We start from the raw sequence: 55,986 nt of genomic DNA, 5'->3' as shown, positions 1-55,986 counted from the left end.
GCGGCGTAGCAGACAGACAATGCCGGCAGGCATCCTCGCGTCGGGTAGGTTGGCCAATGTGATTTTCGACAATCTTTCTAGCAAAACATCGAACGATCGATCTATAAAACGAGATTCAAAAACTATTCTCAATTCGACCTTGCACTTGGTCTTTATCTTGACTAGATTGGGTATTCCATCAGAAAAACAGCGCACTTATCTGTCGACCAAAAGGAGCACAGTAATGAGTCCTGCATCTGTCGCAACGGAAGACCGTTCATCCATCTACACCAGCGCCATCGGCGTTAATCTCCCTCCCCGGCCGCACCGCCGACGCGAGCGTCTCGACATCACGTTGCTGGAAATAGATCCGCGCGAAGTGGTGGAAGGCATGGTGCTCGACAACGGCATGTTCCTCGCACCCGATCCGATTCCGGTCGGCACCATGCGCGAGACTTGCCCGCATTGCGAAGGCGTCGCACTCCAGCTGGTGCTGCGCCGCCATCAGGTCAAACGCTCGCACCTGTTCTGCGACCACTGCACGCGTTGCTACGACGCCTTGTGCGACGATGGTTATTCGATACTCGGGATAGTCTGAACCGATCGGTTTTTCATCACGATAGCGAAAGCGGCCTCAGGGCCGCTTTTCCATTTCAGCCTTCACGGCGTTGAGCATGTTGCGCAGGTCGCGCTTCATCAGTGTTGCGCCGAACAGCGTCGGCACATAAAAGTCGGGCGCAATGATGCCGGCGTAGGCAATGCGGGTGCGCCCCAGTCCGTCCTCGCCCGCTTGCGGCAATGGCGACACCGCCTGCAACTCCCAACGCGCCTGATATTCGCGCATGTTGCCGCTGACCAGGCGGATGTCGATGACCTCCATCGGTTGTTCGGTGACGTGCAGCACCAGATCGATGTTTTGCCGGATGAACAGGAATTGAGCGAAACCGTGCTGCGTGACGACACGCTCGTTGCCTTCGCTCGAGCTGACTTGCGAACGCGACAGGTTGGGGACGAACTCGGCCAGCCGGTCGTAGTCGGTCAGTACTTTCCAGCTGCGCGCGACGTCGGCATTCGCGGTCATCTTCGCCGTCACTGCAAACACCGGATAGCCTTTGGCGTGGGTCATGACGACGCTGATGTCGGGCTCGCCGGCGGTGGTTTGCGCGTCGGCGTCGATGCAGGCGGTTCCGGACAGCGCCACAAGTGAGCAAAGCAGAAAAAGTCGCAAAGGGATTTCCGGGTGGTCAGTTCATCGATATCAATATTCACGCTGGAGCTTACTCGAATCCGATGACGGCGCAATGTCATTCACGGCAGGGCAGTGGTATCGGTACCATTTCGGCAATGCTAGAATCGCGCCATGACGAAGCCCTCGATTCCCGCCATTTCAGCACCTTCACCTGACGTCCCGATGACCGCCCCTGCACCTGTGGTGCGCAAGGGCCGCAAGGGCGCCGGGCTGACCTTGCGCGACGTCGCCCGGCTGGCCGGCGTGGCGCCGATCACCGCCTCGCGTGCGCTCAATACGCCCGACGCGGTGTCGGAAACCGTTCTCAAGAAGGTCCGCGAAGCCGTCGAACGCACCGGTTACGTGCCCAATCTGCTGGCCGGCGGGCTGGCGTCCAAGAAAAGCCGCCTGGTCGCCGCCGTGGTGCCGACCATCGTCGGGCCGATCTTCCTGGAAACCGTGCAGTCGCTGACTGAAGCGCTGGCCGACGCCGGCTATCAGCTCATGCTGGGCCAGAGCGGCTACGAGAATTCGCGCGAAGACGCCTTGCTCGAAGCCATCATCGGCCGCCGTCCCGACGGCGTGGTGCTGACCGGCATCATGCGTTCGGCCGAGTCGCGCAAGCGCCTCCTGGCCAGTGGCATCCCGGTGGTGGAAACCTGGGACCTGACGCCCACGCCGATCGACATGCTGGTCGGTTTTTCGCATGAACGCATCGGCGTCGCCGTGGCACAGCACCTGCACGCCGCCGGTCGCCGCCGCGTGGCCGTGATCGCCGGTGTCGACGAACGCAGCCGGCGGCGCGCGCGGGCATTCTCCGATGAAGCGGTGCGACTCGGCATGGCCGTTGCCGCTAACACGGAAGTCCCGCAATGCATGGTGCCGGCGCCGACCACGCTGGGCAGCGGCCGCACCGGCCTGGCCGACCTGCTGGGGCAGGACGGCGCCATCGACGGCGTGTTCTGCAGCTCCGACATCCTCGCCATGGGCGTCATGATAGAAGCCCAGGTGCGCGGCATCGCCATCCCGTCGCAACTGGCGGTGATGGGCTTCGGCGACCTCAGCTTCTCGCGCGACCTGCATCCGCAACTGACCACCGTACGCATCGACGGCACCGGCATCGGCAAGACCGCCGCGCGCTTCATCATCGAGCGCGCCGAAGGTCGCGAAGTGCCGGAACGCGTGCACGACATCGGCTTCACCATCATCGAACGGCAGAGCGTCTGAGCCGTCCGGCCGATTGATCTTTCCCCACGTCCTTTTCCTCCGGTTTGCCATTTGACAACATCGCGGTAAACCGATTGACAGCCAAAAACGGTACCGCTACCATCAGCATCAATCACAATTGGTAGCGGTACCAATTGAATGTCTCCCCAGATCACCGTACAAGGCCCACCATGTCTGCTCAGCCAAACGCGTCACTGAATTCTTCTCGCTCATCCGCGCCCGTCGTCACCGGGATGCAAGTCATCCCGGTTGCCGGTCGCGACGGCATGCTGCTCAACCTGAGCGGCGCGCACGGCCCTTACTTCACGCGCAACATCGTCATCCTGACCGACAGCGCCGGCAACACCGGCGTCGGCGAAGTGCCGGGTGGCGAGCGTATCCGCCAGACCCTGGAAGACGCGCGTGAACTCGTCGTCGGCCAGTCCATCGCCAACTACAACGCCGTGCTCAACCGCATGCGCCAGACCTTCAGCGATCGCGACGCCGGCGGCCGCGGCTTGCAGACCTTCGACCTGCGCATCACCATCCACGCCGTCACGGCGGTGGAGGCGGCGCTGCTCGATTTGCTCGGCAAATTCCTCGGCGTCCCGGTCGCGGCCTTGCTCGGCGAAGGCCAGCAACGCGACAAGGTGGAAATGCTCGGCTACCTGTTCTATGTCGGCGACCGCAACGCCACCGATCTCGACTATCACAGCGAACCTGACAACGCTGACGACTGGCAGCGCCTGCGCCACGAAAAAGCCATGGACGCCGACGCCATCGTACGGCTGGCCGAAGCGACCTATCAGCGCTACGGCTTCAACGACTTCAAGCTCAAGGGAGGCGTGCTGCGCGGCGAGGATGAAATCGAAGCCGTCGCCGCGCTGCATGAACGCTTCCCGCAGGCGCGTATCACGCTCGATCCCAACGGCGGCTGGTTGCTGAAAGACGCCATCCGCCTGTGCCGCGACCAGCACGACGTGCTGGCGTATGCCGAAGATCCCTGCGGCGCCGAGAACGGCTATTCCGGCCGCGAAGTGATGGCCGAATTCCGCCGCGCCACCGGCTTGCAGACCGCCACCAACATGATCGCCACCGACTGGCGCGAGATGGGCCACGCGATCCAGCTGCAATCGGTCGACATCCCGCTGGCCGATCCGCATTTCTGGACCATGCAGGGCTCGATCCGCGTGGCGCAATTGTGCAATGAGTGGGGCCTGACTTGGGGTTCGCATTCCAACAACCACTTCGATATTTCGCTGGCGATGTTCACGCAAGTGGCAGCCGCCGCGCCGGGCAAGATCACCGCCATCGACACGCACTGGATCTGGCAGGACGGCCAGCGTCTGACGCGCGAGCCGTTCAGGATCGTCGGCGGCATGGTCGACGTACCGACCGCACCGGGCCTCGGCGTCGAGATCGACATGGAGCAGGTGATGGCGGCCAACGCGCTCTACAAAGCCAAGGGCCTGGGCGCACGTGACGACGCCATCGCCATGCAATACCTGATTCCGGGCTGGAAGTTCGACAACAAGAAGCCCTGCCTGGTCCGGTGATACATACATCTCAGCAAGCATCAGGAAAATAAAAAGCGAAATAAAAAGCGCAATAAAAAACGCAATAAAGATCGCACAGGCCGCAATGACGGCCGCAGCGACAACCTTAAGGAGACAGCAGTGAGCAATCCCGCAAATGAGCAGAGCATCGCGGCGTATGCCGCACATCCCGACGGCCCCGCAAGCGGCCCGCTGGCCAGCGCCATCGATAAGGTCAAATGGCGCATCCTGCCGCTGTTCGTGGTCATGTTCATCGCGAATTACATCGACCGCGTCAACATCGGCTTCGTGCGTTCGCACCTGGCGACCGATCTCGGCATCGGTACGGCGGCGTTCGGCTTTGGGGCGGGATTGTTCTTCATCGGCTACGCCATTTTCGAAGTGCCGTCCAACATGCTGCTGCAAAAGTTCGGCGCCAAGGCCTGGCTCACGCGCATCATGCTGACCTGGGGCGTGGTGGCGACGTCGATGGCCTTCGTGCACAACGAGACTTCGTTCTATATCTTGCGCTTCCTGCTGGGCGTGGCCGAAGCGGGCTTCTTCCCGGGCGTGGTGTACTACTTCACGCAATGGCTGCCCAACAGCGAACGCGGCAAGGCGATGGCGGTGTTCCTGAGCGGCTCGGCGATTGCGTCGATCCTGTCGGGACCGATCTCGGGTGCGCTGCTGCAGATAGAAGGCGGCGGCCTGCACGGCTGGCAGTGGATGTTCATCATCGAAGGCCTGGCCTCGGTGCTGCTGTGCTTCGTGGTCTGGCGCCGCCTCGATTCGCGTCCGCAAGACGCCACCTGGCTCAGCGACGACGAGCGCAACAGCCTGACCACCATCATCGCGCATGAACAACGCGAGCGCCAGGCCAGCAAGCCGGTGCACGTGTCGTCGTGGAGCCTGCTCAAGGATCCGCAGATCCTGTTGTTCTGCTTCATCTACTTTGCGATTCAGCTGACCATCTACGGCGCGACCTTCTGGCTGCCCAGCATCATCAAGAAGATGGGCCACTTCAACGATTTCCAGGTCGGCCTGTTCAATTCGATTCCGTGGATCATCTCGATCGTCGCGATGTATATCTTCGCCAGCCTGGCGGCGCGCTTCCGCCACCAGCAGGCCTGGGTGGCGGCAACGCTGATCATCGCCGCGGCCGGCATGTTCGCCTCGACCACCGGCGGTCCGGTGTTCGCCTTCGTCGCGATCTGTTTTGCCGGCATCGGTTTCAAGGCGGCGTCGTCGCTGTTCTGGCCGATTCCGCAAGCCTATCTCGACGCGCGCATCGCCGCCGCCGTGATCGCGCTGGTCAATTCCATCGGCAATCTGGGCGGCTTCTTCGCGCCGGCGACCTTCGGTTATCTGGAGCAAAAGACCGGTTCGATCCAGGGTGGCCTGTATGCACTGGCGGTGGCTTCGGTGATTGCCGCCGGGCTGGTGTTCCTGGCGCGGACCTCGGGCAAAAAAGCAGTCTGAAGGCGCAGTCAGAAGGCGATGAAGGGCGGACTTGTTACAATGTCCGCCTCTTCTCTTCACAAGCATTCCCGCCATGTCCAAAAGCAAGCGCCCCGCCGGCAAAGCCGTCAGCACCTCCATTCCTTCCGATCCTTCCGATTCTTCCCTGATGCCGGCCGGATACGATCTCGACGAAGCCCTGGTCGACAAGCTGGCCAATCTGGCGGTCGAACTGGCGACCGAGGACGAAGCCTCGCCCGACTTGCCGGCCAAGCAACGCGACCTGCACCGTGTCATCACCAAGAGCCTGCGCCAGCAGCAGGACGACGTCCTGTACGAAGCGCTGGAACGCGCACGCGACCAGGAAGCCGAAGCCTATCCCTACCTGCGCGAAAAAATCGAAGAAGCCGCCGAGACGGTCTTCTTTACCCGCAACGAGCGCAGCTATGAAGTCAACGCCTTCGTCATCCCGATGTTCGTGCGCACCGTCGGCGGCCTCGATGCGGAGCAGAACTTCCGCGACGCCGACGCCTTCACCGAACTGACCGCCAGCATCAAGGAGGCCCAGCTCGAGAGCGCCGACGCCAAGGTGGTGCTGGTCAGCTACGCCTACCACCTCGACGAAATCGACGCGATCACCTACAGCCATCTGGAAGCCATGGTGCGCGACGCCTACGCCGCCATGACCGACAAGAAGATCACCGAAACAGCGGCCATCAACCGCAGCATGAGCAGCTGGCCGGCCAATCGTTTCGGCGCCGAGGACACGGCGGTGGAATTGCGCTTCCTGCTCGGCTTCGCACTGAAGACGGCAGACGATCCGTTCTACACGATTCCCAAAGACGAAGCGGCGATGGACGCCTACTTCGCAGTGCGCGCGCAGCGCTTCCAGACCTGGAGCGAAAAGGTCGTGCCGCTGGTGCAGCGCTGCCTGGTCACCGATGGCCGCCAGTTCGACGTGCACTTCCTGTACCAGGACCTGTTCCACGGCGGCAAGGAACGCGGCATCGCCGAGTACTTCATGCTGCAGATGATGTCGGAGCTCGATCACGGCCTGCAGGAAAGCGGCGTGGACGCGCAGCAGACCCATGCCGTCATGGGTCCGGTGGATATCGAAGGAGAAATCTTGCTGCGCGTGAATATCTACAACGGCGAGACCGTTGTCGCCACCGCCGAGAAGCCGCTCGACGGCGCCGGCGATTTGCAAGTTGAACTTGACGACACCTGCGACGCGTTGCTGACCATGGGTTTGAAATCGGTGGCGCTGGCGGAAGAGTTCGACGCTGACGGCAACGCTGTCAACGTCCAGCCTTACGCCGACGGTTCCGCAGCTTAGATTCAGTTCGTCAGGCGGCGCTCCAGCAGCGCCGCCGTCTCCGGCGCCCCCATGGCGCGCGCCGCTTCCAATGCCGTCGCCCCATTCTCGCTGCGGGCATTGATGTTGGCGCCGTGCGCCAGCAGCAACTCCACGATCTCCACGCGATTGAACATCGCCGCAATCATCAGCGCGGTCTTGCCGTCGGGCGATGCGCCTTCGACATCGGCGCCGCCGTCGAGCAAAGCTTGCACCACCGCCGCATGTCCCTTGAACGCTGCGCCCGCAATCGGCGTCTGGCCGTTGTCGTTGCGCAAGCCGGCGTCGGCCTTGTGCTGCAGCAAGACCTGCACCGCCGCATCATGGCCGTGGTACGCGGCCAGCATCAGCAGGCTGTCGCCCTTGTGGTCGCGCAGATTGGGCGGTAGTCCCTTGGCCAGGTAAGCCTCGAGTTCATCGGCTTCGCCGTGGCGCGCCAGGTCGAACATCTTGGCGGCGAAATCCAGCGTGGCGTCGTCGAGCTGGCCCGGATCGTTGGGTGGGGAAGAGGTCATGGCGATTCCTTCGAAAACGTGAAAGCCGGCCAGGCTGCATGCATGACCGGCGACTGTCGTCGATCATAGCAAACAACCCGGCCGGCTTCAGGCCGCCTTGCTTCCCCTAGCTTTCCTATGACATCAAGCTGTTACGTCGTCATGGTTGGTCGAGGTCGACACCGCCAGCCATTGCTGCAACTCGGCTTCCACCGTCTGGTTCTTGTTCCGGATCGCGGCGATGGTGTCCGAGCCGAGCGCCAGGCGCAGCGGCGGGTTGGCGTCGTCGGCCAGTTTCAGGATGGCGGTGGCCAGCTTGGCCGGATCGCCCGGTTGCTTGTGGTTGGCGCCGGCCATCAGGGTGCGCATCACACCGACGCTGTCGGCATATTGCGCGATGCGGTTGGAGGTCGACACCACCGAATCGGCATTGAGAAAGTCGGTGCGGAAGAAGCCCGGCTCCACCACCGTGGCGCGCACGCCCAGCGGCGCCAGTTCGGTGTGCAGCGCTTCGGTCAGTGCCTCGACCGCGAACTTGGTTGCGCAGTAGATGCCCCAGCCCTGATGCGATGCATAGCCGCCGATCGAGGAGATGTTGATCACGTGGCCGCTGCCTTGTGCGCGCAGGGTTGGCAACACGGCGCGCGTGACGTGCAGCAGGCCGAACACGTTGGTGTCGAACTGCCGCTTTACTTCTTCTGCGCTGGCTTCTTCGACACCGCCCAGCAAACCGTAACCGGCGTTATTGACCAGCACATCGATGCGGCCGAAGCGTGCGACGGCTTGTTTGGCCGCAGCTTGCGCGTCGGCTTCGCTGGTGACGTCCAGCTTCAGCGCCAGCAGGTTGGCTTGTTCGCCGAGCGCGTCGATGACGGTTTGCGGATTGCGTGCGGTGGCGATCACACGGTCACCGCGCAGCAAGGCGTCGCGGGCGATCAGCGCGCCGAAACCGCGCGACGCGCCGGTGATGAACCAGACTTTGGATGTTGTCGATGCTTGTGTCATGGTGATGCTCCTTGGTGAATTGTCTATCGTCGGATGTGAACTGCAATGTGGCTTTGCGCAGTTGGCAGGACGAAGTGTAGGCAGGCGCGCGCTGTTACACTAGACCACATCAACGTGTTTCATTTACAACCAATGGTTGTAAATAAATAAGGAGCGGGAAGCGATGGACAAAGCCAGGGTAGTGACGATTTTCCTGGGCGTGGTGCGCGCCGGCAGCTTCAGTCAGGCGGCGGTCGAAGCCGGCATGACGCCGCAGGCGGTGAGCAAGGCGGTGCGCCAGCTGGAGGAAGACCTGGGCGTACGTCTGTTCCATCGCAGCACGCGCAAGCTCAGCCTGACGGAAGAGGGCGCGCGCCTGGCCGAGCTGGCCGACCCCGGCCTGCGCCTGCTCGACGAAGCGCTGGACCAGGTGCGCAATAGCCGCCGCGACGCCGAAGGCATGATCCGCGTGAGCGCGCCGACCTCGGTGGGCAATCTGTTGCTGATGCCGCTGATCCAGGAATTCCAGGAGCACTACCCCAACATCCATTTCGATTTCCTGCTCGACGATCGCTTCACCGACCTGGTGGCGGAGCGCGTCGACGTCGGTTTTCGCACCGGCAAGGAGCCGCAGCGCAACCTGGTCGCGCGTCGCCTGGGTGACATCATCCTGCAAATCTACGCAGCACCTTCGTATCTGGAGAAATACGGCAAGCCGAAGAGCCTGGCCGAGTTGCGCAAGCATCGTTGCACCGGTTTTCGCCATCCGAATACCGGCAGGCTGTCGCCCTGGATGCTGACGGTGGACGGCACCACGGTCTTTGAGGAAATGCCGGCAGTGGTGAGTTTCAATACCATGGAGTCGGAAGTTGCCGCCGTGCAGGCCGGCGTCGGCATCGGCCAACTGGTGGTGTATTCAGTACGCGAGCAAGTCGCCGCCGGCAAACTGACGCCGCTGTTGCCGCGCCTTAACAGCATCTACGGCGGCCTGTACATGTACTACCCGCAGCGCAAGCAGATGCCGCAGCGGGTGCGGCATTTCATCGACTTCATCACGGAAGCCCTGCGCCGCACAGGAATTTGAACTGCATCTGAACGGCCTTGGCGTCACTTTGTAATCATCTGCAAGCGGGTCAGCGACAGCGCCGGTTGCTGTCCGGTCTGCAGCTCGGTCTGCAGCGTGCCGGTCCGGCGCGGCAGGCAACGGAAATCGAGTTCCACCTGCATCGGTTGCCAGCCGCGCGCCTGCTGGCGCAGCTGCATGTCGCGGTCCTGGCCGGCGCAATACGCCACGGCTTTTTCGCGGCTGGCATTGGTCAGCTGGGCCATCGACATGGTGTAGCTGATGCCGGTGGCGATGAGGTTGTAGTTGTCGTCGCCATCGACCGACACGACCTCGCTGAAGTTGGCGCAGCCGCTCAGCGCGCAGGTAGCGAGCAAGGGTGCAAGTAAAGTCGTTGCCCGGGAAATCATGAAGGGTTGCATGGAAATCCTGCACTGATTGATCACGCAGCCAGTGTAGAACCGTGCCAAAAACTATTACATCATCCTGATGCAACTTTACCTCTGTTCATAATCGTCAAGAGCGTCAGCGCGGGGCGATCTCTGCACTCCGCGCTGTCAACGCAATCGCGCCACGCGCGAGCTCAGGATCACCGCAGCCTGCAGGACAAACCCGGCTAGCACCATCAACAGGCAGACGGAGGTTCCCCAGCGGCTTCCCACCAGGGCGCCCAGCGCCGCACCGATCGGACGCGCGCCGGCATTGGCCGTCAGGAACACCGCCGAGACCCGGCCCAGCATGGCGTCCGGCGTCATGCTCTGGCGCAGCGTGGTGGTCGTGATGGTCCACACCATGGGGCCGGCGCCGAGCAGGAAAAAGCACAGCCCCGCCAGCGCCGCATGCGGAATCAGCAAAGTGGCGGCGAGACAGGTCGCTGCCAATACGCCCGCAAGCGGGCCGATCTGGATCGTCCTGCCCAGCGGCAGTCGCGCCATGAGCGGCGCCGTCGCCAATGCGCCGACGATCATGCCGGCGCCATACAAGGCCAGCGTAAGGCCCACTGCGCCGGTCCCCAGTCCCAGCACGCGCATGGCATACGGCACGTAGATCGCTTGCAATGCAAACCATGCGCTGTTGAAGATCACGCCGGTGATTGCCACCGGTCGCAGCAGCGCGTTGCGCCAGACGAACGAGGCGCCTTCGGCGACTTCGCGCAGCGGATGCCGTCTGGTCGCGGACGTGCCAACGTCGGCCGGCGCAAGCCCGGGCAAGCGAAACAGCAGGACGAGCGCACCGGCAGACAACACGGTCGCCACGCTGAATGCCGCGGTGGCGCCGGCCCATGAGACCAGTGCGCCGGCGACCGCCGGGCCGGCTGCGAAGGCGGCGCTGCGAGCCAGTTCCAGGCGCGCGTTGGCCTGCGCCAGCGAGGTACGCGGCACTAGCGAAGACACCAGGCCCGGTGCCGTCACGCTGAACCCCACGGTGCCGACCGCACCGGCAAATCCGAGCGCAGCCATCCAGACTATGTCCAGTGCGGAGGAGTGCAACACCATCAGCAGGCTGAGCAGCGCCAGGCAGCGCAGCGCTTCGCTCCACAGCATCAGGCGTCGACGCGGCAATCGATCCGCCAGCACGCCCAGCGGCAGCGAGAGGAGCAGAAACGGCAGGGTTTGCAAGGCGGTCAGCGTGCCGATGTCGCCGGGTCCGGCGCCCAGCATCAAGACCGCGACCAGCGGCGCGGCGGCCAGGCTCAGTTGTTCAGCGGATTGTGCGGCCAGGTTGGACCAGGCCAGTGTGGCGAAGGCGGGCGGAAATGGCGGTGTGCGCATCGGAGATTACCCTGATCGGAACTGGTTTCGATCAGGGCAGTCTGCGACGCCGGCACTCCTTGTGCACTCCGTTTTTTGCTTTGAATATTTCTTCAGGCAGCCACTGCGGCCTCGTGGTCCGCATGGCGAGACACGTACGGCGCATGCGGGTTTGTTCCCTGTGCGCCCTGGGCATAGACCCGGCCGAAGCGGTTGGCGAGAAAATCCGCCAGCGCAATCTGTTCCTGCCGGATGAAGCCGTGCGCCGGCAGCTTGCCCAGCCGGAACAGATCCAGCGCCGTGCAGATGCCGGCGGCGGTAGTGATCTGGATCGCGCTTTCATGCACGCCGTCGCGGGTGGCGGCGAAGATCTTGCGCGAGAACACCTCCTGCACGTGCATGCCGTCGCGCATGCCGCTCACCGTCACGAACACCAGCACCACGTCCTGCATGGTGGTCGGCACCGACTTGCGCAGGATGCCTTTGAGCTGCTCCTGGTCATCGCGCAGGCGCAGTTCTTCCAGCAGGAATTTCACCAGGTTGCGGTGGCCCGGATAGCGCACCGATTTGTAATCGAGGTTGCGCACCTGGCCGGCCAGGGTGCTGCACAGAGTGCCCAGTCCGCCCGAGGTGTTGAAGGCTTCGTACTCGACCCCGTCCAGCGAAAAATGCTCGAGTCCTTCCAGCGGCTGGATGTCCTGCATCTTGCCGTCGCGGATCGCTTCGCAGGGATGGCAGTACTCGTTGACGAGGCCGTCGACGCTCCAGGTCAGGTTGTATTTCAGCGCATTGGTGGGAAACTCCGGCAGCGCGCCCACGCGCATCTTGACCTCGTGGATCTCGTCGAAGCTGCTCGTCAGCGAATGCGCGGCGATGCCGATGAAGCCCGGCGCCAGCCCGCATTGCGGCATGAAGGCGGTGTCTGCGCCGGCCGCCAGTTTGGCGATGGCGCGGGTGGCGCGCACGTCTTCGGTCAGGTCGAAGTAATGCACGCCGCTCAGCTTGGCCGCCTTCGCCACGGCGGTGGCCATGTGGTACGGCAGCGCATTGAGGCAGGCGTCGCGGCCCGACAACAGGCTGCACAGCGCGTCATGGTCGTTGAAGTCGACCTGCGCGGTGGCCACGCCGAGCGCGCGCATCGCGGCCAGCGCGTTGGCGTCGCGGTCGGCGGCGAGTACCTCGTAGTCGCCGTCGGCATGCAGGTGCAGGAGGTGGGCGATGGCCAGGCCGATGTGGCCGGTGCCGAGCAGGACGATTTTCATGATGGCGCTCCTTGTTGTGGATTTGTAGTGGATGTGCAGTGGATTTGGAGCCGTGACGGCCGGCGGATGCCTCCATTGTAGGAAGCAGTCGTCACGATAAAAAGACCAAGATTGATGCGTGTATGACGATAATTTGGTCGTTTTGTAGTGTTTGACGCTATAAATAGCCGTCCATGCCGAAAAAGCATCCGTACAGGCGATCCTCCAGCGCATTCTCAGCAAGCGGGAATATGCAATATGCTGCGCAACACATACCGCTTGGTATTAAAATTGCCGGATGCCATCGGGACCAGAAGTCCTGAAGGCGCCAGAGAATCAAACCAGCGCACATCAGTGCCACTTCATACATCCAGGGAGAGAAGCAAATGCCAAATCGTCGCAGTTTCATCACCAACGTCGCGGGCCTCGCCGCCGCCAGCTATCTGCCCGGCGCCTTCGCGCAGAGCGCACCGGCCGGCGAAAGCACCTTCGCCCGCATCAAGCGGACCAAAGTGCTGCGCATTGGTGGTGTACGCGGTCAGGCGCCTTACTACAACAAGGACCTGGCCAGCGGCGAATGGGTCGGCTTCATGGTCGACTTCGCCAAGAACCTGGCGGCCAGCCTGAACGTCAAGCTGGAAATCCTCGAAACCACCTGGGGCAACTCGGTGCTGGACCTGCAGACACGCAAGATCGACGTCTTCTTCGGTCTCAACCCGACCCCGGCACGCCGCGAAACCGTCGGCTTCTCCGAGCCGCTGTTCAACAACGCGTTCACCATCGTCTCCAAAAAGGGTTTCGCACCGAAGACCTGGGAAGAGCTCAACAAGCCTGAAGTCAAGATCGGCGTCGACATCGGTTCCTCGCACGACGCGATGATTACCCGCGTCTGTCCCAAGGCCACCATCGTCCGTCTGGAAAAAGCCGACGACGCCACCCTGGCCCTGCAAACCGGCCGCGTCGATGTGCAGGTGCTGGTCTGGCTGCTGGCCCTGAACGTGCTGAAGAAGAACCCAAGCCTGGGCACCATGATCGTGCCGATGCCGCTGGAAGCGACTTCGACCAACATCGGTGTGCCGAAGGAAGACGACAAGGCCTGGCTCGAGTACATCAACAAGTGGATCGTGCAGGAACGCGCCGCCGGCAAGGTCAAGTCCACCGTGCTGGAAAACCTGCAGAAGCTGTCGGGCGTGCGTCCGGAAGACGTGCCACCGCAGATTCCGCTGTAATACTGCAGTAAAGCCGGTGCAAGCCGGTGCAAATCGGCCGGCAGTTGCAAATGAAAACGCCGCCGTTCCCAGTCAAGTCGGGACGGCGGCGTTGTCGTTTACGGGGTGGAAATGAGAGTGACACCCGAGGTGACATGCGGCAAGCCGGATCTCCTGCCCACGTGGCCCGGCTTAGAGGTACACCAACTCCAGTGTGGAAGATCCGTCCAGCGGAATCGCGTCGCGCACCGGCAGATTGGCGAGCTTGTCGATAGTGACCTCAACAGTCAGTTCGCCGGCTATCGTGCTGAAAGCGCCCGGAGCATGTTGCGAAGCAGTTCGGATTGACTCAGGGTCGTTCGGTGCCCATGTATAGATCAGCGTCGGGCGGAAGAAGGCGCCATCGCTACTGTAAGCATTGTCCCAGGTGTTCGGGTCGGAGCCGAGAGCACGATTCAGGTAAAGCGCGATATGGTAGCCATCCGCCTGGACCTTGGTCATGCTGACGGTATAAATGCCGACTTTTTTACCATCGACAATCCCGAGTCCATAAGCAAAGCGATCGTCCTTGTATCCATTGGAGAACGACATGATGGCGGGCACCACCGAGGATGCACGATTGTCGCTCAGCTTGAGCGCCACCATGGCCTTGCCGGTCGCGCAATCGATGTTGAACGCCGTGGTTCTACGCTCCAGTTTGGTCGCGGCAGTGTTGCTCAGTCGCGACGGCGGAATATTGCCGTAGTCGATCACGCCGCCTGCGGCAATGTTGAGCGTGCAGGACGGCGGCTTGACCGAGCCCTTGACCTTCAACTCTGCCGTGTCGGCAGCGTGCGCACCGGCCGCCACCGCAAGCATGGCAAACAGCGCGGACAAAAACATGGCGTTCTTCATTTTCGACTCCCTCGTTAATAATATTGTTGGGTTGACCCGATAACAATGCGTTATTCGATGGAGTGATTTTGACGTTTTCCTGATTTTGTTTATATGAGAATAGTCTCAAAAATAGTTGGATTATTTGGCAATGTTCCCGTGTCGCAAGCTTTGTTGAGCTGCCGGTAGCGATCGGCAGCAGAAACTGCTATGAGTCTGGGGACGAGGCTGCTTCCCTTATCGATATTGCATGGTGACCACGGTGGTGCCGGTCACCCGCCCGGCGGTGACCGTCGCGGCAGTCTGAAAATACTGAACCCGCATCGGGAAATTGTAGGTGCCGTTGAGCGTTGGCGGCGGTGTGCCTCGTTCAAGCGCACCAAAAGCAATAGGGCGGCCGGAGGTGGTATTGATGATTTGCAGGCCGACGCCTGCTGCCTTGCCGTCGCCTTGGCTTGTGGCGATGACGCCGGGCGATCCGGAAGCATCGCGAGAACTCTCCGAGAAGGACACTCCCACGCGCTGACCTATCACTATTCCGGAACATTCGGCCGATATATTGAAGTCTTTGCGTGCCGCAGGCACCGTACCGATACCGGTGAATTGACTCTGTGGCGCAGGAGGGATGGCGACGGCGAGAGGCACCGTAAGATTGCAGGTAGAGGAGTACGATTTGGTCCCTCCTGACAAGAAAATGGAGGCCAAGCTAAATGGCGTTGAGCCATCGGGAATGCTGCCCCATATGTTTGCGACTAGATCGGTTTGGTTCAGGGTGTTTCCACCCATGGGCCGCATCAGTCCAGGTCCGGTAGCGGCGTTACTCGCCTTTTTGTAGCGCACACGTACGGTCATCGTACTCTTGGTGATGCCAACTGGGAACGTATAAGCAGTGTAGTCGCCTGTCAGAGATACACCGGCCGTCGAGCTCTCGGCATTGCTCAATTCGACCTCCGACTCAAACTTAACAGAGTTCGCGACGATTCCGTTGACGGTGCCATTTCGAACAGGCTGTGTATACATCTGCCTATTTCCAGAGCAGGTCAGCGTCAGAGTCCGCGTCCACGTTTCTTCATAGATGATGGTACCAATCGGCACTACTGAACCGTCGATCGCTTTTGTCGAAGCGAGATTGATGGTCGAAGGCGTGATATCACAGATCGCCAGTGCGGAATGGGTGGCGGCCAAGTTCAACAGCAAGGCGAGCAGGAGTTTGCCGGACATTGCAACAGCGCGAGTGGCAGCCCCTCCGCTCGCGCTGCCTCCTGGAGCGGCTTCCTTCGAATTGGTTTGCGTTAGTAACGTCATCGACGACCAGAATCGTCTTCCATATTTATCGTCGTGCATGAGCATCTCCAGCGGTCAAATGGAAAGATGCTACAAGTCCATTCGCCATGGCGATATAGGAGAACTCTCAAAAGCGTTCCAGGCGTGGCGCCCTGCTCGAACCAGGTCCGACGCCGCCGGCTGGGGATGGTGTCTACAACAATCCTTTCCGTGTGCGGTACTACCAGACCGCAAACAATGCCACGAGCGGCGGTGTGACCGAACGAGTCGAAGTACGGGCGATGTATCAATCATCTGAGGCTGCAGCGATGCTGCAGTTCGAGAGTTTTCTTATATCTTTCGCAAGGCAGAAAATCCACACTCCTTGGTTATGGGCGCTTCACGGCAAGCGCCTCCTCGCCGTGTTTGCTGCAAAGCTGCGGTGGCTGAACGGACAAAAAAGGAGCGGATGATGAACATGCAAAAATGGTGCTGGAAAGTGATGGTGAGTGTATGCGGCCTGATGCTGGGAAATGTGGCGCTCGCCGCAGACGGATGTATTCCCGACGCCGGTATAAGTACACTCGTGGGGACGTATGATTTCGATACGACCTTTGACATCAGCGCCCTTGCGCCCGGCAGCGTCATCGCGTCAGTGACTGCCACAGCAAAATCGACCACGGATCCGAACAGTTCTGTCTTCCGGTTTTCGTGCCCCACTGCGCCCGCGACTCCTTCGACCGTCGCTGGGGGGCTCTTGCCCGGTGGCGGAGTGATTACCAGCAGTTTTGGGACGTTTGACACCATCCAAACACGTGTGGCAGGGGTCGGCATCAGAGTGACCGGCAGTAGCACTACCGCTTTCGTCTCCGTGTATCCAGGCACGCGGGGCATCAAAGCTGGGACGCTGTTTCCAACGTACACCCTCACCTTTATCAAGACAGACTCATCGACATCCGGGGTGGATTCATTGGCAGGGTCCATAACCTATGCCTTTGGCGACAATAAAATGCAGGCGATCCGATTCACGCTTTCCAATACGATCAAATTCATTCGGGGCAACGTCACCACTTGTATCCCTACGGTAGTGCCCGGCAACGCGATCACTTTGCCCAAGGTGTCGACGTCGGCGCTGGCGGCCAACGGTCAGAAAGCCGGCTGGACGCCATTTTCGATCCGCCTGGACAGTTGCAAGACAAGCGGCGTCCAATCCAATGGGGTGAACGTTCGCACCTTTTTTGACGGCCCGCGCGTCAATGCGACGACAGGCAATCTCGACGTGACCGGCCCTGCCAACGTGCAACTGCAGTTGAGCAACGGCGATGGTTCGGTGATCAATCTGGCCGGCGTGAAAGGGAGTCAGAACGTCGCCACCACGCAGATACGCGCCGGAACGGCAACCCTGCCGTATGCCGTCAGCTATTTTGCGACAGGCAAAGCAGGGGCGGGTACGGTGAGCAGCACAGTGAATTTCACGATGGAATTCCCCTGAGGCGTACGACCTCGTTCGGTTGATGATGGATGGTCGGCATCGGCTCAGTCGCCGAGCCCGGTGCGCAATACCTTCAGCCGTCCGCGCATGGTCTTGCTGTCGACACGCTTGCGTTTGGCGCTGCGAGTCGGTTTGGTCGGCCTGCGCGGAGGAAGCACGACCCCGGCCTCCTGAATCAGTGTCGCGAGCCGTTCCAGCGCCGCAATACGGTTCTGCTCCTGGCTGCGGCTCTGCTGGGACTTGATCACGATCACGCCGTCGCGGGTGATGCGCTGATCCTTCAGCTCCAGCAATCTTTCCTTGTAAAAGTCGGGCAGCGAGGACGCGCGGATATCGAAGCGCAGATGCACCGCGGTCGACGTCTTGTTGACGTTCTGTCCGCCCGCGCCCTGAGAACGCGTGAAGCTGAGTTCGACTTCCGCATCGGGCAGGCTCAGGTCTTCGGTGATCTGGAGCATGGCCGTTCAGCGACGCCGGCTGAGCACGGTGGTCATCGATCGATCTTGCGCGACAGCACGATTGAAGTAGTCGTCTTGACCACACCCTCGATCTCGCCGATGTCGTCCAGCAGCTTGTCGAGTTGTTCGGCCGAGGCAGCGCGCAGCCAGGCGACGTAGTCGAACTCGCCGCTGACGGAGCAGAGCTGTTCAATTTCGGGGATGCGCTTGAAGCGCTTGAGCACGTCGCGCGCCGTCCTGGCTTCGACCGTGATGCCGACGTAGGCGAGCAGGCCGCTGTCTTGCACCTCTTGCCCCAGCTTGACGGTGTAGCCGACGATGACGCCGTTCTTTTCCAGCCGCGCCAGACGCGCCACCACAGTGGTGCGCGCCACACCTAGTTGCCGCGCCAGGTTGGCGACGCTGTCGCGCGCCGACTGCTGCAACAGCGAGATCAGCTTGCGGTCGGTGTCGTCGAGCAGGTCGAGGCGGCCGGTCATGCTGATCAGCCGTTGAAGCGGGTCAGGAAGGATTGCGTCGCCGCCTGTTGCGGATTATCGATGACTTGCGACGGCGGGCCGGCTTCGACCACGACGCCGTCGCGCATGAAGATGACCTGGTCGGCGACTTCGCGGGCGAAGGCGATTTCGTGCGTGACCAGGATCATGGTCATGCCGTCGGCCGCCAGCGAGCGAATCACGTTGAGCACTTCGCCCACCAGTTCCGGATCCAGCGCCGAAGTGGCTTCGTCGAACAGCATCACGCTCGGGCGCATGGCCAGCGCACGGGCAATCGCCACGCGCTGCTTCTGGCCGCCGGACAGGCGCTGAGGATAGATGTCGGCGCGGTCGGACAGGCCGACTTTCTGCAGCAGTTCCAGCGCGTAGGCGCGTGCTTCCGCCTTGGGTTTGCGCAGCACGGTGAGCATGCCTTCCATGACGTTTTCGAGCGCGGTCATGTGCGGAAACAGGTTGAAATGCTGGAACACCATGCCGGTGTTGGTGCGGAACTTGGCCAGCTCGCGGTCCTTGAGCGGCTTGGAGGCTTTGGAGCCGAAGGTGAAATCCTGCGCGCCGACGCGGATGCTGCCTTGCTCGGGCACGGTCAGCAGGTTGATACAGCGCAGCAGCGTCGACTTGCCGGAGCCGGACGGACCGATCATGGCGACCACGCTGCCCTTGTTGACCTGCAGCGAGATGTCTTTCAGCACGACGTGGTCGCCGAAGGCCTTCTTCAGATTCTTGATTTCAATCATGACTTCATTGGTTGGATTGCTCATCTCATACTCCCTGTTGCGCGTTCAGGCGATTTTCCAGGCGCTTGGCCCAGATCGTCGCAGGCAGCAGGATGAGGAAATAGATCACCGCAACCATGGTGTAGATTTCCAGCGGGCGATAGGTTTCGTGGGCGATGATCTGGCCCTGGTACAGCAGGTCCGGCACCGCCAGCACCGACAGCAGCGAGGTGTTCTTGAGTTGCATGATGGACTGGCTGACCAGCGGCGGCGTCATGCGCTTGAACGCCTGCGGCAGGATCACGCGGCGCATCAGCTGGAAGCGCGTCATGCCGAGTGCGCAACCGGCTTCGCTCTGGCCGACGTCGATCGAGACGATGCCGCCGCGGATGATTTCCGAATAGAAAGCGCCGCCGTACAGGGCCAACGCCAGCAAGGCCGAAGTGCCGGCCGACATCTCGATGCCGACCAGCACCGGCAGCGCGTAGTAGAACCACACCAGTTGCACCAGCACCGGCGTGCAGCGGAACACTTCGACGTAGGCGCGCAGCGGGCCCGACACCAGCGGGTTGGTCGACAGGCGACCGAGGCCGACCGCCAGCCCGATCAACAAGCCCAGCAGGACGCAGGCGACCGTATAGGCCAGCGTGTAGCCAAAGCCCACGGCAATGACGTTGCGGAATTGCCAAAGCGCGGCGAAGTCCCAGTGATACATCGTGTTTCCTTTTCTTTTACTCTTTGGTGTCTGAATTCTTGGTTGCCCGCATAGTGCGCAGGCGAGGCAGCATGAAGTGTGCCAGTCGAAGCAGAAAAGGCGGTCGGTCTGACCAATTTCCTTCCCTGAAAACCCCGCAATTGTAATGGAGAATACTCCCCGGGATGTAGCGGAAGCTGTTGCGCAGCAAGGCAATCGCATGAAACTCCTGCCTCTCCCTGGTACTCCCTCCCCTTCAAGGGGAGGGTTGGGGAGGGGATGGGTTTCAGGGAGGCAGCATATTCGTCTTATGCCATTTGGCGCCGTACAAAAAATACAAACAGTGAAATGTTGCGTTCCCGGTAATAACCCATCCCCACCCCGGCCCTCCCCTTGAAGGGGAGGGAGCGTTCAGGAAATGCGGTTTTCTCCTTCATGTATGTCCTGTGCAGCGCTTCTGCGGCTGGCTATCCGCTTATTGGTTAAAATAGCGCACGGTCGCTCCGGCCGCCTGATTCCGTCATTTCCTCATATTGTTTCCTCGTCATCCATGAATCCATCTTCCAGCGTGCAGCGCGTGATCCTGATTACCGGCGCCGCGCGCGGCATCGGCGCGGCCACCGCGAAAACCGTGGCCGCCGCCGACACCGGCATGGTGCTGCATGCGCGCGCCGATTCGCCCGAGTTGCAACAGACCGCCGCCGCCTGCCGTGAGCGCGGCGCGCAGTGCGTGACGGCCTTCGGCGACTTGGCCGACACCGGCACTGCGGCAGCCTTGCGCGACGTTGCACTGAATACCTACGGCCGTCTCGACGCGCTGGTCGCCAACGCCGGCTTCGCCGACCGCAAGCGCATCGGAGAGCTCAGCACGCAAGACTGGTCGCGTTCCATCGATGCGCTGCTGGGCGGCTTCTTCCAACTGGTCACCGCCTGCAAGGACGCCTTGCAGCAGGCGCCGGCCGGCCGCGTGGTGGCAGTCAGTTCCTTCGTCGCGCACGTGTACCGTCTCGGCGAATCGGGTTTCCCGGCCTCCGCTGCGGCCAAGGCCGGCATCGAAGCGCTGGTGAAATCGCTGGCGGTGCAGCTGGCGGCGTCCGGCGCCACCGTCAATGCCGTGGCGCCAGGCTACGTGCAAAAATCCGATCCCAATAAATCCGCCATCGACCCTGCCGCCTGGGCCGCCGCGCTGGAACGCATCCCCATGCAACGCCTCGGCCAGCCGCAGGAAATCGCCAACGTCATCGCCTTTTTGCTGAGCCCGGCCGCGTCATACGTCACCGGACAAATCTGGCATATCGACGGCGGATTAACCTTATAAACAATTAACAAGCCATGCACATCATCGTCATCGGCGCCGGCATCGTCGGCGTAACCACTGCCTATTTCCTGCACGAAAAGGGCTACACCGTCACGGTGGTCGACCGCCAGCCCGACGTCGCGGCCGAAACCAGCGTCGGCAACGCCGGCCATGTCTGCCCGTCCTACGCCACGCCGTGGGCGGCACCCGGCATGAAGGGCAAGTCGCTCAAGTGGTCGCTGCAAAGCTGGCTGGGCATGGAGTCGGCCTTGCGCTTCACGCCGCGCCTGGACCGCCATCAATGGCGCTGGCTCGGCCAGTTCCTGTCGCAATGCAATGCCGAGCGCTACGCCGTCAACAAGGCGCGCATGGGCCGGCTGGCGCGCTACAGCCACACGCAACTGAAAGACATCCGCGAACGCCTCGGCATCCAATACGAACAAACCACGGTCGGCAACCTGCAGCTGTTCCGCACGCAGGAGGGCATGGACAACGCCGGTCTCGCTGCGCGCGTGCTGGCCGAAGCCGGCGTGGCGTATGAGCTGCTCGACGCCGACGCCTGCGTCGCCTTCGACCCGGCCCTGCGCGCCGCCCGCGATCAACTGGTCGGCGGCATGCTGCTGCCGCAGGACGAGACCGGCAATTGTCCGCTGTTCGCCCGCGCGCTGGCCGACTGGCTGCAGACCCAGGGTGTCAGCTTCGTGCTCGGTACTTCCGTGCAGCAGATCGAATACGCCGGCGGCGCCGTCACCGGACTGCGTACCGCCAACGGCATGTTGAAAGCGGACGCCTATGTGGTGGCCTGCGCCAGCGCATCGGTGGCGCTGGTCAAACCGCTGGGTTTGCAATTGCCGGTGTATCCGGTCAAGGGATATGCGATCACGGTGCCGGTCGCCGATGCCACGGCCGCGCCCAAGAGCGGCGTGATGGATGAGTATTACAAGGTGGCGATCACGCGCATGGGTTCGCACATCCGCGCCGCCGGCACCGCCGAGATCGGCAGCTGGGACACGAAAGTGACGCCGCGTGACTGCGCTACGGCCATCAAGTCGCTGAGCTCGCTGTTCCCGGGCGGCGCCGACATGAGCGGCATCACTTATTGGGCCGGCTTGCGTCCGATGACGCCGGACGGCGCACCGCTGATCGGCGCGACGGCTTTTTCCAATCTCTACCTCAACGCCGGCCACGGCTCCAACGGCTGGACCACGGCGTGCGGTTCGAGCCGTCTGATCGCCGACAAGATCGCCGGCGTGGCGACCGAAATCGTCAGCGACGATCTGAGTCCGTTGCGGGCTTTCCAGTAACTAGTTCACGTCAGCGGGTAAACAAACTGTTGATGTTGTCGCCGTTGCTGAAGTTGCTCAGCGCCCAGCCTGAGCTGGTTTTGTAGAAAATGAATTGCCAGGGGATCGCCTGCTTTTCGGCCTTCTCTATATAGACCAGCTTGAGCAGCGACTCTCCCACCTTTTCGCTGCGGATGAATTCGTAGCCGACCGACCCGCCGATGTATTGCTCGAGCTGCATGCGCGAAGTGCGGTTGCTGAGGCGCGCGCGGTCGAGCGTGTTGATGTCGGTCAGCGTGTACGGGGTCATTGCCGCGTAGGCGTCGTCGGTTTGTCCCTTGCCGGCGGCGGCCATGACCTTGTCGGCGAGCTGGCGTACTTCGGTTTCGCTTTTGAGCGTGTCGGCGTGGACTGTGAACGTGGTCGCCGTTAACATTGTGACCGCAACGGTGGACAGCAATGTGCGCATGATGCTTCTCCTGAAAATCAGAGCGTCCATTGTGCCATCGTCGCGGACAGGCTACAGAAAACCGGCGAGTGTAAAGCCAGGGGCGATTGGATGAAGGAGAGAGCCGTATTTCCTGAACACTCCCTCCCCTTCAAGGGGAGGGCCGGGGTGGGGATGGGTTACTAATGCAAACGCGTTGTTTCACTGTTCTGTATTTTTGGAGTAACACCATATGGAATAAGACGAATGTGCTGCTTCCCTGAAACCCATCCCCACCCCAACCCTCCCCTTGAAGGGGAGGGAGTACGAGGGGAAAACAAAAGCTTCATGCAATTGCCCTGAGTGTAAAGCTGCATTCGGCATGGCGTAAATCAGGGTAAAAGCGCGCGAATCCGGGAACATCGGCGGATATGATGAATTTCACTCATCGTCGAACCGGTCGCCGCCATGATCAAAATTCTCTTCGCCTCCGTCTGCGCCACTTCAGCATTTTCTCTATCGGGCTGCGTCGTCATGTCGCCCAGTCCGATCGTGGAAGCCGCCAATCTGCTCGGTTCCGCCATCTCCGGCGTGTCGTCGATGACGCCGGCCACGCCGCAGAATCCCATCGTCTTCGCGCACGCGCCGATCAAGGAGATCTGCATCGAGTGGAACGGCGCGGTCGCGCTCAGCGATTTTGTCCCCAGCCTGCAGAGCGAACTGCAACGCCACGGCGTGCCGAGCCGGGTGTACGACGCCGGCACCCAGCCGGGCAGTTGTTCGATGACGCTGGCGTATGCAGCGTTCGTCAAATGGGACATGAAGACCTTCAGCAATGCTTACATGCCTTACCTGACGTTTGCTTCGGTGACCTTGCGCAAGGAGGGGCGGGTGGTGGGGAGCGCTTCGTACAAGATGGGGTCGATTGCGCAGGACAAGTGGTCTTCTACCGGGAGCAAGTTGGGGCCGGTGGTGGATGCTTTGTTGATTAGTAATCCGGTGGTGGAGGCTACCAACAATGTCGGGACGCCGGTCGTGTTTGGCGGGTCTTAAGGTCTTGCCTGTTGTTCCGACTTGCCCTTGCCTGTAGCTGATTCTGTTTTTTCTTCGATCAACCTTTGCCGGGGGTAGCCCGGCGGCTACTCACTTTCTTTGCTTCGCCAAAGAAAGTAAGCAAAGAAAGGCGACCGCGATTCGCCGCCTCGCTGCGCGAGGTTCCCGTTGGCGCCGCACTCAAATCGGGAAGGGAAACAAACTCGCTTCGCTCAGACAAGTTTCCCTTCTTTATCCGATTTGAGCACGTCACCAACGGCGACTCATAAGCGGAATTCTTCCTCGGCTCGCTTCGCATTGCCTTGGGTGGCTCGCCTGCGGCATCGTGATTCTCGTTCTTTCGTTTTTTTAGCGATAGCGAATAACGGTGACCGTCAAATCATCTCTGTCCCCTGGCGATGCGCAGCGAGCCAGTCTGGAAGTCCGCTTGCGAGTAGCCGGTGGCGGCAGGTGCAAATCGGATAAAGAGGGGAAACTTGTCTGAGCGCAGCGAGTTTGTTTCCCCTCCCGATTTGCGCCTGACGACGCCGGGAACCCCCGCAGGGGGCTACGAACCAGCGGTCGCTTCTTTTGCTTACTTTTCTTGGCGAGACAAGAAAAGTGAGTAGCTGCCGGGCTACCCCCGGCGAAGGGTTGATCGAAGAAAGAGCAGCATCAGCAACAACACACAGCAAGTCGGAACAAAACGCCGCTCTCAAAAAGCAGCGCTAAACCCTCATCACCAAAACGTCAAAACACTCCTGAAAAACTGCTGCATCCACCCCTGCGAATTGGCATCCGCCACAGTTCCTCCTCCAACCTGCTCCAGCCGCGCATCCGCCACATTGCTGGAAGAAACCACATTCCCCCCGCGAATATCGCGCGCCCTCACCACCCCCGAAAACCGCAAGGTGTTGATCGACCCGTTCATCCCGATGCGCTTCTCGCCCGCGACCACCAGGTTGCCGTTGGGGAGCACCTCGATGATCGACACCATCAGGCTGCCGTTCATGCTGTTGCTGTTGTCGGTCTGGCCGGTGCCCTTGAAGGAATCGCTGCCGGTGGCCGTCGCGTTGATGTTGAAGACCGACGCCAGCAGGCCGCTCATGGATGAGCCCGCGCCGGGGCCGACTTGCTTGAGGCTGGTGTCGCGGCTGTTGGAGGTGGTCGACTTGTTGCTGCCGGTGAGCGACTCGGAAATCTCGATCTTGAGGATGTCGCCCACGTAATGCGTGGTCGACTCTTCAAACAGCTGCGCACTGCTGACGCGGAAGATCGCGCCGTTGTTCTCGATGTTGGCCACCGGATAGGCCGGCCGCACGCTGGTCGGTCCCTGCACCATCGTCGGCGGGCTGCTGCACGCGCTCAATACACATAAAAGTCCTGCACCCAAAGCAACGTAGGCGATGCGTCCCTGAATCATGATCTTCCCCCCTGGCAAACCGATAAAAACCGATGACCGGCAACGGGTCCTGCAAAGGACAGGCCCTCGCGGCAATCATCGTGGCAAAGCCTGTAAGCGGAAGTTAATGCGCTGTAAATCAGCGAAAACGCCTCTCAAGACGCGTGAAGATTCTTCAAGGAATGTGAAGACGATGCGTATCGCCATTGTCGTCAGCCCCCGATCGAACGCCAATCCGGCATTTTTTGCGTGGAGCCACTGCAGCCCCGGCCGTCTGGAATTGGTGCAATCCGCACCGGTGCGGCGCGTCGGCGCGTTTCTTTGGTGAACAAGTGTCTGAAATACGAGACAAAAACCCGGATTTTCGGGTGGCACACATCATGCAATACGTAGAAAACAGTTCTTATATAAATCATCAAACCATATATGAAACAAAAAGCACTATCTTTTTGCGGAATATCTGCTATATTTGATTCGTATATCTCGCATTTGGTTTGTGGTTTTATATATGAGACAACTGGCGTTTGTGCCGCACCAGCCACCTACCGGTCGCCGGCTTCAGCAAATGTCACGTAATTAGGCGCGAGGGCGCCAAAGCAACAAGTAACTAACCAAGAGGCATCATGATCGAAATCGAATTTCGCAACGTCGGCAAGAGCTTCGTCGACCGCCAGACTTCCCAGGCGCGCGCCGCCGTCACCAACGTCAACCTGTCGATTCGCAGCGGCGAAGTGGTTTCCATCATCGGCCCGTCCGGCTGCGGCAAGAGCACCTTGCTGAACATGGGCGCCGGTTTGTACCTGCCGACTTCCGGTGAAGTCATCGTCGGCGGCCAGCGCGTCACCAAGCCGGTCCGCAACGTCGCCTTCATGCTGCAAAAAGACCTGCTCATGCCATGGCGCAATATTCGCGCCAACGTCTCGCTCGGTCTGGAAATCGACGGCGTCGGCGCAGCGGAGCGCAATCGCGTGGCCGACGAGCTGCTGGCCAAGTGCCACCTCAAGGGCTATGAAGACCACTATCCCTACCAACTGTCCGGCGGCATGCGCCAACGCGCTGCGCTGGCCCGCACGCTGGCGGTCGATCCGCAAGTGCTGTTGATGGACGAGCCGTTCTCGGCGCTGGACGCGCAGACCAAGATGGTCTTGCAGCAGGATCTGGCCAAGATGCTGTTCGAGAAGAAAAAGACCGCGCTCTTCATCACTCACGACCTGGTCGAGGCGATCGCGCTGTCGGACCGCCTGCTGGTCATGAGCGAACGTCCCGGCACCATCATCGAAGAGATCGAAGTCAACCTGCCTTTCCGCGACAACCCGCTGGAGCGCCGCAAGCTGCCGGAAATCGGCCCGCTGCAAGGCCGCCTGATGGAGTTGCTCAAAGTCGGCAAAGAGACGGCAGAGCTCCACTGATTCAGCAGACGTATCCGACACATCCAAACATCCAACCTGATCACCACCGAACACTAGGAGTGAAGCAAGCATGAAAAAATTTCTCGCCTCTTTCTGCAGCAAGCTGGTCCTGAGCGCCGCCGTTGCCACGACATTCGCCGCCACCGCCGTGGTGCCGGGCATCGCCCAGGCCGCCCCGGAAGAAGTGACCTACCTGCTGCCGGCGCCGCCGAATTCGCCGGCCTTCGCACCGTGGGTGCTGGCGCAGCACAAGGGCTATTACGCTGACGAAAACCTCAAGATCAACTTCATCGTCGCCAAGGGCGGCGTCGACGTCGCCAAGCAGATCGGCGCGGGCAATGCCGTCATCGGCGGCGCCATCGGCGACACACCGATCGTGGTGCGCGCCAACGGCATTCCGGTCAAGGCCATCGCCGTCCTGGGTGCCGGCTCGATCACCATGGTCGCCGCCAACGCCAACGAAAACATCAAGTCGCTCAAAGACCTCAAGGGCAAGACCGTCACCGTGATGTCGTACACCGACACCACTTACTACGCCTTCCTCGGCAGCCTCAAGACCGCCGGTCTGTCCAAGACCGACCTGCAGATCCAGGCCGCCGGTCCTGCAGGCGTATGGCAGGTGTTCACTGCGGGCAAGGCCTCGGCATTCGCCGGCGTGCCTGACTGGGTCGTCAATTCGACCGATGCCGGCGCCAAGGTCGAGCTGCTCGACAACGGCGGCTTCAAGAGCATGGCGCAGGCGATCCTGGCGTCCGACGACACCATCAAGAACAAGCCTGAACTGTTGAAGCGCCTGGTGCGCGCCACCCTGCGCGGCATGCAGGACATCATGAAAGACCCGAAAGCCGCCGCCACCGACTACGTCGCTGCGCTGCCTTCCTATAAAGGCAAGGAAGCCAGCATCGAAGCCACCTTCGAGATGTATCGCAAATACGTCTACGCCGGCCAGAAGACCCTGGGCCAGATCGACGCCGCCCGCATGGACAGCGTGCAGAAGTTCTATGTCAGCGAAGGCATCGTGACCAAGGCCACGCCGGTCAACGAACTCTTCACCAATCAATTCGTTGGAACAGCCAGATAAATGGATACCTCTACTACAGCCAATCCCATGACTACGCCTGCGCCAGAGACAAGCACCATCGCCAAGGTAAAACGCCCGCTGCTCAATGAGCGCGCGCGCACCGTCTGCGGCAGCCTGGTGGTACTGGTCCTGTTCCTGGCCTCATGGCAATGGGGCCCGGGCTGGCTCGGCATGCCGGAATACATCCTGCCGAACCTGTCGCACGTGCTCAAGGAATCGGTGGTCATGTGGAACAACAATGACCTGCTGACCCACTTCGGCATCACCGCGATGGAAGTGGTGTTCGGCTTCCTGTTCGGTGCGCTGCTCGGCCTTGCCGTCGGCGTCGCACTGGGTTTGTCGCCGCGCGCCGAAGCCATGCTGTCGCCGTACATCCTGGCCTTGCAGATTGCACCGAAGGTCGCGTTCGCGCCGCTGTTCGTGATGTGGCTCGGCTACACCATTTATCCGAAGATCATCGTTGCCGTGCTGATCGTGTTCTTCCCGATCATGATCAACGTGCTGTCGGCGGTTCGTACGGTGGACCCGGACATGGTCAACCTGGTGCGCACGCTCAATGCCGGACGCTGGCAGATCTTCCATCTGGTTGAGTTTCGTTCGGCCTTGCCGGCGCTGTTCTCCGGCCTGCGCATTGCATCGACGCTGTCCGTCATCGGCGTCACCGTCGGCGAACTGGTCGGCGGCAATCAAGGCCTCGGCTACCTGCTGGTCGACGGCGAAGGCCAGGGCAATACCGCCGCCGTGTTCGTCGCCATCTGCGCGCTGACGCTGATTGGTATCGTCACTTACGGCGCCGTCGTGTGGGCCGAGCGCCGCGTCCTGCACTACCTGCCCAAAGTGCACACCAGCACGGTCTGATGGAGCGACGCGAGATGACTTCATCAAATCAACTGCTGGCCGGCCGCCGTGTCCTGATCACCGGTGCTGCGCGCGGCCTCGGCCTGGCCTTCGCCACTGCGGTGGCGGAAGCCGGCGCCAGCGTGGCAATGGCCGACATCCTGCAAGACACTTTGCATGGCGCGGTCGCCGATCTGCAAAAACGCGGGCTGAACGTCGCCGGCTTCACCGTCGATCTGGCAGACCCGCAGTCGATCGACGTGTGCGCCAAGGCATCGGTGCAATGGCTGGGCGGTCTCGACGGCCTGGTCAACAACGCCGCGATCACCAATTCCGGCGGCAAGACCACCGAGCAATTGGCGATCGACATGTGGGACAAGGTCATGGACGTCAATGTACGCGGCACCTGGCTCATGACCAACGCCTGCCTGCCGGCCCTGCGCGAATCGGGCCGCGGCAGCGTGGTCAACCTGTCGTCCGACACGCCGCTGTGGGGCGCCACCAATCTGCTGGCCTATGTCGCCAGCAAGAGCGCGGTGATCGGCATGACGCGTTCGCTGGCGCGCGAACTGGGCGGCGACAACATCACCGTCAACGCCGTGGCGCCGGGCCTGACGCTGGTCGAAGCCACCGAATACGTACCGAAAGAACGCCACCAGACCTACCACGACCGCCGCGCCATCCAGCGCGACCAGTTGCCGGAAGACGTCTGCGGCGCCGTGATTTTTGCCTTGTCCGATTTGTCCCGCTTCTATACGGGGCAAGTCATGGCCGTCAACGGCGGCTTCGTGATGAATTGATTAGTGAAATTTCCCTGACCTACCAAGGAGAAAAGAATGACCGACATGTCTGAACAAAACCAGGTCCAGCGCAGCTGGGACCAGCCTGAAGGCAGCAGCTTCGGCGACTGGATGGAATCGCGCGTGGCGCGCCTGTCGACGCGCAAGTACGACTGGGACGCGCTGAAGTTCCAGGCCGACTACGACCCGAAATTCCGCCGCGCACAGATGCGCTACATCGGCACCGGCGGCACCGGTGTTGCAGTCGATACCAACGTGATTCCGTCGGAGCATTTCACCTTCTCGACCATGATCATCCCGGCCGGCCACGAAGGTCCGCCGCACCTGCACATCGACGTCGAGGAAGTGTTCTTCGTCCTGCGCGGCAAGCTCAAGCTGGTGCTGGAAAAAGACGGTGAGCGCTTTGAAACCATCCTGACCGACCGCGACGTGGTGTCGGTGCCGCCCGGCGTGTATCGCGAAGAAATCAACATCGGCGATGAAGACGCGCTGATGTGCGTGATGCTGGGCGCCAAGAAGCCGATCACGCCGACTTATCCGGCGGACCATCCGCTGGCTTCCATCAAACGCGGCTGATCCACAGCAAAGAGCCCACCGGAAACCGACATGACTCCGCACGCACCCGCCTCCGTCACCTGCGCCGACACGCTGAAGGATTCCCTGAGCCTGCTCGAGGGACGCTTCGCGGAAAGCACCGTCGATCTCGGCAAGGATGGTAATGACAGCAGCATCGTCTCGTATCGCTCGTGCGGACGCGGCCCGGTGATCGTGCTGTTGCATGGCATCAGTTCGGGTGCGGCGTCGTGGCTGCAATGCGCGCTGCGTCTTGAAAAAGACGCCCAGGTCATCGCCTGGAACGCGCCCGGCTACGGTCGCTCGACCGCGCTGCCGCAGATGCAGCCGAGCGCGGCCGATTACGCTGCGCGGCTGGAGCTGTTCCTGCAAGCGCTGGGCGTCAACCACTGCCTGCTGGTCGGCCATTCGCTCGGCGCCATGATGGCGGCGGCCTATGTCGGTAAAGGCTACAAACGCGCTTCGCGTCTGCTGCTGATCAGCCCGGCGCAAGGCTACGGCAGCGACGCCAAACAGGAACGCGGCCGGCAGATTGCGCAAGAACGTCTCGACGTGCTGCGCACCATCGGCGTCGAAGGCATGGCAGAACGCAGCCCGGCGCGCATGTTGTCGGCGCAGGCCGGCGACACCGAACGCGCCTGGGTGCGCTGGAACATCCAGTGGCTCAATCCGGCCGGCTACACGCAGGCGGTGCACATGCTGTGCGGCGACGCGCTGCAGGCGTATGCACCCAACGGCATGCTGGGCCACGTACCGGCGACGGTGTATTGCGGCGCCGAGGATGTGGTCACCACGGCCGACGACAGCCGTGAACTGGCCTGGAATTTGAATTTGCCGTTCCACCTGATCGACAATGCAGGCCACGCCTGCTACATCGAACAAGCCGGAGCGGTAGCAGCAGCGATACGTCACCAGCTCAGTGGTCATCTTTATCAACTTTCCTAAAACAAAAATCATGAACAAACCAGTGCTGCCAGAAGAAGAATCGCAAGAGAAATACCTCGTTCCAGGCCTGGAGCGCGGCCTGCGCCTGCTGTGCGAGTTCAGCCGCCAGGACAAGACCCTGTCGGCGCCGGAACTCGCGCGTCGCCTCGACGTCCCGCGTTCCACCGTATTCCGCCTGCTGACCACGCTGGAACGCATGGGCTTCGTCGAGCGCAACGACGGCGGCCGCGACTATCGCCTCGGCATGGCCGTACTGCGCCTCGGCTTCGAATACCTGGCCTCGCTGGAACTGACCGAGATCGGTCGTCCGCTGCTGGATCGCCTGCGTGACGAAATCAGTTACTCCTGCAATCTGGTCGTGCGCGACGGCCGCTCCATCGTGTACGTCGCCAAGTCGGTCACGCAAACCGCGTTTGCCAGCCACGTCAACGTCGGCACCCGCTTGCCTGCGCACGCTACCGTGCTCGGCCGCGTGCTGCTGGAAGACCTGACCCTGGCCGAACTGCGCGACCTGTATCCGGAAGATCACCTGGAAGTCTTCTCCAGCAATACACCGAAGACCGTGGTCGAGTTGTTCGACATGGTGCAGAACGACAAGCAACGCGGTTACGTGCTGCAGGAAGGCTTCTTCGAAACCAGCATCTCCACCATCGCCGCACCGGTGCGCGATCACTCCGGCAGGGTGGTGGCCGCGATGGGCGCAACGATTCCATCGCCGCACATCGAAAGCGACCAGCTCGACCTGATCGTGGTCAAGGTGCGCGACACTGCGAACGAACTGTCGCGCCTGCTTGACCATGCTCCCCAGAAGTCGGGCAAGGTCGTCAACATGTGGCGGGAGTAACAGCAATGAGCATGATTCAACTCGAAGGCAAAGTCGCCGTCGTTACCGGCGGCTCTTCGGGCATCGGCCTGGCGACGGTCGAGCTGCTGCTCGAAGCCGGCGCGGCGGTCGCGTTTTGCGGCCGCAACCAGGAACGGTTGCAACAGGTGGAAGCGCAACTGCGTGTGCGCTTTCCACAAGCAAAACTGTTTTCGTCGGTCTGCGACGTGCTGTCGCAGGAGCAGGTGCAAGCCTTCGCCGCCGCCGTGGAAGAGAAGCTCGGCGCGGTCTCGATGCTGGTCAACAACGCCGGCCAGGGTCGCGTGTCGACCTTCGCCGATACCGAAGATGCGGCATGGACCGAAGAGCTGCGCCTGAAGTTTTTCTCGGTGATCTATCCGACCCGCGCCTTCCAGCCGCAGCTGCAGCGCATGAGCGCCGCGCATGGCGAAGCCGCCGTGGTCTGCGTCAACTCGCTGCTGGCGATCCAGCCGGAGCCGCACATGGTGGCGACCTCGGCCGCGCGCGCCGGCATCCATAACCTGGTGCGCTCGCTGGCGACGGAATTCGCGACACACAAGATCCGCGTCAACGGCATCCTCATCGGCCTGGTGGAATCCGGCCAATGGCGCCGCCGTTACGAGGCGCGCACCGGCGCCGATCTCGACCTGTCCTGGGAACAATGGACCCAGGCGCTGGCGCAAAAAAAGAATATTCAACTCGGCCGTCTCGGTCATCCACAGGAAGCCGCGCGCGCGATCGTTTTTCTCGCGACGCCGCTTTCTTCGTACACAACAGGCAGCCACATCGATGTTTCAGGAGGACTTTCCCGCCATGCCTAAGCAAAACCAACCCACAGAACAAGTCACAGTCGGCTGCGCCATCGCCGCTTTCCTCGAACAATGCGACGTCAAGGCGGCATTCGGTGTGATCTCGATCCACAACATGCCCATCCTCGACGCCTTCGGCGAGCGCGGCAAGATCCGCTTCATCCCGGCGCGCGGCGAAGCCGGCGGCGCCAACATGGCTGACTCGTATGCACGCACCACCGGCGGCCTGGGCGTTTGCCTGACCTCCACCGGCACTGCCGCCGGCAACGCCGCCGGCGCCATGGTCGAAGCACTGACCGCCGGCACGCCGCTGCTGCACCTGACCGGCCAGATCGAAACGCCTTACCTCGACCAAAGCCTGGCCTACATCCACGAAGCGCCCGATCAGTTGTCGATGCTGAAAGCGATCTCCAAGGCCGCCTTCCGTATCCGCAGCACCGAGACTGCCATCAGCACCATCAAGCTGGCCGTGCAAACCGCACTGACGCCGCCGATGGGCCCGGTCAGCGTCGAGATTCCGATCGACATCCAGGCCGCGCTGATTCCGATGCCGTCCGACCTGCGTCCGCTGCCGATCGCCGTGCAGGCGCCTTCCGAACATGCACTCGACGAACTGGCCGAGCGTCTGCTCAAGGCCAAGCGTCCGCTGTTGTGGCTGGGCGGCGGTGCGCGCGAGGCCGGCAAGCAAGTGCAGCGTCTGCTCGCGCTCGGCTTCGGCGTGGTCACGAGCACGCAAGGCCGCGGCATCGTGGCGGAAGACGATGCGCGTTCGCTCGGTTCCTTCAACCTGCACAAGCCGGTCGAAAATTTCTACCAGACCTGCGACGCCGTCGTCGTGATCGGTTCGCGCCTGCGCGGCAACGAAACCCTGAAGTACGAACTGAAACTGCCGCGTCCGCTGTATCGCGTCGACGCCGATCCGTCGGCTGAAGGCCGCTGCTACAACAGCGACCATTTCGTCTGCGGCGACGCGGCGCTGGCGCTGGAAGGCCTGGCGGATCGTCTCGAAAAACGCAAGAGCGCCATCCAGATCGATCCTGCCTTCATGGGCGATCTGCAAAAGGCGCGTGACGCTGCCGTCGCCGGCCTGGTCGACGGTCTCGGTCCTTACAGCGCGCTGGTCGAGCAAGTGCAAAAAGCCGCCGGCCGCAAGTTCAACTGGGTGCGCGACGTCACTGTCTCGAACAGCACCTGGGGCAATCGCTACCTGCGTATTTTCGACCCGCTGGCCGGCGTGCATGCACTCGGCGGCGGCATCGGCCAGGGCCTGGCAATGGGCATCGGCGCCGCCATCGGCGCAGCGGTCACCGCCTCCGGCAAGAAGACCTTCACGCTGGCCGGCGACGGCGGCTTCATCCTCAACCTGGGTGAGCTGGCGACTGCCGTGCAAGAGAAGGCCGACATGGTCATCGTGCTGATGAACGACAAGGGCTACGGCGTCATCAAGAACATCCAGGACGTGCAATACGGCGGCCGTCGCCACTACGTCGACCTGCACACGCCGGACTACGCGCAACTGTCGCAGGCGCTGAGCCTGCGCCACACCCGCGTCAGCAATCTGGCCGATGTCGAAGCTGCGTTGAAAACGGCGTTGTCCCAGCCCGGTCCTTTCCTGCTCGAAATCGACATGCTGACCATCGGCAGTTTCAAGACCGCGTTTGCCGGTCCGCCGGTGACGGAAAAAGCTGCAGCGGAAGCCGCTGCAGCGTCCATCGCCACGAGCAAAACTGCAGCTACCGTAGCCGTCTGAAGAAACTGAGGAGAAACCCATGTTGCATGTTTCGATGATCGGTTGCGGCGCCATCGGCGTCGGCGTGATGGAGTTGCTGAAAAGCGATCCGGAAGTCGCCTTCGATGTCGTCATCGTTCCGGAAGCGAACATGGCGAACGCCCGCACCGTGGTGTCGTCGCTGGCCCCCAAGGCGCGCGTCGAGACCCGTCTCGGCGACGACCGTCCCGACCTGCTGATCGAATGCGCCGGCCACCAGGCGATCGAAGAGCACATCATCCCGGCGCTGCTGCGCGGCATCCCCTGCATGGTGGTGTCGATCGGCGCGCTGTCGGAGCCCGGCCTGGTCGAAAAGCTGGAAGCCGCAGCACGCGAAGGCAAGACCCAGGTGCAATTGCTGTCGGGCGCCATCGGTGCGATCGATGCGTTGTCGGCGGCGCGCGTCGGCGGCTTGGAGTCGGTGGTCTACACCGGCCGCAAGCCGCCCCATGCGTGGAAGGACACGCCGGCCGACGGACCTTTCGACCTCGCCAACCTGACGGTGGCGACGGTGATCTTCGAAGGCACCGCGCGCGAAGCAGCGCGCCTGTATCCGAAGAACGCCAACGTCGCCGCGACGCTGTCGCTGGCCGGCCTCGGTCTCGATCACACGCAGGTGCGCCTGTACGCCGATCCGGGTGTCACCGAGAACGTGCATCACGTCGAAGCCAAGGGCGAGTTCGGCGGCTTCGAACTGACCATGCGCGGGAAGCCGCTGGCAGCCAATCCGAAGACATCGGCGCTGACCGTATTCAGTGTGGTGCGTGCGCTCGGTAATCGTGCACATGCGCTGTCCATTTAAGTGATGTGAACAAGCAATCATGACCGAACTGAATCTCAACGAAACACTGCCGATCTGCGTCGCGGGTGAATGGCGTCTGGGCGGCGGCGATCGCTACGCCACGCTGTACCCGGCCACCGGCGAAGCGGTTGCTTATCTGAATGCCGCCAGCGTGGCCGATGTCGAAGAAGCCATCGTCGGCGCCGACAAGGCCTTCCGCACCAGCGGCTGGGCGCAAAAGAAACCGCATGAGCGCGCCATCGTCCTGTACCGCGTCGCGCAACTGATCCGCGAACGCGGCGAAGCATTGGCGCAACGTCAACGCCTCGACAACGGCAAGCCGATTACCGAGACGCGCAATCTGGTCGGTAGCGCTGCTGCCACGTTTCAATTTTTTGCCGCCGCTTGCGAGACATTGGAAGAAACCATTACGCCGATGCGCGGCGACAACCTGACCATGAGCGTCTACGAAGCCATGGGTGTGGTCGCTGCGATCACGCCGTGGAATTCGCCGATCGCCAGCGAAGCGCAAAAGATGGCGCCGGCACTGGCCGCCGGCAATGCCGTGGTGGTCAAGCCTGCCGAAGTCACGCCGTTGATGGCGCTGGAACTGGCCAGGATCTGTGAAGAAGCCGGCGTGCCGAAAGGCCTCATCAGCGTGCTGCCCGGCAAGGGCTCCGTGATCGGCGACGCCATCACGCTGCACCCGCTGGTCAAGCGCGTGTCCTTCACCGGCGGCACCACCACCGGCAAGCACATCGCCCACATCGCGGCCGACAAGATGATGCCGGTCTCGCTGGAACTGGGCGGCAAGTCGCCGACCATGGTGTTTGAAGACGCCGACCTCGACCACGCCGTGGCCGGTGTGCTGTACGGTATTTTCAGCAGCTCGGGCGAGTCCTGTATCGCCGGTTCGCGCCTGTTCGTGGCGCGCAGCATTTACGACAGTTTCATGGAACGCCTGGCGGCAGGCGCAGCAGCCTTGCGCGTCGGCGATCCGGCCGATGAGCGTACCCAGATGGGCCCGCTGATCACCGCGCGCCATCGCGAAGGCATCGAGTCCTACGTCTCCATCGGCGTCGCCGACGGCGGCCGCATCCGCACTGGTGGTACGCGTCTTGCAGGCGATCAGTTTGCCCGCGGCTATTACTACTCGCCGACCATCATCGAAGGCGTCACCAACGACCAGCGCATCTGCCAGGAAGAAATTTTCGGACCGGTGCTGGTGGCGATGCCGTTCGATAACGAAGAGGATTTGATCGCGCAAGCCAACGACAGTGTGTATGCGCTGGCGGCCGGCATCTGGACGCGCGACTACAAGAAGGCTTGGCGCTTCGGCCGTGCGGTGCAGGCCGGCAATGTATGGATCAACACGTATAAACAGTTTTCGATTTCGACGCCCTTCGGCGGCTGGCGCGACAGCGGCCTGGGACGCGAAAAGGGCCGCCTCGGCATCCTGCAATACATGGAGCAGAAGAGCATGTATTGGGGACTGAATGAAAACCCGTTGCCGTGGGCAGGCTAAGTTCAAGGAGAAGCAAATGGCTGGAATTGACGTACTAGGTATCGACGAAATCACTTACGGCGCGGACGACATGGCCGCCTGCCGCCAGTTCTTCCTCGACTGGGGCATGACGCTGGCGCAGGAGAGCGCCGAGGCGCTGGTGTTCGAATCGCAAAACGGTTGCCGCGTGATCGTGCGCAACAGCGCCGATCCGACTCTGCCGCCGGCCATCGAAGCCGGTCCGACGCTGCGTGAAGTGGTGTGGGGCGTATCCGCCGCAGAGGTGTTGCCGAAATTTGCAGAACGCATCAAGGACTTGCCCGGTTATATAAATGAGGACAAGCGTGACGGCAAGCGCGTCGGCTGCACCGATCCGAACGGCCTGGCCGTGCGCTTCCAGGTTTCGCAAAAGCGCGACGTGCAAGTCGAGTGCGCCACCATGAACACCTGGAACGAAAAGAACCGCATCAATCAACGCAGCCCGGTGTACGACCACGCCTCGCCGATCGAAGTCGGCCACGTGGTGTTCTTCGTCAAGGACGTCAAGGCCTGCGAAAAATTCTACTGTGAGAATTTCGGCTTCGTGCCGTCCGACCGCTATCCGGAACGCGGCGCTTTCCTGCGTTGCGCCGACGTCGGCGGCCATCACGACATCTTCCTGCTGCAACCGCCGGAAGCACGCTCGGGCCTGAACCACGTCGCCTTCACCGTGCGCGATATTCACGAAGTCTTCGGCGGCGGCATGCACATGTCGCGCAAGGGCTGGGACACGCAACTGGGCCCGGGTCGTCATCCGATCTCGTCGGCGTATTTCTGGTACTTCAAGAACCCTGCCGGCGGCCTGATCGAGTACTACGCCGATGAAGACCAGCTCGACGCCGACTGGGAGCCGCGCGATTTCGAACCGGGTCCGACCGTGTTCGCCGAATGGGCGATCGACGGCGGTATCGACGGCAACACGCGCCGTCAAAAGAATGCGCAAGGGCCGACCGGGAAATTCCTGACCGACCGTCAGCCGACCCACAAGTAATCGGAGCAAGTCATATGTCTTCTTTCAAAATCGGCATCCTCGGCGCGGGCATCGGCGGTCTGACCGCCGCCATCGCGCTGCATCGCGCCGGCCATGACGTGGTTGTGTACGAACAGTCGAAACAATTCCTGCGCGTCGGCGCCGACATCAACCTGACGCCAAATGCTGTGCGTGCACTCGACGGCCTCGGCATCAGTGAAGCAGTACGCCGCACCGCTGCGCGCCCGACGCATCGCATCAGCCGCACCTGGGACAGCGGCGAAGAAACCTCGCGCCTGGAAATGGGCGACACCGCCGAAAAGAAATACGGCGCGCCGCAGCTGACCATCCATCGCGCCGATTTGCTGGCGGCATTGGCCGAAGTGTTCCCCGCCGAACGCGTGCAGTTCGCCAAGCGTGCGGAAGCGATTGTGGAAGACGCACAAGGCATCACACTGAGCTTCACCGACGGCACCGCCGACAAGGTCGACCTGCTGATCGGCGGCGACGGCATCCACTCCGCCGTGCGCAGCGCCATGTTCGGCAAGGAGAGCCCGCGCTTCACCGGCGTGGTCGCCTTCCGCGCCGTGATCCCGGCCGACGGCGTGGCGCAGGTGCCGAACCTGCAAGCCTTCACCAAATGGTGGGGCCCGAATCCGGAAAGCCAGATCGTCACCTTCCCGCTCAACTGCGGCAAAGACATTTTCATCTTCGCCACCACTGCGCAAGAAACCTGGCACCTCGAATCGTGGACCACGCCGGGCAGCGTGCAGGAACTGCGTGACAGCTACGCCGGTTTCCATCCCGACGCCACCGCGCTGCTGGACGCCTGTGACGAAGTATTGAAGACCGCATTGTATGAGCGCGATCCGCTACCGCACTGGTCCAAGGGCCACATGACGCTGCTGGGCGACGCCAGCCATCCGATGATGCCGTTCATGGCGCAAGGCGCCGGAATGGCGATTGAAGACGCCGTAGTGCTGGCGCGCTGCCTGGAAAAAGTAGCGACTGTCGACGGCATAGCCGAGGCGCTGCAAACCTATCAGGACCTGCGCCTGGAGCGCACCAGCAAGATCCAGATCGGCTCGCGCGGCAACAACTGGCTGCGCGAAGGCGGCAATGCGGATTGGGTCTACGGCTACGACGCCTGGGCTGTCCCGCTTGAAGCGGAAACGGTTTGAGAGATGGGCGACGTGGAAAAAAAATCTGACCTGATGCTGCTGACCGTGCTGCTCAAGCACGATCAGTCCAAGAACCTGGAAGACATCCAGGCGCACATGAAGAAGGTCGGCTGGTGGGATCGTTTTCCCGTCGAAGGCACGCGCGTGGTGTCGTGGACCGTGGCCATGGGCCTGGGCCAGATCGTCACGCTGGAACTGCCGCCGGCCTTGCTGCCGCTGGTGAACGTGGAGCTGGAACGCTCCGCCTGGGGTGTGTTCCGCACGGAATGCTACCCGACTTACGATTTTGTACCTGTGCGTGAGCGTATCCGCGAGCGCGTCAAGAATGGAGGCCAATAATGGTTGCAACAGTCACAGAGGTTTATCTCAATCCCCATCAGGCGCGTCGTCGTGCGCCGACCCAGTATGAAGATCTGCTGGGCGATTCCATCGAGCGTGCCTATGGTTCGGGCATCACCGAGCTGGCGGCGCTGGTCGCGCACCTGAATCGCACCGGTCCCGGCTGTCCGTACAACAACGGCGTCTGGACCGAGGAAAATTATCAACAGGAAATCGCGCGTCTGGCTGCCTAAGCCGACAGTCCGCTTACCCTCAGGAGAATAGTCAATGAGAACGACAGCCAATGATCCGGTCGATGCAGTCCTCGCCGTTGGATTGAAAGATTTGTGGTATCCGATCTGCCCATCCGAATTCGTCGCCGAGCGCCCTGTGTCGCTGCGCCGTCTGGGTAAGAAGTTTGTGCTCTGGCGTGAAGCCAACGGCGCCTTGCACGCGCTGGAAGATCACTGTCCGCACCGCGGCGCGCCGCTGTCGATGGGCATCGCCATGGGCGACCGCATCGCCTGCGGCTACCACGGCGTGCAAGTGCGTTTTGACGGCGTCGTCATGAGCGTGCCCGGCAGCCCGGGCTGCAAACTGGAAGGCGCAAAAGCCACCCGTTCGTATCACGTCACCGAAGCCTGCGGCGCGATCTTCCTGTTCAACGCCAGCAGCGACATCGCCGAACCGCCGCCGCTGCGCCTGCCGGAAGAACTGACCAGCCCCGAGTATTCCAACTTCCTGTGCTACACCGAATGGAAGGGCGACTACCGCTACGTGCTGGACAACGTCATGGACCCGATGCACGGCACCTTCCTGCACAAGCAATCGCATTCGATGGCCGAAGGCGACAACACCGCCTCGTTCGGTATCCGTGAAACCGACATCGGCTTCGTGTTTGAAAAAGAAGGCCAGCGCGACGTCAACTTCGACTGGACCGAATGGGCCGACACCGATTTGCACTGGATGCGTCTGGCGATCCCGTATCCGAAAACCGGCGGCCCGGGCGGCAGCTTCGTCATCGTCGGCAGCTACACGCCCATCGTCGACAACATCGCGGCTGTCTTCCACTGGCGTTGCCGCAAGCTGACCGGCTGGCAAAAAGACACCTGGCGCTTCCTCTATCGCAACCGCCTGGAAGCACGTCACTGGAACGTGCTGGAGCAAGACCGCGCGGTGCTGGAAGTGATGGAACCGGACGCCAACCAGCGCGAGATGCTGTACCAGCACGACATGGGCATCGTCCGCCTGCGCCGCCACATGCGCGGCCTCGCCAAGGAACAACTGGCGAAGGAAGAAGCGGCGCAGGAAAACAAGTCTGCGAAGGCAGCGTAGGTAGATGACTGCGCAGATGACCGTCCAGATGCAAACCGTGAAGCACATCAAGACCGACAAGGTGGCCGAGCTGGCCACCGCGACCTGGTCGAATTGCCTGGTGATCGGCAATGAGATTTCCATGTCGGGCATGACCGCGCATCCGGCGTCGCGCAACAGCGTGCTGTCGACCTACGAGCAGACGCTGGTGGTGCTGGGCAAGGTGCGCGATCTGGTGGAGGCTGCCGGCGGCACGCTGGGCAGCATCTACAAGCTGGTGATTTACGTGAAGGACATCACGGACAAGGATGAAGTCGGTCGCGCGCGCCGCGATTTCTTCAAAGCGCAGCATCCATGTCCCTTCCCGTGTTCGACGCTGGTGGAAGTCCGCGGTCTGGTGTTTCCGGAATTGACCGTCGAGATCGATGCATTCGCGCGGCTCGACATCGATTTGCAGCAAGCAGTTTCCTGATTTGGATTTTTTATGAGCAGCTCTCTTCTTTCCGTCCGTGTCCAGGCCATGCGCTTTGAAGCGCAGGGTATCGTCAGCGTCGAGCTGGTCTCGCCCGAAGGCGCGCAACTGCCGGCATTCGAAGCCGGTTCGCACGTCGACCTGCACCTGGGCAACGGCATCGTGCGCAGCTATTCATTGTTGAACGCGCCGGCCGAGCGCCATCGCTATGTGGTCGGCGTGCTCAACGACCGCAACAGCCGCGGCGGTTCGCGTTACGTGCATGAGCAGCTGCGTGTCGGTGCGACGCTGACGATTTCAGCACCTCGCAACAATTTTCCGGTCGACGAGAGCGCCGCGCATTCGGTGCTGGTCGCCGGCGGCATCGGCATCACGCCGATCTCCTGCATGCTCAATTACCTGCGCGGCAAGGGTAAGTCGGCCGAGTTGCTGTACTGCGCGCGCTCGCGCAATGAAGCGGCGTTCGCCGGCGAGTTGCTGCAACAGCCGGATGTAAGCAGCCACTTCGACGCCGAGAAAGGCGCGCCGCCGGACCTGCGCGCTTTCCTCGCGAGCAAGCCGAAGGACGCGCATTTCTATTGTTGCGGCCCGACGCCGATGTTGAATGCATTTGAAGCCATCTGCGCCGAACTCGATCTGCCCAACGTGCACGTCGAACGTTTCTCTGCGGCGGAAAACGTCGAAGCAGTACAGGGTGATGAATACGTCGCCGAGCTGGCGCGCAGCAAAAAGTCGGTCACGGTGCCGGCCGGAAAATCCTTGCTGGATGCGCTGCTGGACGCAGGCCTTGATGTCGAGCACAGCTGCCGCGAAGGCGTCTGCGGCGCCTGCGAAACCAAGGTGCTCGAAGGCGAGCCGGAACATCGCGACGGTGTGCTGAGCAAGGCGGAGAAAGCCTCGAACAAGATGATGATGGTGTGCGTCTCAGGATGCAAAGGACGCCGCCTGGTACTCGATTTATGAGGAGCTTCCGATAAAGCATCGCTAGCCGCGTTGCGCCAACTTGCCGTGCATTCGCACTGTCTGCGTTGACGCGCCTTGTTATCGATACTTTCTCGAAACCTCTGTGTAGTCCTTAGAAATGCCCGCGCAAGCGCCGGGCATTTTTTTGAGCCCGAACATTTTTGTGGAACGTTGATTCATGGGTGAAACAAAGACCTGATTCAACGCTCCGCGAACCTGTTCAAGGTCCGTAGCGAGAGGACATTGAGCAGGTTACATATTCACCTTTCATCGGCGCGGGGCAGATGAGAGAAGTGAACGCGGCGTCAGCCGTGCTTAATTGAAGGGGAGTTTTTCATGAAGAAGGTACTCTTTGCCGTCGCCGCCACCGGCTTCGCGGCAAGCGCATTCGCCCAGAGCAACGTGACGATTTACGGCAGCCTGGACGCCGGCGTGGCATACATCAACAACCTCGGCGGCGGTTCCGTCACGCGTGTGGATCAGGGCACCATGCAACCGGACCGCATCGGTTTCCGCGGCAGTGAAGATCTGGGCGGCAACCTGAAGGCCAACTTCCAACTGGAAACCGGTTTTTACACCGATACCGGCGCTCAGCCGACAGCCGGCAAACTGTTCAACCGCTACAGCACCGTCGGCCTGTCCGGCGACTTCGGCGCAGTGGTGATGGGCCACATGCCCGACATCGTGTTCGACTACGTGGGCAAGCTGTCCAACGGCTATCAACTGACCAACTGGTACCTGTTCCACCCGGGTAACCTGGACAGCCTGGCCAACACCTACCAGTCCGACAACGCCGTGCGCTATACCACGCCGACCTGGTCGGGCTTCCAGGCCAGCGCCATGTACGGTTTCGGCGAAGTGGCCGGCGACAGCGGCAACGGTCGCAACATCAGCACCGGCGCTACTTATACCAATGGTCCGTTGCGCGCAGCGTTCGCTTATTCCAAGCTGAACAACCGCGCCGCCGGCTATGCAGGCGCCTTCCTCTCGAGCGTCGGTCTGGGTACTGCAGCCACCGTCTTCAACAGCCTGACGACAACCGCCGGCGGTATCGGCTACACCATCGGCAGCGTGCGTCTGAACACCGACTACACGCAGGTCAAGATCGCCTTGCCTACCGGCCGGACACCGAAACAGAAGAACTTCGATCTGGGCGCGGCATGGCGTTATGCAACAGCCGACACGCTCAACATCGGCTACAGCCTGTCCAAGCTGGAAGGCGCACGCTGGAACACCGTCAGCCTGAGCAACGTGCACGCCTTGTCCAAGCGCACCGAGCTGTACGCGCAAGTGGCGTACCAACGTGCAGGCGGCGATGCGAAGTTTGCTGTCATGAACGGTACTGGTGCCGGCGGTGCGACTGGCGTGTCGGGCGGCTCCGGCCAAATGGTGACAACTCTGGGTATGCACCATTCGTTCTAAGTCACAGTCAGTTCAGTAGTTAATGTAGTAGTGCAACCCGGCGCCGACCGACATCCCGGCGCCGGTTTGTTTTTGGGGAGCATAAAAAGATGACTAATTTGAAACTCGGCACGCGGCTCGGTCTGGCATTCGGACTTGTTGTATTGCTGCTGATCGGCATCACCGGCCTCGGTATCCAGAGCCTCGGCGCTCTGCACGACGGTACGCAGTTGATCGTCAAGAACCGCTATCCGCAAGTGGTGGTCGCCAACGACATCGTGCTGCAGATCAGCGACAATGCGATCGCCATGCGCAACATCCTGCTGATCGACGATCACGATGCCTTGCTCAAGGAAATCCAGCGCATCGAAGACGGTGAAAAGGGTATCAACGCCAATCTCGTCACGCTCCAGCAGATGCTGTCGAGCGACATGGGGCGCAAGTCCTTCGGCGAAATCTCGGCCCTGCGCGCAACCTATGAAAAAGGCCAGAAGGAATTCCTCAAGCTGGCCGCCACCGGCGCCACCATGGATGCGTCGCAATTGCTGCTAACCTCCCTGCGCACCGACCAGCAGAATTACATCAACCGCGTCAAAGGCTTCATCAAGGGCGGCTCGATCGTGATGGCCAAGAGCAGTGTCGAAGCCAGCGACCTGTATCACAGCAAGACCGTCATCATGTTGAGCATGGCCGCCATCGCGGTGCTGCTCGCCTGCGGCTTTGCGTTCTGGATCACGCGCTCGATCACGCGTCCGGTCAATCACGCGGTGCAGGTGGCGCAGAGCGTTGCCGCCGGCGATCTCAGCAGCCATGTCGAAGTGAGCTCGCAGGATGAAATCGGCCAGCTGCTGATGGCGCTGCGCGACATGAACGGCAGCCTCACCACCATCGTCTCGGAAGTACGCACTGGCGCCGACACCATCGCCACCGCCTCAAGCGAGATCGCCACCGGCAACCTCGACCTGTCCAGCCGCACCGAGCAGCAGGCCGGCTCGCTGGAAGAGACCGCCGCCACCATGGAACAGCTGACCTCCACCGTCAGGCAGAACGCCGACAATGCGCGCCAGGCCAATCAGCTGGCGGCGACCGCCTCCGACGTCGCCACGCACAGCGGCGCGGTGGTGGCGCAGGTGGTCACCACCATGGGCTCCATCAGCGAATCCTCGCGCAAGATCGTCGACATCATCAGCGTGATCGACGGCATCGCCTTTCAGACCAATATCCTGGCGCTAAACGCTGCGGTGGAAGCAGCGCGCGCCGGAGAACAGGGCCGCGGCTTTGCGGTCGTGGCCAGCGAAGTGCGCAGCCTGGCGCAACGTTCGGCCGGCGCCGCGAAAGAGATCAAGGCGCTCATCGACGACTCGGTCGAGAAGGTCGACATCGGCAGCAAGCTGGTTGCGCAGGCCGGCAGCACCATGGATGAAGTCGTCGCCAGTGTCAAACGCGTGAGCGACATCGTCGGCGAAATCAGCTTCGCCAGCCAGGAGCAGAGCTCAGGCATCGAGCAGGTCAACCAGGCCATCACGCACATGGATGAAGTGACGCAGCAGAATGCCGCGCTGGTGGAACAGGCTGCTGCGGCGGCGCAATCCTTGCAGGATCAGTCGGCTAACTTGGCGCAGGTGGTCGGCGTGTTCCGGCTCAACGTGAACGACGCTCCGCGTCTGGTGACGCCGGTCACGGCAGCACCACGCGTTGTGGCGCCGGCAGTGCGGAAGCTGGTGCAGGCGCCTGTCGGAAAGCCGGCATTGGTGCACGGCTCCACCGATGGCGATTGGGAGACATTCTGAGGTTCGGCTGAATTGTTCAGGCAAACCGATTCTTCGGCCGCTCCAGCCCCAGATGCTGGCGCAAGGTATCGCCCTCATACTCGCGCCGGAACAGGCCGCGTTCCTGCAAGATCGGCACGACCTGTTCGACGAAATCGGTCAGCGATTCAGGCAGGTAAGCCGGCATCAGGTTGAAGCCGTCACAGGCGCCGCTGCCGAACCATTCGGCGAAGTTGTCGGCGATCTGCTCGGCGGTGCCGGCCACCACGCGGTGCGAGCGGCTGCCGCCGAAGCGTTTGCCGAGCTGGCGCAAGGTGAGGTTGTCGCGCTTCGACATTTCCTGCACCAGCTTGTAGCGGCTCTGGTTGCCGCGAATCTCTTTCAGGTCCGGCAGCGGTTCGTCCAGCGAATACACCGACAAGTCGTGGTTCATGCTGTCGGACAGCAGTGCCAGCCCGCCCAGCGGATGGACCAGGTCTTCCAGATGACGCAATTTCTCTTCCGCTTCGGCTTGCGTGGTGCCGATGATGGGCATCACGCCGGGCAGGATCTTGATGCTGTCGGGCGTACGTCCGTATTTGAGGACGCGGGCATGGATGTCGTTGCGGAATTCACGCGCCGCCGCGATCTGCGGCTGCGATGAAAAAATCACCTCGGCTGTCTGCGCAGCGAAATCGCGCCCCGTGTCCGACGACCCCGCCTGGATCAATACCGGATGCCCTTGCGGCGGACGTGTGACGTTGAGCGGGCCGCGCACGCCGAACCAGTCGCCCTTGTGATGCAGGTAATGCACCTTGGACGGATCGGCGTAGACGCCATTCTCCTTGTCGAGCACCAGTGCATCGTCTTCCCAGCTGTCCCACAATTTGGTGACGACATCGAGGAATTCGTGCGCGCGGCCGTAGCGGGTTTCGTGTTCCAGATGTTCCTGCTTGCTGAAGTTGAGCGCTTCGCCGTCGTTGGTCGAGGTGACGATATTCCAGGCGATGCGCCCGCCGGTCAGGTGATCCAGCGTGGCGAAGGCGCGCGCGAGGAAGAACGGTTCGTTGTACGTGGTCGAGGCGGTGGCGGCCAGGCCGATCTTGTCCGTGACGGCGCCGAGTGCGCCGAGCAGCGAGATCGGCTCCGGCCGCGCTTGCGCGAGGTAACGCACGGTGGTGTCGAAGCGGTTGTCGTAGCGATCCGAAATCGCCAGCCGGTCGGCAAAGAAAATCAGGTCGAACTTGCCCGCCTCGGCGGTTTGCGCCAGCTTCTTGTAATAGGCGAAGTTCATGGTGTTGGCCGGATCGACGCCGGGAAAGCGCCAGCCGGCGGCGTGATGGCCGACCGACATCAGGAAGGCGCCGAGGTGCATTTGCTTGGGCTTTGACGAAGACATGGATTTACCTGATGCGTTATTTGACGGAAACCGATGCATCCTTGATCTGCACGGCTTTGGGAATCAGCTTGTAGCGGAAGAAAGTGTCGGCGACTTCCTGCTGCGCTTCGACGATATTGGGCGGCAGCGGATAGGCCACGCCCCAGGCCTGGCGGGTCAGTGCGAGTTGCCAGATTTTGAGCGGCACGCGCGTGTCCTTTTCCAGGAAGCGGGCGGTTTCGTCGGCGTGTTCTTTGGCGTATTGCTCGGTGTCGTTGAGCTTGTCGAGCGTGAGGCGCAGGATGGCCGGATAGCTCGCGGCGAATTTTGCCGGCGCGACGTAGAAGCTGTATTGCGGCGTCAGTTTGGACGCCGTCACCAGCGGCCGCGCGCCGATGTTCTGCTCGATGTCGGCCAAACGCGGATCGGGCACCACCCAGGCGGCCACGTCGCCGCGCTCGAAGGCGGAGCGCGCTTCGCTGTATTGCAGGTAGGCAAAGACGATGTCGTCGGGCTTCATGCCGTCCTGCTCCAGCGCCTTGAGCAGCAGGTACTGGCCGGCCGATCCCTTGGCTACGGCGATCTTCTTGCCTTGCAGGTCCTTCATGCGGCGCGCGGTCGATTCCTTCGGCACTACCACCGCGTAGTTGTCTTTATAGGCTGCGGCGTAACCGACGTAGCGGATCTCGGGCGCGCCGCCGGCCTGTGCGAAGACGGGCGGCGTCGAGCCGACGAAGCCGAGGTCGATGTCGCCGGCGTTGAGCGCTTCCACCATCGGCGGGCCGAACGGGAATTCGTACCACTTCACCGCGACACCGCTCGAAGCCAGCGCCTTCTCCAGCTCGCCGCTGGCCTTGAGGATGACCAGGCTGTTGCCCTTCTGGTAGCCGATGCGGAATTCCTTGGGATACGCGGTCGGAGCGGCGGCATGCGAAATGGCGGCGGAGAGGCAGAGGTTGAGCGCCAACAGCGCACCGAGAGCGCGCTTGAAAATGAAGGTGGACATGGGGTTTCCGGCGATGAGTGAAAGGTCGTCGCTGACGATAGCACCGGTGCTGCGTGAAATTAAGCACTGTTTCCGCATGAAGATATGCGGAGGCTTTCTATCGCGGATAGCGCCTTGCACGGCTCGCCTATGAAAGCGCCGTTTCGGGGCATAATGACGACACTTTCATTTGCACTGCGCCGTCCCGCGCAATTCCACAATGGCAACAGACCAACCACGACCAAGCCTGCATGACGAACTGGTGTCCGAACTGGCGTCAACCCGGATCCGCGCGCGTATCAAGGCTGCCGGCGTCCGCTTTCACGCCAACGACAATATCTCCGCGTTCATTGAAGAGGGCGAGCTCGATGCCTTGCAGGCCGAGGTGCAGGCCAAGCTGGCCGGCGTGCTCGAGAGCCTGGTGATCGACGTCGAGAGCGACCACAACACCCAGGACACCGCCAAGCGCGTGGCCAAGATGTATCTGCAGGAGGTCTTCCGCGGACGCTACCAGCCGGCGCCGCCGGTGACGGAATTTCCGAATATCGAACGCCTCAACGAACTGATGATCGTCGGTCCGATCACGGTGCGCAGCGCCTGCTCGCATCATCTGTGCCCGATCATGGGCAAGGTCTGGGTCGGCGTGATGCCGAATGAACATTCCAACCTGATCGGTCTGTCCAAGTACGCGCGCCTGATCGAGTGGATCATGAGCCGTCCGCAGATCCAGGAAGAAGCCGTGTCGCAAGTCGCCGGCCTGCTGATGGAAAAGCTGCAGCCGGATGGCCTGGCGATCGTGATGGAAGCCGATCACTTCTGCATGCACTGGCGCGGCGTCAAGGATACCGAGTCAAAAATGATCAACAGCGTCATGCGCGGTTCGTTCCTGCGCGACGCCAACCTGCGCCGCGAATTCCTCGCACTCATCCGGAAGGGGTAATGACCATGCTGGTTCGTCTGATCTATGCAAGCCGCGCCTGTACGCCGATTTCCCAAGAACAGGTCGACGCCATCCTGTCGACCGCTCGCCGCCACAATCCCGGCAACGGCATCACCGGCGTGTTGTGCCACAGTGAAGAGGTCTTCGTGCAGGCGCTGGAGGGCGGCCGCGAGCAGGTCAACCAGCTCTACGCGCGGCTGTTGCAGGACCAGCGCCACAAGGATGTGATCTTGCTCTGCTATGAAGAGATCGGCGTGCGCCGCTATTCGTCGTGGACCATGGGCAAGGTCCGGTTGGATAAGGTCAACCGCTCGCTGTTGCTGAAATATTCCAGCACCGGCGTGCTCAATCCTTACGACGTATCGGGTTGCGCTACCGTGGCGTTGCTGGAAGAGTTGGCGGAGACCGGCGCCTTCGCAGTCCGGGACTAAGCTTTCACGCGACGCCGCTCAGGCGATCGCAGCCGATGCCCAGATCGTTTCCAGATTGGGCAGATGCAGTTTGGCCGGATCCGCGTGTGAGGCAATCTTGTCGCCGCTGCGGGTGGTGGCCAGGTCGATGATCTCGATCGGCAGCGGCGCCAGCGTCAGCGCCGAGAAAAATACTTTCACCTTCGGCGTCAGCAGCGATCCGGGATGCTGGTCGATCACGATGCCGACCTTGCCTGACTGCATCACCACGCAGGATCCGGTCGGAAAAATCCCCACGCTCTTGATGAACGCTTCAAGGATGGTCTCGTCGAAATGGCCCTGGTTGTTAGCCATGCGCTTGACCGAATGGCCCGGCTCCCAGCCCGGCTTGTAGGGCCGGTTGGACGTGATGGCGTCGTAGACGTCGCACACCGCGCCCATTTTCGCCACCATGGAAATCTGATTGCCCTTGAGGTTGAACGGGTAGCCGCTGCCGTCGATTTTTTCGTGATGGTGCAGCGAGACGTCGAGGGCGGCGTCGCCGATGCCGTCGACACCGCGCAGGATGGCGTGGCCGGCTTGCGCGTGTTTCTTGATCGAGGTGAATTCGTCGTCGGTGAGCTTGCCGGGCTTGTTGAGGAGTTCAGCCGGCACCGCCATCTTGCCGATGTCGTGCAGCAGGCCGGCGATACCGGCCTGGCGTGTTTCTTCGGCTGACAGGCCGAGCTGGTGGCCGAGCGCGATCATCAGCGCACAGACCGCCACCGAATGCATGTAGGTGTAATCGTCGGCCGTCTTCAGGCGCGCCAGACTGATCAGGGCACCCGAGTTGCGCGCCACCGAGGCCGTGATTTCCTGCACCACCGGCATCGCCTGGCGCATGTCCAGCGCCTTGCCCATGCGGGTTTCGTTGAACATCGTCATGATGGCTTTTCTGGAGCCGGTCAGAACGCGCGCGGCTTGCACGCGTTCCTGCTCGGCGCCGACATGGACGACGATCTTCGCTTGTCTCGGGCGGGTGGCTTCGGTACAGGGGGCGGCGGGAGTTTCGGTTGCCGGTGCGGCGGCTTCGGGCGATGTTTCAGCCGCGGCGGGCGCGACCACGGCAGCTTTGGGCTCGTCTTCCATGACGATGTCGCGACCCTTGGTGGTGTCGATCAGGATCTGTTCGATCTTGGCGGAACGCAGCGTCTTGAGGTCTTCGTATTTCTCCAGCTTGAAAGAACCCCGCCAGAATGGATGGTTCATCCACGGGCCTGGGATCTCCTGGACATACATGCCAAGACGCAACTGATCGGGTGCAATACGCTTCAACACTACCGGTCCTCCGTGGACGCTTATTGTTGGATGTTGCTGCTCTGAAACTTGCGCGGATACTGGACTTGCGACGATCCGCGCTCAGCGTTTGCATGCCCTCATCGTAGCAGAACCTGCTCGGAATGTGGCTGTTGTATTTGTACTGCGCGGAGGTCTGAAAAAATGAAAACTGCTGGTCGTTGCGAACGATCCGTGCCGTGTGGCGCGGATCATTTGCAAGAGTTGATGTGGCTTACTTCTGTGCCGGCGGCGCGTACGGATTGGTGGTCAGCAGGCGCATGAAACTGGCCAGACAGGCGGCGCCTGCAAAGCCGGCGCCGAGTCCCAGTGCGATGCGCGAGCCGTGCAGTTCCGACATGCCGAAACACAGCGCCACCAGCGCTGCGCCGATGCTCTGGCCGAACAGCCGCGCGGTGGCGACGATGCCGCTGGCGCCGCCGCTGCGATTGGGCGGCGCGCTGGTCATCAGCGCTTTCAGATTGGGCGACTGGAAGAAGCCGAAGCCCATGCCGCAGACGAACATGCGCCAGGAAATTTCAAACACGCTCGGCGCGGCCGGCATCAGCGTCATCAGCATCAGACCGACGCACAGCAGCGCCAGGCCGAAGCCGCCGAGGATGCCGGCCGGATAGTGATCCGACATGCGTCCGGCGATCGGCGCCATGATCGCGACGGCCACCGGCCATGGCGTCATCAGCAAACCGATTTCAACTTGCGAGCGGCCGAGGTCGTGATGGAAGAAGAACGGCAGCGACACGAAGGCGAGGCCTTGTGCAGCGAATGAACACACCGCGGTGATGGCCGACAGCGAGAACATCGGCCGGCGGAACAAGTCGACCGGCAGCATCGGCGCCGGGTGCGAGGCTTCGCGGCGCATCAGCAGATAACCACAGACCAGCGCGGCGACGAATTCCAGCGCGACCACGCTCGGTGGGGCCTGATGCGCGCCTTCGCCGATGGCCATGATCAGCAGGCCGAAGGCGGCGGCGTTGAGCAGCGCGCTCTTGATGTCGAAATGGTGGGTAGATTTGGGCGTGTGCGGCAGCGACGGTATCGCCATCGCCAGGCCGATGATGCCGAGCGGGACGTTCACGGCAAACAGCCACGGCCACGGCGCGATCGCCAGGATGCCGGAGGCGACGCTAGGGCCGATGGTAAACGAGATGGCGACGATCAGTGTGTTGATGCCGACGCCGCGTCCGAGCGAGCGGGTCGGGTAGATGTAGCGGATCAGCGCGGTGTTGACGCTCATGATGCCGGCGCCGCCCAGGCCCTGCAGGAAGCGCGCAACCGTCAGCGCCGGCAGCGACCAGGCCACGGCGCACAGCAGCGAGGCTGCGGTGAACAGCGCCAGGCCTGCTATATAGACACGGCGGTAGCCGACGATTTCACCCAGTGCAGCCAGCGGCAGCAGCGAGACCATCATCGCCAGCTGGTAGGCGGTGACGATCCAGACCGAGGCGGCCGGCGTGGTGTTGAGGTCGTGCGCCATGACCGGCAGCGCCGTATTGGCGATGGCGGTGTCGAGCGTGGCCAGGCCGACAGCGATCAGCAGCGTGATGATGGCGATGGTGCGCTTGTCGGCGGGCAGGCCTTCGCCGGCGATGACAACGTGGTGGACAGGGGCGGCAGCGGCGGCCTTGGACTTCGAAGGTTCCATTGTGATGCGGAGTAGTGGCAGGGAAATGGTGCGGACGATCGGCGCGCACGGCTGCTGTTGAATTCCCGGAAACGTGGCGGCAGCGCGGGTAGATCGGAGCTGCGGTCATGATATACGGGAACCGCCGGGACTGCTGGCGAGGGGCGTTTTGCGGGGATTGTGCGTAGGTGGCGGTTTAAAGTATTTTCTAGAAGTTATAAGATACTTTTCTGCTTCCGCCTCGTCGTTGATTACAATGATGATCCACCCTAGCGAGAAAGATTCATGCTCAAGCAAGCTGCCGTACAACAGCCGGTATCTCGTTCGCCCGCAGCCCGGCCGGTGATGTTGCCGGGTTTGTCATTCCGTCAGCTGTTGCTGGCGGCGTTCCTGCTGATCGCCGCGCTGCTCAGCGGCACCTCGGTGCACGCCCTGTTCACGCTGGAACGCATGTCCATCCACAGTCGCGAGACCGCCGGCCAGGCCGTGCGTCTGACCGAACAGGCGCAGCGGTTGGCCGAACGCACTGTGGCGATGGAGCGCAGCGCGCGCCAATACCTGGTGCTGGACGATCCGGCCTTCCGCGATCGTTACGCCGAAGCCTGGCAACAAGCCAAGACTGCACTGACCGAATTGCAGGAAGCGTTGCCGCAGGCGCCGGCCGACACCTTCAATTCCTGGAACAGCTACGGCGAAGCGGCCTGGACCGTGTTGCAGGCAGATCAGACCCCTGTAGTTGCAGCCGACGCTGCGCCGGCCACGGGCAGCAAGCGCAAGCAGGCCGCGCGCAAGGTCGAGGCGCGCAAGCCCGACCAGCGCGCGCTGTTCCAGGCTTTCGCCCATCTGCCGGCGCTCAACGAACAACTGGCGCAGGAAAGCAAACGCGAAGTCGAGCGCCGCAACAACGCCTTGTCCAACGATCTGGAGCAGCAGCGCCAGATGCTGACGTTCCAGGTGATCGGCGCCATCGTGCTGGCGGTCATGCTGGCATTCTGGTTTGGACTTTGGCTGTCGCGGCCGCTGGCGCGCATCGAGCTGGCGATCAACCGCCTCGGCGAAAACCGTTTCGACCAGCCGATCATCGTCAAGGGCCCGGCCGACTTGCGCCGTCTCGGCCAGCAACTGGACTGGCTGCGGCAACGGCTGGCGGACCTGGAGGCGGAGAAATCGCGCTTCCTGCGTCATGTTTCACATGAATTGAAGACGCCGCTGGCGGCCCTGTGCGAAGGCGCGGCGCTGCTCGACGACGAGGTGGCCGGCAAGCTGACCGACAGCCAGCGCGAGATTTCGCGCATCCTGCGCCAGAATACCCAGGCGCTGCAGACCCAGATCGAGGATCTGTTGCGCTATAACGAAGTGGCGTTCGACGCCCAGCACGTCAACCGCCTGCCGGTGGACTTGCGCGCGCTCTTATATAAGGTGATTGATGACCAGCGCCTGCAATGGACGGCGCGCGAGCTCAAGGTCGAGGTCGAGGGCGGGGCCCGGACGGCAGTGCTGGATCCGGACAAGTTCGCCATCGTGCTGGCCAACCTGCTGTCGAACGCGGTGCGCTTCAGCCCGCGCGGCGGCGCCATCCGGTTCGTGCTGTCGGGCCAGGAGGGCCGGGTGCGCATCGATTGTGTGGACCAGGGGCCGGGCGTGGCGGCGACCGACGCGGCGCGGATTTTCGATCCCTTCTACCAGGGCCTGAACCAGCCGCAAGGCGCACGCCACGGTAACGGCATCGGCCTGTCCATCGTGCGCGAGTACGTGCTGGCGCACAATGGCGAGGTGCAATTGATGACGGGCCCGGGCGGTGCGCATTTCCGCATCGAATTGCCCGATGAAAGCTGAAAACTGACAAATCATGAAATCCAGACTACTTCTTCTGTTGCTCTCTCTATTATTGGCCGCCTGCGCCACACCTGCGCCGGAAGCGCCGACCAGCACCGTCAAGCTGGTGACAACCGTCGGCGGCATGGACGATTTGCTGGCATATCACCAGTCCTTGCGCCGCCTGTCGCCGCAAGAACTGGGGCGCGAGCTGCAGGCGCTCAATGCGCGCCATGGCGGCGGCGCCATGTTGGCCATGCAAAAAGCCATGGTGCTGGGCCTGACGCGCGACGCCGGCGACCTGACCAAGGCGCAGGCGCAACTCGGCTTGGTGCTGAGCGCGACCGATTCCGATGCGGCCGCGCTGAAACCGCTGGCGCAACTGCTGGTGAGCAACTATGCCGAGATGCGTCGGCTCAATGACAACGCCGACAAGGCCGGCCAGCAGGCGCGCGACAATCAGCGCCGTCTCGATCAGCTGAGCGAGAAGCTGGAGGCGCTCAAGAACATCGAGCGCACGCTGCCGGGCCAGCCCAAATAACTCTCCCTATATATAGAGAAGCACATCGAGATGAGCACACCGCGCCACCTGCTGCTGGTCGATGACGACGCCGATTTGCTGCAACTGCTGTCGTTGCGCCTGACCGCCAATGGCTATCGCGTCACCGGCGTGGCGAGCGCGGAGGCGGCCCAGGCGCAACTGGCGATGGACCTGCCGGCGCTGGTGATCAGCGATATCCGCCTGCCGGGCAAGGACGGGCTGGCGCTGTTCGACGAGATCCGCGCGCAGTATCCAGCGCTGCCGGTGATCCTGCTCACTGCGCACGGCACCATTCCCGATGCGGTCGAGGCCACTACGCGCGGCGCTTTCGCCTACCTGACCAAGCCCTACGACGCCAAGATCCTGCTGGCCAAGATCGAGCAGGCCTTGAGCCTGACGGCGTCCGTCGACGGCGATGCTGACGAAGCCTGGCGCGAAGAACTGATCAGCCGCAGCCCGCGCATGGCCGAAGTGTTGTCCGAAGCGCGCCTGGTGGCGGTGTCCGACGCCAGCATCCTGATCCGCGGCGAAAGCGGCACCGGCAAGGAGTTGCTGGCGCGCGCGATCCACCGCGCCAGCCGGCGCGCCAAGGCGCCGTTCATTGCGGTCAACTGCGGGGCGATTCCCGAGCAATTACTGGAGTCGGAGCTGTTCGGCCACGTCAAGGGGGCGTTCACCGGCGCGGTCGAGCATCGCAAGGGCTTGTTCCAGGCGGCCGACGGCGGCACGCTGTTCCTCGACGAGATCGGCGACATGCCGTTGCCGCTGCAGGTCAAGTTGCTGCGCGTGCTGCAGGAGCGCACGGTGCGCCCGGTCGGCGCCAACGACAGCACGCCGGTGGATGTGCGCATCCTTTCGGCAACCCATCGCAACCTGGACGCGGCGATGGCCGACGGCTCCTTCCGCGAGGACCTCTATTACCGGCTCAATGTCGTCACGCTGGCGCTGCCGCTGCTGGTCGAGCGGCGCGAAGACATTGCCTTGCTGGCCAATCATTTCCTGCAGGCAATCGCCGACAGGTATCAAAAGAAACTCAACGGCTTCGCCCCCGATGCGCTGGAAATCCTGATGATGGCGTCCTGGCCCGGCAATGTGCGCCAGTTATATAACGTGGTCGAGCAGGTCTGCGCCTTGTCGACCGTACCGCTGATCCCGGCGGCGTTGGTGCAGCGCGCCTTGCGGGTGCCGGCGCTGGAGGTCTTGCGCTACGCCGACGCCAAGCAGCGTTTCGAACGGGATTACCTGATCCAGCTGCTGAAATTGACCGACGGCAACGTCAGCGATGCAGCGCGCCTGGCCGACCGCAACCGTACCGAGTTCTATCGTCTATTACAGAAGAATGGACTGGATCCGCGACTTTTCCGCGGAGATGAGGAAGACGTCGTCGTCGAGCGACAAGAGTAAGTCTTTTAAAATCAAGCACTTAGATTTTTATGTGGGTCCGGCGTCGCTCTCAGGCGACGAAAAACGGTGGTTTTGACCTCGAAAATAGCGGCCGGCTCGGCGGGCCTTCTGCAAGTTGTTGAAATCATTGAGTTAATTCCTCCTGGCATGGCCTTTGCGAAAGAGAGGGCAGGTAGCGCGAATGCGTTGTCTCTCTTTTTCATACTATAAGGACCTCATCATGCAAAAGACCAAAACCATCTCGACACTGGTTACCGCCGCCTTCCTGACCGCCGCCGTAGCCGCTCCTGCCGTCTACGCCGCCGATAGCTCCACCAGTTCGTCCGGCTCCACTACCCAAAAAGCTGGCGCCTATGTAGACGACTCCGTCATCACCGCCAAGGTCAAGGCCGCCTTCGTTGAAGACAGCCAGGTGTCCGCCCTGAAGATCAAGGTCACCACCAAGAAGGGCATCGTTACCCTCGCCGGCGCAGTGCCTAATGCCGACGCCGGCCAGCATGCATTGCAATTGGCGGCCGCGATCGACGGCGTCAAGGACGTGAAGAGCGAACTGACCGTCAAGAGCAGCTAATTTGCTGCACTGCTAATCACCGGTAGTTAAGGCAGAAAACCGAGGCCATCCCGTCAGGGATGGCCTCGGTGCTTTTGTTTTTAAAATTATTTACGGTCGCAAATCCAGAGCTGGAGCGGGTTTGCGTGGAGTTGGGCTAAAAAGTTTAAATAATTATCTGAAAATAGTTGCACGGATGGGAAAAGCTTTGCTATAGTTCGCCTCCCCGCTGCAGAGCGACGCAGCAAACAGCAAGACGCAGCGCGCCGGAGGTGGGGAAAAGGAAGTAAAAAAGGTTTCAGGAAGTGAGAAGTT

At 61.9% G+C, this 55,986-nt stretch carries 57 protein-coding genes (1 of these 57 only partly in view); 39 read left to right on the top strand and 18 right to left on the bottom strand.

The annotated features are described in order from the left end of the window. Nucleotides 1–9: the end of a glutamate/aspartate ABC transporter permease GltK gene (gene gltK, locus E4P32_RS22340; RefSeq protein WP_116436110.1), read on the top strand. The gene continues 675 nt to the left of window position 1, outside the view; the window shows 9 of its 684 coding nt (coding positions 676–684); its start codon lies off the left edge, out of view; the stop codon is at nt 7–9. Between the two features lie 214 nt (nt 10–223). After that, nucleotides 224–577: a hypothetical protein gene (locus E4P32_RS22335; protein ID WP_116436109.1), complete on the top strand. Its 354-nt coding sequence runs from the start codon at nt 224–226 to the stop codon at nt 575–577. A gap of 36 nt (nt 578–613) precedes the next feature. Here E4P32_RS22335 and E4P32_RS22330 read toward each other — a convergent pair whose 3' ends face one another. Beyond that, nucleotides 614–1,180: an SRPBCC family protein gene (locus tag E4P32_RS22330; protein ID WP_116436108.1), complete on the bottom strand. Its 567-nt coding sequence runs from the start codon at nt 1,178–1,180 to the stop codon at nt 614–616. Nucleotides 1,181–1,182: 2 nt separating this feature from the next. On the opposite strand from E4P32_RS22330, the gene E4P32_RS22325 reads away from it, so the two are divergent. From E4P32_RS22325 to E4P32_RS22305, 5 genes are all read left to right on the top strand, one after another. Then, nucleotides 1,183–1,383 carry a hypothetical protein gene (locus E4P32_RS22325; RefSeq protein ID WP_135008781.1) on the top strand — a complete coding sequence of 67 codons (201 nt, stop codon included), beginning with the start codon at nt 1,183–1,185 and terminating at the stop codon, nt 1,381–1,383. A gap of 7 nt (nt 1,384–1,390) precedes the next feature. After that, nucleotides 1,391–2,434 (top strand): LacI family DNA-binding transcriptional regulator, encoded by a 1,044-nt coding sequence (locus E4P32_RS22320; protein WP_116436107.1) that lies wholly within the window; start codon nt 1,391–1,393, stop codon nt 2,432–2,434. A 170-nt stretch (nt 2,435–2,604) separates the two neighbouring features. Next, nucleotides 2,605–3,969, top strand: coding sequence for a glucarate dehydratase (gudD, locus tag E4P32_RS22315; RefSeq protein ID WP_116436106.1), 1,365 nt, complete (start codon nt 2,605–2,607; stop codon nt 3,967–3,969). 147 nt (nt 3,970–4,116) lie between these two features. After that, nucleotides 4,117–5,427: an MFS transporter gene (locus tag E4P32_RS22310; RefSeq protein ID WP_116436372.1), complete on the top strand. Its 1,311-nt coding sequence runs from the start codon at nt 4,117–4,119 to the stop codon at nt 5,425–5,427. A 73-nt stretch (nt 5,428–5,500) separates the two neighbouring features. Further along, on the top strand, nt 5,501–6,742 hold the full coding sequence (locus E4P32_RS22305; protein WP_116436105.1) for a DUF2863 family protein: 1,242 nt from the start codon (nt 5,501–5,503) through the stop codon (nt 6,740–6,742). A gap of 2 nt (nt 6,743–6,744) precedes the next feature. On the opposite strand, the gene E4P32_RS22300 is transcribed toward E4P32_RS22305, so the two are convergent. Together E4P32_RS22300 and E4P32_RS22295 are read right to left on the bottom strand one after the other, a co-directional pair. Then, nucleotides 6,745–7,275 (bottom strand): ankyrin repeat domain-containing protein, encoded by a 531-nt coding sequence (locus tag E4P32_RS22300; RefSeq protein ID WP_116436104.1) that lies wholly within the window; start codon nt 7,273–7,275, stop codon nt 6,745–6,747. 123 nt (nt 7,276–7,398) lie between these two features. After that, a complete protein-coding gene (locus tag E4P32_RS22295) occupies nt 7,399–8,259 on the bottom strand; it encodes an oxidoreductase (RefSeq protein ID WP_116436103.1) in 861 nt (286 codons plus the stop codon). 163 nt (nt 8,260–8,422) lie between these two features. Here E4P32_RS22295 and E4P32_RS22290 point away from each other — a divergent pair, with 163 nt between their 5' ends. Continuing rightward, nucleotides 8,423–9,322 carry a LysR family transcriptional regulator gene (locus tag E4P32_RS22290; RefSeq protein ID WP_116436102.1) on the top strand — a complete coding sequence of 300 codons (900 nt, stop codon included), beginning with the start codon at nt 8,423–8,425 and terminating at the stop codon, nt 9,320–9,322. 23 nt (nt 9,323–9,345) lie between these two features. Here E4P32_RS22290 and E4P32_RS22285 read toward each other — a convergent pair whose 3' ends face one another. From E4P32_RS22285 to E4P32_RS22275, 3 genes are all read right to left on the bottom strand, one after another. After that, a complete protein-coding gene (locus E4P32_RS22285) occupies nt 9,346–9,723 on the bottom strand; it encodes a hypothetical protein (protein ID WP_233526744.1) in 378 nt (125 codons plus the stop codon). A gap of 135 nt (nt 9,724–9,858) precedes the next feature. Continuing rightward, nucleotides 9,859–11,073 (bottom strand): MFS transporter, encoded by a 1,215-nt coding sequence (locus E4P32_RS22280; protein ID WP_116436101.1) that lies wholly within the window; start codon nt 11,071–11,073, stop codon nt 9,859–9,861. 92 nt (nt 11,074–11,165) lie between these two features. Further along, the gene (locus tag E4P32_RS22275; protein ID WP_116436100.1) at nt 11,166–12,314 is read right to left on the bottom strand and encodes a saccharopine dehydrogenase C-terminal domain-containing protein; all 1,149 of its coding nucleotides are present in this window, start codon (nt 12,312–12,314) and stop codon (nt 11,166–11,168) included. Nucleotides 12,315–12,679: 365 nt separating this feature from the next. Between E4P32_RS22275 and E4P32_RS22270 the strand changes: the two genes are divergently transcribed. Next, nucleotides 12,680–13,522, top strand: a complete 843-nt coding sequence (locus E4P32_RS22270) for a transporter substrate-binding domain-containing protein (protein WP_116436099.1) — start codon at nt 12,680–12,682, stop codon at nt 13,520–13,522. A gap of 171 nt (nt 13,523–13,693) precedes the next feature. On the opposite strand, the gene E4P32_RS22265 is transcribed toward E4P32_RS22270, so the two are convergent. Together E4P32_RS22265 and E4P32_RS22260 are read right to left on the bottom strand one after the other, a co-directional pair. Continuing rightward, on the bottom strand, nt 13,694–14,395 hold the full coding sequence (locus E4P32_RS22265) for a DUF1120 domain-containing protein (protein ID WP_116436098.1): 702 nt from the start codon (nt 14,393–14,395) through the stop codon (nt 13,694–13,696). Between the two features lie 216 nt (nt 14,396–14,611). Continuing rightward, complete coding sequence (locus E4P32_RS22260; protein WP_158559751.1) at nt 14,612–15,718, bottom strand: fimbrial protein; 1,107 nt, start codon at nt 15,716–15,718, stop codon at nt 14,612–14,614. 391 nt (nt 15,719–16,109) lie between these two features. Between E4P32_RS22260 and E4P32_RS22255 the strand changes: the two genes are divergently transcribed. Continuing rightward, nucleotides 16,110–17,129 carry a fimbrial protein gene (locus tag E4P32_RS22255; protein WP_158559750.1) on the top strand — a complete coding sequence of 340 codons (1,020 nt, stop codon included), beginning with the start codon at nt 16,110–16,112 and terminating at the stop codon, nt 17,127–17,129. A gap of 44 nt (nt 17,130–17,173) precedes the next feature. Here E4P32_RS22255 and arfB read toward each other — a convergent pair whose 3' ends face one another. The 4 genes from arfB to E4P32_RS22235 are packed head-to-tail and all read right to left on the bottom strand — an operon-like array spanning nt 17,174 to nt 19,515. Beyond that, a complete protein-coding gene (gene arfB, locus E4P32_RS22250) occupies nt 17,174–17,587 on the bottom strand; it encodes an alternative ribosome rescue aminoacyl-tRNA hydrolase ArfB (protein ID WP_116436095.1) in 414 nt (137 codons plus the stop codon). 32 nt (nt 17,588–17,619) lie between these two features. Then, the gene (locus E4P32_RS22245) at nt 17,620–18,066 is read right to left on the bottom strand and encodes an Lrp/AsnC family transcriptional regulator (protein ID WP_116436094.1); all 447 of its coding nucleotides are present in this window, start codon (nt 18,064–18,066) and stop codon (nt 17,620–17,622) included. A gap of 5 nt (nt 18,067–18,071) precedes the next feature. Continuing rightward, complete coding sequence (locus tag E4P32_RS22240) at nt 18,072–18,845, bottom strand: amino acid ABC transporter ATP-binding protein (RefSeq protein WP_116436093.1); 774 nt, start codon at nt 18,843–18,845, stop codon at nt 18,072–18,074. 1 nt (nt 18,846) lies between these two features. Then, a complete protein-coding gene (locus E4P32_RS22235) occupies nt 18,847–19,515 on the bottom strand; it encodes an amino acid ABC transporter permease (protein ID WP_116436092.1) in 669 nt (222 codons plus the stop codon). Between the two features lie 529 nt (nt 19,516–20,044). Between E4P32_RS22235 and E4P32_RS22230 the strand changes: the two genes are divergently transcribed. Then, complete coding sequence (locus E4P32_RS22230; protein WP_116436091.1) at nt 20,045–20,812, top strand: SDR family oxidoreductase; 768 nt, start codon at nt 20,045–20,047, stop codon at nt 20,810–20,812. Nucleotides 20,813–20,826: 14 nt separating this feature from the next. Beyond that, the gene (locus E4P32_RS22225; RefSeq protein WP_116436090.1) at nt 20,827–22,095 is read left to right on the top strand and encodes a D-amino acid dehydrogenase; all 1,269 of its coding nucleotides are present in this window, start codon (nt 20,827–20,829) and stop codon (nt 22,093–22,095) included. Between the two features lie 10 nt (nt 22,096–22,105). Here the strand turns inward: E4P32_RS22225 and E4P32_RS22220 are convergent, their stop codons facing one another. Then, nucleotides 22,106–22,543 carry a hypothetical protein gene (locus tag E4P32_RS22220; RefSeq protein ID WP_116436089.1) on the bottom strand — a complete coding sequence of 146 codons (438 nt, stop codon included), beginning with the start codon at nt 22,541–22,543 and terminating at the stop codon, nt 22,106–22,108. 426 nt (nt 22,544–22,969) lie between these two features. Here E4P32_RS22220 and E4P32_RS22215 point away from each other — a divergent pair, with 426 nt between their 5' ends. Next, nucleotides 22,970–23,554, top strand: a complete 585-nt coding sequence (locus E4P32_RS22215; RefSeq protein WP_116436088.1) for a cell division protein FtsI — start codon at nt 22,970–22,972, stop codon at nt 23,552–23,554. 718 nt (nt 23,555–24,272) lie between these two features. Here the strand turns inward: E4P32_RS22215 and E4P32_RS22210 are convergent. Beyond that, on the bottom strand, nt 24,273–24,956 hold the full coding sequence (locus E4P32_RS22210; RefSeq protein WP_116436086.1) for a flagellar basal body L-ring protein FlgH: 684 nt from the start codon (nt 24,954–24,956) through the stop codon (nt 24,273–24,275). 602 nt (nt 24,957–25,558) lie between these two features. Between E4P32_RS22210 and E4P32_RS22205 the strand changes: the two genes are divergently transcribed. From E4P32_RS22205 to E4P32_RS22110, 20 genes are all read left to right on the top strand, one after another. After that, on the top strand, nt 25,559–26,344 hold the full coding sequence (locus E4P32_RS22205; protein WP_116436085.1) for an ABC transporter ATP-binding protein: 786 nt from the start codon (nt 25,559–25,561) through the stop codon (nt 26,342–26,344). A 70-nt stretch (nt 26,345–26,414) separates the two neighbouring features. Continuing rightward, nucleotides 26,415–27,425, top strand: coding sequence for an ABC transporter substrate-binding protein (locus E4P32_RS22200; RefSeq protein WP_116436084.1), 1,011 nt, complete (start codon nt 26,415–26,417; stop codon nt 27,423–27,425). Next, nucleotides 27,426–28,283 carry an ABC transporter permease gene (locus tag E4P32_RS22195; RefSeq protein ID WP_116436083.1) on the top strand — a complete coding sequence of 286 codons (858 nt, stop codon included), beginning with the start codon at nt 27,426–27,428 and terminating at the stop codon, nt 28,281–28,283. A 14-nt stretch (nt 28,284–28,297) separates the two neighbouring features. Then, nucleotides 28,298–29,062, top strand: a complete 765-nt coding sequence (locus tag E4P32_RS22190; RefSeq protein ID WP_116436082.1) for an SDR family oxidoreductase — start codon at nt 28,298–28,300, stop codon at nt 29,060–29,062. Between the two features lie 36 nt (nt 29,063–29,098). Further along, nucleotides 29,099–29,638, top strand: a complete 540-nt coding sequence (locus tag E4P32_RS22185; protein WP_116436081.1) for a cupin domain-containing protein — start codon at nt 29,099–29,101, stop codon at nt 29,636–29,638. 30 nt (nt 29,639–29,668) lie between these two features. Continuing rightward, a complete protein-coding gene (locus E4P32_RS22180) occupies nt 29,669–30,580 on the top strand; it encodes an alpha/beta hydrolase (protein ID WP_116436080.1) in 912 nt (303 codons plus the stop codon). 10 nt (nt 30,581–30,590) lie between these two features. After that, nucleotides 30,591–31,424, top strand: a complete 834-nt coding sequence (locus E4P32_RS22175; protein ID WP_116436079.1) for an IclR family transcriptional regulator — start codon at nt 30,591–30,593, stop codon at nt 31,422–31,424. A gap of 5 nt (nt 31,425–31,429) precedes the next feature. Then, complete coding sequence (locus E4P32_RS22170; RefSeq protein ID WP_116436078.1) at nt 31,430–32,245, top strand: SDR family oxidoreductase; 816 nt, start codon at nt 31,430–31,432, stop codon at nt 32,243–32,245. Further along, nucleotides 32,238–33,983 carry a thiamine pyrophosphate-binding protein gene (locus E4P32_RS22165; protein ID WP_116436077.1) on the top strand — a complete coding sequence of 582 codons (1,746 nt, stop codon included), beginning with the start codon at nt 32,238–32,240 and terminating at the stop codon, nt 33,981–33,983. The genes E4P32_RS22170 and E4P32_RS22165 overlap by 8 nt, the downstream gene beginning before the upstream one ends. A gap of 19 nt (nt 33,984–34,002) precedes the next feature. After that, nucleotides 34,003–34,803 (top strand): aspartate dehydrogenase, encoded by an 801-nt coding sequence (locus E4P32_RS22160; RefSeq protein WP_116436076.1) that lies wholly within the window; start codon nt 34,003–34,005, stop codon nt 34,801–34,803. A gap of 28 nt (nt 34,804–34,831) precedes the next feature. Then, on the top strand, nt 34,832–36,307 hold the full coding sequence (locus E4P32_RS22155) for an aldehyde dehydrogenase (RefSeq protein ID WP_116436371.1): 1,476 nt from the start codon (nt 34,832–34,834) through the stop codon (nt 36,305–36,307). A 16-nt stretch (nt 36,308–36,323) separates the two neighbouring features. Continuing rightward, entirely contained in the window at nt 36,324–37,316 is a 993-nt protein-coding gene (locus E4P32_RS22150) for a VOC family protein (RefSeq protein ID WP_199525684.1), read from the top strand. Between the two features lie 14 nt (nt 37,317–37,330). Beyond that, nucleotides 37,331–38,476: an FAD-dependent monooxygenase gene (locus E4P32_RS22145; protein ID WP_116436075.1), complete on the top strand. Its 1,146-nt coding sequence runs from the start codon at nt 37,331–37,333 to the stop codon at nt 38,474–38,476. 3 nt (nt 38,477–38,479) lie between these two features. After that, a complete protein-coding gene (locus tag E4P32_RS22140) occupies nt 38,480–38,815 on the top strand; it encodes a hypothetical protein (protein WP_116436074.1) in 336 nt (111 codons plus the stop codon). Then, entirely contained in the window at nt 38,815–39,048 is a 234-nt protein-coding gene (locus E4P32_RS22135) for a recombinase-like helix-turn-helix domain-containing protein (protein WP_116436073.1), read from the top strand. Before E4P32_RS22140 ends, E4P32_RS22135 begins: the two co-directional genes overlap by 1 nt. Before the next feature lie 34 nt (nt 39,049–39,082). Then, nucleotides 39,083–40,129 carry an aromatic ring-hydroxylating dioxygenase subunit alpha gene (locus E4P32_RS22130; RefSeq protein ID WP_050480017.1) on the top strand — a complete coding sequence of 349 codons (1,047 nt, stop codon included), beginning with the start codon at nt 39,083–39,085 and terminating at the stop codon, nt 40,127–40,129. Nucleotides 40,130–40,133: 4 nt separating this feature from the next. After that, nucleotides 40,134–40,580, top strand: a complete 447-nt coding sequence (locus tag E4P32_RS22125; RefSeq protein WP_116436072.1) for a RidA family protein — start codon at nt 40,134–40,136, stop codon at nt 40,578–40,580. A gap of 12 nt (nt 40,581–40,592) precedes the next feature. Next, entirely contained in the window at nt 40,593–41,543 is a 951-nt protein-coding gene (locus tag E4P32_RS22120) for a PDR/VanB family oxidoreductase (protein WP_116436071.1), read from the top strand. A gap of 336 nt (nt 41,544–41,879) precedes the next feature. Beyond that, complete coding sequence (locus tag E4P32_RS22115; protein ID WP_116436070.1) at nt 41,880–42,965, top strand: porin; 1,086 nt, start codon at nt 41,880–41,882, stop codon at nt 42,963–42,965. Nucleotides 42,966–43,054: 89 nt separating this feature from the next. After that, the gene (locus E4P32_RS22110; protein ID WP_116436069.1) at nt 43,055–44,734 is read left to right on the top strand and encodes a methyl-accepting chemotaxis protein; all 1,680 of its coding nucleotides are present in this window, start codon (nt 43,055–43,057) and stop codon (nt 44,732–44,734) included. A gap of 16 nt (nt 44,735–44,750) precedes the next feature. Here E4P32_RS22110 and E4P32_RS22105 read toward each other — a convergent pair whose 3' ends face one another. Then, nucleotides 44,751–46,091 carry an LLM class flavin-dependent oxidoreductase gene (locus E4P32_RS22105; protein WP_116436068.1) on the bottom strand — a complete coding sequence of 447 codons (1,341 nt, stop codon included), beginning with the start codon at nt 46,089–46,091 and terminating at the stop codon, nt 44,751–44,753. A 16-nt stretch (nt 46,092–46,107) separates the two neighbouring features. Then, nucleotides 46,108–47,076, bottom strand: a complete 969-nt coding sequence (locus E4P32_RS22100) for an aliphatic sulfonate ABC transporter substrate-binding protein (RefSeq protein ID WP_158559749.1) — start codon at nt 47,074–47,076, stop codon at nt 46,108–46,110. 199 nt (nt 47,077–47,275) lie between these two features. On the opposite strand from E4P32_RS22100, the gene folE reads away from it, so the two are divergent. Both folE and E4P32_RS22090 read left to right on the top strand, forming a co-directional pair. Beyond that, nucleotides 47,276–47,995, top strand: coding sequence for a GTP cyclohydrolase I (gene folE, locus E4P32_RS22095; protein WP_116436066.1), 720 nt, complete (start codon nt 47,276–47,278; stop codon nt 47,993–47,995). Nucleotides 47,996–48,000: 5 nt separating this feature from the next. After that, nucleotides 48,001–48,426, top strand: coding sequence for a BLUF domain-containing protein (locus tag E4P32_RS22090; protein WP_116436369.1), 426 nt, complete (start codon nt 48,001–48,003; stop codon nt 48,424–48,426). 18 nt (nt 48,427–48,444) lie between these two features. Here the strand turns inward: E4P32_RS22090 and E4P32_RS22085 are convergent, their stop codons facing one another. Together E4P32_RS22085 and E4P32_RS22080 are read right to left on the bottom strand one after the other, a co-directional pair. Beyond that, complete coding sequence (locus E4P32_RS22085) at nt 48,445–49,722, bottom strand: HD-GYP domain-containing protein (protein WP_116436065.1); 1,278 nt, start codon at nt 49,720–49,722, stop codon at nt 48,445–48,447. A gap of 232 nt (nt 49,723–49,954) precedes the next feature. Further along, the gene (locus E4P32_RS22080) at nt 49,955–51,382 is read right to left on the bottom strand and encodes an MFS transporter (RefSeq protein WP_116436064.1); all 1,428 of its coding nucleotides are present in this window, start codon (nt 51,380–51,382) and stop codon (nt 49,955–49,957) included. 324 nt (nt 51,383–51,706) lie between these two features. Between E4P32_RS22080 and E4P32_RS22075 the strand changes: the two genes are divergently transcribed. From E4P32_RS22075 to E4P32_RS22060, 4 genes are all read left to right on the top strand, one after another. Next, nucleotides 51,707–53,197, top strand: coding sequence for a HAMP domain-containing sensor histidine kinase (locus tag E4P32_RS22075; RefSeq protein WP_116436063.1), 1,491 nt, complete (start codon nt 51,707–51,709; stop codon nt 53,195–53,197). A 13-nt stretch (nt 53,198–53,210) separates the two neighbouring features. Further along, nucleotides 53,211–53,717: a hypothetical protein gene (locus E4P32_RS22070; RefSeq protein WP_116436062.1), complete on the top strand. Its 507-nt coding sequence runs from the start codon at nt 53,211–53,213 to the stop codon at nt 53,715–53,717. A gap of 30 nt (nt 53,718–53,747) precedes the next feature. Further along, nucleotides 53,748–55,121 carry a sigma 54-interacting transcriptional regulator gene (locus E4P32_RS22065; protein WP_116436061.1) on the top strand — a complete coding sequence of 458 codons (1,374 nt, stop codon included), beginning with the start codon at nt 53,748–53,750 and terminating at the stop codon, nt 55,119–55,121. Between the two features lie 220 nt (nt 55,122–55,341). Then, nucleotides 55,342–55,692, top strand: a complete 351-nt coding sequence (locus tag E4P32_RS22060) for a BON domain-containing protein (RefSeq protein WP_116436060.1) — start codon at nt 55,342–55,344, stop codon at nt 55,690–55,692. Nucleotides 55,693–55,986: the final 294 nt, after the last annotated feature.

Source organism: Herbaspirillum sp. 3R11, assembly GCF_004563925.1.
Lineage (GTDB): Bacteria > Pseudomonadota > Gammaproteobacteria > Burkholderiales > Burkholderiaceae_D > Herbaspirillum.
Note: the sequence above shows the minus strand (reverse complement) of the source record. Positions and strands in the feature narration are given on the sequence as shown.

Excerpts from the sequence above, each read along its gene's own strand:
- E4P32_RS22130 (WP_050480017.1), top strand. The coding sequence starts at position 39,083 with ATGAGAACGACAGCCAATGATCCGGTCGATGCAGTCCTCGCCGTTGGA.
- E4P32_RS22145 (WP_116436075.1), top strand. The coding sequence starts at position 37,331 with ATGTCTTCTTTCAAAATCGGCATCCTCGGCGCGGGCATCGGCGGTCTG.
- E4P32_RS22290 (WP_116436102.1), top strand. The coding sequence starts at position 8,423 with ATGGACAAAGCCAGGGTAGTGACGATTTTCCTGGGCGTGGTGCGCGCC.
- E4P32_RS22110 (WP_116436069.1), top strand. The coding sequence starts at position 43,055 with ATGACTAATTTGAAACTCGGCACGCGGCTCGGTCTGGCATTCGGACTT.
- E4P32_RS22195 (WP_116436083.1), top strand. The coding sequence starts at position 27,426 with ATGGATACCTCTACTACAGCCAATCCCATGACTACGCCTGCGCCAGAG.
- E4P32_RS22220 (WP_116436089.1), bottom strand. The coding sequence starts at position 22,543 with ATGCGCACATTGCTGTCCACCGTTGCGGTCACAATGTTAACGGCGACC.
- E4P32_RS22295 (WP_116436103.1), bottom strand. The coding sequence starts at position 8,259 with ATGACACAAGCATCGACAACATCCAAAGTCTGGTTCATCACCGGCGCG.
- gudD (WP_116436106.1), top strand. The coding sequence starts at position 2,605 with ATGTCTGCTCAGCCAAACGCGTCACTGAATTCTTCTCGCTCATCCGCG.
- E4P32_RS22230 (WP_116436091.1), top strand. The coding sequence starts at position 20,045 with ATGAATCCATCTTCCAGCGTGCAGCGCGTGATCCTGATTACCGGCGCC.
- E4P32_RS22060 (WP_116436060.1), top strand. The coding sequence starts at position 55,342 with ATGCAAAAGACCAAAACCATCTCGACACTGGTTACCGCCGCCTTCCTG.
- E4P32_RS22175 (WP_116436079.1), top strand. The coding sequence starts at position 30,591 with ATGAACAAACCAGTGCTGCCAGAAGAAGAATCGCAAGAGAAATACCTC.
- E4P32_RS22335 (WP_116436109.1), top strand. The coding sequence starts at position 224 with ATGAGTCCTGCATCTGTCGCAACGGAAGACCGTTCATCCATCTACACC.
- E4P32_RS22320 (WP_116436107.1), top strand. The coding sequence starts at position 1,391 with ATGACCGCCCCTGCACCTGTGGTGCGCAAGGGCCGCAAGGGCGCCGGG.
- folE (WP_116436066.1), top strand. The coding sequence starts at position 47,276 with ATGGCAACAGACCAACCACGACCAAGCCTGCATGACGAACTGGTGTCC.
- E4P32_RS22165 (WP_116436077.1), top strand. The coding sequence starts at position 32,238 with ATGCCTAAGCAAAACCAACCCACAGAACAAGTCACAGTCGGCTGCGCC.
- E4P32_RS22190 (WP_116436082.1), top strand. The coding sequence starts at position 28,298 with ATGACTTCATCAAATCAACTGCTGGCCGGCCGCCGTGTCCTGATCACC.
- E4P32_RS22070 (WP_116436062.1), top strand. The coding sequence starts at position 53,211 with ATGAAATCCAGACTACTTCTTCTGTTGCTCTCTCTATTATTGGCCGCC.
- E4P32_RS22120 (WP_116436071.1), top strand. The coding sequence starts at position 40,593 with ATGAGCAGCTCTCTTCTTTCCGTCCGTGTCCAGGCCATGCGCTTTGAA.
- E4P32_RS22200 (WP_116436084.1), top strand. The coding sequence starts at position 26,415 with ATGAAAAAATTTCTCGCCTCTTTCTGCAGCAAGCTGGTCCTGAGCGCC.
- E4P32_RS22150 (WP_199525684.1), top strand. The coding sequence starts at position 36,324 with ATGGCTGGAATTGACGTACTAGGTATCGACGAAATCACTTACGGCGCG.
- E4P32_RS22225 (WP_116436090.1), top strand. The coding sequence starts at position 20,827 with ATGCACATCATCGTCATCGGCGCCGGCATCGTCGGCGTAACCACTGCC.
- E4P32_RS22065 (WP_116436061.1), top strand. The coding sequence starts at position 53,748 with ATGAGCACACCGCGCCACCTGCTGCTGGTCGATGACGACGCCGATTTG.
- E4P32_RS22235 (WP_116436092.1), bottom strand. The coding sequence starts at position 19,515 with ATGTATCACTGGGACTTCGCCGCGCTTTGGCAATTCCGCAACGTCATT.
- E4P32_RS22275 (WP_116436100.1), bottom strand. The coding sequence starts at position 12,314 with ATGAAAATCGTCCTGCTCGGCACCGGCCACATCGGCCTGGCCATCGCC.
- E4P32_RS22205 (WP_116436085.1), top strand. The coding sequence starts at position 25,559 with ATGATCGAAATCGAATTTCGCAACGTCGGCAAGAGCTTCGTCGACCGC.
- E4P32_RS22140 (WP_116436074.1), top strand. The coding sequence starts at position 38,480 with ATGGGCGACGTGGAAAAAAAATCTGACCTGATGCTGCTGACCGTGCTG.
- E4P32_RS22170 (WP_116436078.1), top strand. The coding sequence starts at position 31,430 with ATGAGCATGATTCAACTCGAAGGCAAAGTCGCCGTCGTTACCGGCGGC.
- E4P32_RS22300 (WP_116436104.1), bottom strand. The coding sequence starts at position 7,275 with ATGACCTCTTCCCCACCCAACGATCCGGGCCAGCTCGACGACGCCACG.
- E4P32_RS22075 (WP_116436063.1), top strand. The coding sequence starts at position 51,707 with ATGTTGCCGGGTTTGTCATTCCGTCAGCTGTTGCTGGCGGCGTTCCTG.
- E4P32_RS22210 (WP_116436086.1), bottom strand. The coding sequence starts at position 24,956 with ATGATTCAGGGACGCATCGCCTACGTTGCTTTGGGTGCAGGACTTTTA.
- E4P32_RS22260 (WP_158559751.1), bottom strand. The coding sequence starts at position 15,718 with ATGCACGACGATAAATATGGAAGACGATTCTGGTCGTCGATGACGTTA.
- E4P32_RS22265 (WP_116436098.1), bottom strand. The coding sequence starts at position 14,395 with ATGAAGAACGCCATGTTTTTGTCCGCGCTGTTTGCCATGCTTGCGGTG.
- E4P32_RS22185 (WP_116436081.1), top strand. The coding sequence starts at position 29,099 with ATGACCGACATGTCTGAACAAAACCAGGTCCAGCGCAGCTGGGACCAG.
- E4P32_RS22245 (WP_116436094.1), bottom strand. The coding sequence starts at position 18,066 with ATGACCGGCCGCCTCGACCTGCTCGACGACACCGACCGCAAGCTGATC.
- E4P32_RS22240 (WP_116436093.1), bottom strand. The coding sequence starts at position 18,845 with ATGAGCAATCCAACCAATGAAGTCATGATTGAAATCAAGAATCTGAAG.
- E4P32_RS22280 (WP_116436101.1), bottom strand. The coding sequence starts at position 11,073 with ATGCGCACACCGCCATTTCCGCCCGCCTTCGCCACACTGGCCTGGTCC.
- E4P32_RS22105 (WP_116436068.1), bottom strand. The coding sequence starts at position 46,091 with ATGTCTTCGTCAAAGCCCAAGCAAATGCACCTCGGCGCCTTCCTGATG.
- E4P32_RS22115 (WP_116436070.1), top strand. The coding sequence starts at position 41,880 with ATGAAGAAGGTACTCTTTGCCGTCGCCGCCACCGGCTTCGCGGCAAGC.
- E4P32_RS22270 (WP_116436099.1), top strand. The coding sequence starts at position 12,680 with ATGCCAAATCGTCGCAGTTTCATCACCAACGTCGCGGGCCTCGCCGCC.
- arfB (WP_116436095.1), bottom strand. The coding sequence starts at position 17,587 with ATGCTCCAGATCACCGAAGACCTGAGCCTGCCCGATGCGGAAGTCGAA.
- E4P32_RS22160 (WP_116436076.1), top strand. The coding sequence starts at position 34,003 with ATGTTGCATGTTTCGATGATCGGTTGCGGCGCCATCGGCGTCGGCGTG.
- E4P32_RS22090 (WP_116436369.1), top strand. The coding sequence starts at position 48,001 with ATGCTGGTTCGTCTGATCTATGCAAGCCGCGCCTGTACGCCGATTTCC.
- E4P32_RS22255 (WP_158559750.1), top strand. The coding sequence starts at position 16,110 with ATGAACATGCAAAAATGGTGCTGGAAAGTGATGGTGAGTGTATGCGGC.
- E4P32_RS22125 (WP_116436072.1), top strand. The coding sequence starts at position 40,134 with ATGACTGCGCAGATGACCGTCCAGATGCAAACCGTGAAGCACATCAAG.
- E4P32_RS22080 (WP_116436064.1), bottom strand. The coding sequence starts at position 51,382 with ATGGAACCTTCGAAGTCCAAGGCCGCCGCTGCCGCCCCTGTCCACCAC.
- E4P32_RS22100 (WP_158559749.1), bottom strand. The coding sequence starts at position 47,076 with ATGTCCACCTTCATTTTCAAGCGCGCTCTCGGTGCGCTGTTGGCGCTC.
- E4P32_RS22180 (WP_116436080.1), top strand. The coding sequence starts at position 29,669 with ATGACTCCGCACGCACCCGCCTCCGTCACCTGCGCCGACACGCTGAAG.
- E4P32_RS22215 (WP_116436088.1), top strand. The coding sequence starts at position 22,970 with ATGATCAAAATTCTCTTCGCCTCCGTCTGCGCCACTTCAGCATTTTCT.
- E4P32_RS22285 (WP_233526744.1), bottom strand. The coding sequence starts at position 9,723 with ATGCAACCCTTCATGATTTCCCGGGCAACGACTTTACTTGCACCCTTG.
- E4P32_RS22135 (WP_116436073.1), top strand. The coding sequence starts at position 38,815 with ATGGTTGCAACAGTCACAGAGGTTTATCTCAATCCCCATCAGGCGCGT.
- E4P32_RS22305 (WP_116436105.1), top strand. The coding sequence starts at position 5,501 with ATGTCCAAAAGCAAGCGCCCCGCCGGCAAAGCCGTCAGCACCTCCATT.